The 57,671-nt window shown below is 65.1% G+C and carries 45 protein-coding genes (2 of these 45 cut by a window edge); 9 read left to right on the top strand and 36 right to left on the bottom strand.

Annotated features, from left to right (window positions below; translation table 11 throughout):
* The 6 genes from gspF to BJD12_RS16310 all read right to left on the bottom strand — a co-directional run.
* A protein-coding gene (gspF, locus tag BJD12_RS16335; RefSeq protein ID WP_042827784.1) for a type II secretion system inner membrane protein GspF crosses the window boundary here: on the bottom strand, positions 1-108 show its 5' portion. The gene continues 1,092 nt to the left of window position 1, outside the view; only the first 108 of its 1,200 coding nucleotides appear in the window; it begins with the start codon at positions 106-108; its stop codon lies off the left edge, out of view.
* The gene (gene gspE, locus BJD12_RS16330; protein ID WP_005990384.1) at positions 95-1,588 is read right to left on the bottom strand and encodes a type II secretion system ATPase GspE; all 1,494 of its coding nucleotides are present in this window, start codon (positions 1,586-1,588) and stop codon (positions 95-97) included. Before gspE ends, gspF begins: the two co-directional genes overlap by 14 nt.
* 4 nt (positions 1,589-1,592) lie before the next feature.
* Complete coding sequence (gspD, locus tag BJD12_RS16325; protein WP_042827781.1) at positions 1,593-3,662, bottom strand: type II secretion system secretin GspD; 2,070 nt, start codon at positions 3,660-3,662, stop codon at positions 1,593-1,595.
* Positions 3,659-4,471, bottom strand: coding sequence for a type II secretion system protein N (locus BJD12_RS16320; protein WP_039424711.1), 813 nt, complete (start codon positions 4,469-4,471; stop codon positions 3,659-3,661). Before BJD12_RS16320 ends, gspD begins: the two co-directional genes overlap by 4 nt.
* Positions 4,472-4,630: 159 nt before the next feature.
* Entirely contained in the window at positions 4,631-7,285 is a 2,655-nt protein-coding gene (locus BJD12_RS16315) for a TonB-dependent receptor domain-containing protein (protein ID WP_042827780.1), read from the bottom strand.
* Between the two features lie 78 nt (positions 7,286-7,363).
* Positions 7,364-8,836, bottom strand: coding sequence for a hypothetical protein (locus BJD12_RS16310; protein ID WP_042827779.1), 1,473 nt, complete (start codon positions 8,834-8,836; stop codon positions 7,364-7,366).
* Positions 8,837-9,023: 187 nt separating this feature from the next.
* Here BJD12_RS16310 and BJD12_RS16305 point away from each other — a divergent pair, with 187 nt between their 5' ends.
* The gene (locus tag BJD12_RS16305; protein WP_005990374.1) at positions 9,024-9,884 is read left to right on the top strand and encodes a 2OG-Fe(II) oxygenase; all 861 of its coding nucleotides are present in this window, start codon (positions 9,024-9,026) and stop codon (positions 9,882-9,884) included.
* Positions 9,885-10,062: 178 nt separating this feature from the next.
* Positions 10,063-12,108 carry a TonB-dependent receptor gene (locus BJD12_RS16300; RefSeq protein WP_005990371.1) on the top strand — a complete coding sequence of 682 codons (2,046 nt, stop codon included), beginning with the start codon at positions 10,063-10,065 and terminating at the stop codon, positions 12,106-12,108.
* A 222-nt stretch (positions 12,109-12,330) separates the two neighbouring features.
* Here BJD12_RS16300 and BJD12_RS16295 read toward each other — a convergent pair whose 3' ends face one another.
* Together BJD12_RS16295 and BJD12_RS16290 are read right to left on the bottom strand one after the other, a co-directional pair.
* Positions 12,331-12,744 (bottom strand): VanZ family protein, encoded by a 414-nt coding sequence (locus tag BJD12_RS16295; protein WP_005990369.1) that lies wholly within the window; start codon positions 12,742-12,744, stop codon positions 12,331-12,333.
* Positions 12,732-13,985 carry a class I SAM-dependent methyltransferase gene (locus BJD12_RS16290; protein WP_172797250.1) on the bottom strand — a complete coding sequence of 418 codons (1,254 nt, stop codon included), beginning with the start codon at positions 13,983-13,985 and terminating at the stop codon, positions 12,732-12,734. The genes BJD12_RS16295 and BJD12_RS16290 overlap by 13 nt, the downstream gene beginning before the upstream one ends.
* On the opposite strand from BJD12_RS16290, the gene BJD12_RS16285 reads away from it, so the two are divergent.
* Entirely contained in the window at positions 13,984-14,721 is a 738-nt protein-coding gene (locus BJD12_RS16285) for a pteridine reductase (protein ID WP_005990365.1), read from the top strand. The two genes, BJD12_RS16290 and BJD12_RS16285, sit on opposite strands and share 2 nt — an antisense overlap.
* A gap of 282 nt (positions 14,722-15,003) precedes the next feature.
* On the opposite strand, the gene folK is transcribed toward BJD12_RS16285, so the two are convergent.
* From folK to BJD12_RS16260, 5 genes are all read right to left on the bottom strand, one after another.
* Positions 15,004-15,513 carry a 2-amino-4-hydroxy-6-hydroxymethyldihydropteridine diphosphokinase gene (gene folK, locus BJD12_RS16280; protein ID WP_039424729.1) on the bottom strand — a complete coding sequence of 170 codons (510 nt, stop codon included), beginning with the start codon at positions 15,511-15,513 and terminating at the stop codon, positions 15,004-15,006.
* 90 nt (positions 15,514-15,603) lie between these two features.
* On the bottom strand, positions 15,604-17,106 hold the full coding sequence (locus BJD12_RS16275) for an ATP-binding response regulator (RefSeq protein WP_005990361.1): 1,503 nt from the start codon (positions 17,104-17,106) through the stop codon (positions 15,604-15,606).
* A 3-nt stretch (positions 17,107-17,109) separates the two neighbouring features.
* Positions 17,110-17,550: a response regulator gene (locus tag BJD12_RS16270; protein ID WP_005990359.1), complete on the bottom strand. Its 441-nt coding sequence runs from the start codon at positions 17,548-17,550 to the stop codon at positions 17,110-17,112.
* On the bottom strand, positions 17,547-19,358 hold the full coding sequence (locus BJD12_RS16265; protein WP_039424696.1) for a sensor histidine kinase: 1,812 nt from the start codon (positions 19,356-19,358) through the stop codon (positions 17,547-17,549). The genes BJD12_RS16270 and BJD12_RS16265 overlap by 4 nt, the downstream gene beginning before the upstream one ends.
* A gap of 660 nt (positions 19,359-20,018) precedes the next feature.
* A complete protein-coding gene (locus BJD12_RS16260; protein WP_005990355.1) occupies positions 20,019-20,390 on the bottom strand; it encodes a BON domain-containing protein in 372 nt (123 codons plus the stop codon).
* 149 nt (positions 20,391-20,539) lie between these two features.
* Between BJD12_RS16260 and BJD12_RS16255 the strand changes: the two genes are divergently transcribed.
* Positions 20,540-21,598: an oxidoreductase gene (locus tag BJD12_RS16255; RefSeq protein ID WP_005990353.1), complete on the top strand. Its 1,059-nt coding sequence runs from the start codon at positions 20,540-20,542 to the stop codon at positions 21,596-21,598.
* Positions 21,599-21,943: 345 nt separating this feature from the next.
* On the opposite strand, the gene gnd is transcribed toward BJD12_RS16255, so the two are convergent.
* From gnd to BJD12_RS16215, 8 genes are all read right to left on the bottom strand, one after another.
* Positions 21,944-22,885 carry a phosphogluconate dehydrogenase (NAD(+)-dependent, decarboxylating) gene (gene gnd, locus BJD12_RS16250; protein ID WP_005990351.1) on the bottom strand — a complete coding sequence of 314 codons (942 nt, stop codon included), beginning with the start codon at positions 22,883-22,885 and terminating at the stop codon, positions 21,944-21,946.
* 20 nt (positions 22,886-22,905) lie between these two features.
* The gene (locus BJD12_RS16245; protein WP_005990349.1) at positions 22,906-24,249 is read right to left on the bottom strand and encodes a hypothetical protein; all 1,344 of its coding nucleotides are present in this window, start codon (positions 24,247-24,249) and stop codon (positions 22,906-22,908) included.
* A gap of 146 nt (positions 24,250-24,395) precedes the next feature.
* Positions 24,396-24,773, bottom strand: a complete 378-nt coding sequence (locus BJD12_RS16240; protein WP_005990347.1) for a glycine zipper 2TM domain-containing protein — start codon at positions 24,771-24,773, stop codon at positions 24,396-24,398.
* 124 nt (positions 24,774-24,897) lie between these two features.
* Positions 24,898-25,680, bottom strand: coding sequence for a DUF2242 domain-containing protein (locus BJD12_RS16235; protein WP_005990345.1), 783 nt, complete (start codon positions 25,678-25,680; stop codon positions 24,898-24,900).
* A 73-nt stretch (positions 25,681-25,753) separates the two neighbouring features.
* Positions 25,754-26,818 carry a DNA methyltransferase gene (locus BJD12_RS16230; protein ID WP_042827777.1) on the bottom strand — a complete coding sequence of 355 codons (1,065 nt, stop codon included), beginning with the start codon at positions 26,816-26,818 and terminating at the stop codon, positions 25,754-25,756.
* Complete coding sequence (locus BJD12_RS16225) at positions 26,811-27,911, bottom strand: hypothetical protein (protein ID WP_042827783.1); 1,101 nt, start codon at positions 27,909-27,911, stop codon at positions 26,811-26,813. The genes BJD12_RS16230 and BJD12_RS16225 overlap by 8 nt, the downstream gene beginning before the upstream one ends.
* 22 nt (positions 27,912-27,933) lie before the next feature.
* Positions 27,934-29,337, bottom strand: coding sequence for a nicotinate phosphoribosyltransferase (locus BJD12_RS16220; protein ID WP_005990339.1), 1,404 nt, complete (start codon positions 29,335-29,337; stop codon positions 27,934-27,936).
* A gap of 125 nt (positions 29,338-29,462) precedes the next feature.
* A complete protein-coding gene (locus tag BJD12_RS16215; RefSeq protein ID WP_005990337.1) occupies positions 29,463-30,518 on the bottom strand; it encodes a bifunctional nicotinamide-nucleotide adenylyltransferase/Nudix hydroxylase in 1,056 nt (351 codons plus the stop codon).
* A 183-nt stretch (positions 30,519-30,701) separates the two neighbouring features.
* Here BJD12_RS16215 and BJD12_RS16210 point away from each other — a divergent pair, with 183 nt between their 5' ends.
* Positions 30,702-31,568, top strand: coding sequence for an endonuclease/exonuclease/phosphatase family protein (locus BJD12_RS16210; RefSeq protein ID WP_005990335.1), 867 nt, complete (start codon positions 30,702-30,704; stop codon positions 31,566-31,568).
* 221 nt (positions 31,569-31,789) lie between these two features.
* Here BJD12_RS16210 and BJD12_RS16205 read toward each other — a convergent pair whose 3' ends face one another.
* On the bottom strand, positions 31,790-32,695 hold the full coding sequence (locus BJD12_RS16205; RefSeq protein ID WP_005990333.1) for a LysR substrate-binding domain-containing protein: 906 nt from the start codon (positions 32,693-32,695) through the stop codon (positions 31,790-31,792).
* 87 nt (positions 32,696-32,782) lie between these two features.
* Between BJD12_RS16205 and BJD12_RS16200 the strand changes: the two genes are divergently transcribed.
* Complete coding sequence (locus BJD12_RS16200; RefSeq protein ID WP_005990331.1) at positions 32,783-33,526, top strand: sulfite exporter TauE/SafE family protein; 744 nt, start codon at positions 32,783-32,785, stop codon at positions 33,524-33,526.
* An 84-nt stretch (positions 33,527-33,610) separates the two neighbouring features.
* On the opposite strand, the gene BJD12_RS16195 is transcribed toward BJD12_RS16200, so the two are convergent.
* From BJD12_RS16195 to BJD12_RS16180, 4 genes are all read right to left on the bottom strand, one after another.
* Complete coding sequence (locus BJD12_RS16195) at positions 33,611-35,770, bottom strand: carboxy terminal-processing peptidase (RefSeq protein WP_172797241.1); 2,160 nt, start codon at positions 35,768-35,770, stop codon at positions 33,611-33,613.
* Positions 35,771-36,124: 354 nt separating this feature from the next.
* Positions 36,125-37,138 (bottom strand): lipoyl synthase, encoded by a 1,014-nt coding sequence (lipA, locus tag BJD12_RS16190; RefSeq protein WP_005990325.1) that lies wholly within the window; start codon positions 37,136-37,138, stop codon positions 36,125-36,127.
* A 14-nt stretch (positions 37,139-37,152) separates the two neighbouring features.
* Positions 37,153-37,851, bottom strand: a complete 699-nt coding sequence (gene lipB / locus BJD12_RS16185) for a lipoyl(octanoyl) transferase LipB (RefSeq protein WP_042827775.1) — start codon at positions 37,849-37,851, stop codon at positions 37,153-37,155.
* On the bottom strand, positions 37,839-38,117 hold the full coding sequence (locus BJD12_RS16180; protein WP_005990320.1) for a YbeD family protein: 279 nt from the start codon (positions 38,115-38,117) through the stop codon (positions 37,839-37,841). Before BJD12_RS16180 ends, lipB begins: the two co-directional genes overlap by 13 nt.
* Before the next feature lie 259 nt (positions 38,118-38,376).
* Between BJD12_RS16180 and BJD12_RS16175 the strand changes: the two genes are divergently transcribed.
* Positions 38,377-39,438, top strand: a complete 1,062-nt coding sequence (locus BJD12_RS16175; RefSeq protein ID WP_039421503.1) for a lipid A deacylase LpxR family protein — start codon at positions 38,377-38,379, stop codon at positions 39,436-39,438.
* Positions 39,439-39,602: 164 nt separating this feature from the next.
* Here BJD12_RS16175 and BJD12_RS16170 read toward each other — a convergent pair whose 3' ends face one another.
* From BJD12_RS16170 to BJD12_RS16130, 9 genes are all read right to left on the bottom strand, one after another.
* Complete coding sequence (locus BJD12_RS16170; RefSeq protein ID WP_005990316.1) at positions 39,603-40,808, bottom strand: D-alanyl-D-alanine carboxypeptidase family protein; 1,206 nt, start codon at positions 40,806-40,808, stop codon at positions 39,603-39,605.
* A 240-nt stretch (positions 40,809-41,048) separates the two neighbouring features.
* The gene (locus BJD12_RS16165) at positions 41,049-42,449 is read right to left on the bottom strand and encodes a septal ring lytic transglycosylase RlpA family protein (RefSeq protein ID WP_005990314.1); all 1,401 of its coding nucleotides are present in this window, start codon (positions 42,447-42,449) and stop codon (positions 41,049-41,051) included.
* Positions 42,446-43,585: a lytic murein transglycosylase B gene (mltB, locus tag BJD12_RS16160; RefSeq protein WP_039421501.1), complete on the bottom strand. Its 1,140-nt coding sequence runs from the start codon at positions 43,583-43,585 to the stop codon at positions 42,446-42,448. Before mltB ends, BJD12_RS16165 begins: the two co-directional genes overlap by 4 nt.
* Before the next feature lie 427 nt (positions 43,586-44,012).
* On the bottom strand, positions 44,013-45,404 hold the full coding sequence (locus tag BJD12_RS16155; RefSeq protein WP_039421498.1) for a glycoside hydrolase family 28 protein: 1,392 nt from the start codon (positions 45,402-45,404) through the stop codon (positions 44,013-44,015).
* 317 nt (positions 45,405-45,721) lie between these two features.
* A complete protein-coding gene (rodA, locus tag BJD12_RS16150; RefSeq protein WP_005990306.1) occupies positions 45,722-46,840 on the bottom strand; it encodes a rod shape-determining protein RodA in 1,119 nt (372 codons plus the stop codon).
* Positions 46,837-48,897: a penicillin-binding protein 2 gene (gene mrdA / locus BJD12_RS16145; RefSeq protein WP_005990304.1), complete on the bottom strand. Its 2,061-nt coding sequence runs from the start codon at positions 48,895-48,897 to the stop codon at positions 46,837-46,839. The genes rodA and mrdA overlap by 4 nt, the downstream gene beginning before the upstream one ends.
* Before the next feature lie 3 nt (positions 48,898-48,900).
* The gene (gene mreD / locus BJD12_RS16140; protein WP_005990302.1) at positions 48,901-49,386 is read right to left on the bottom strand and encodes a rod shape-determining protein MreD; all 486 of its coding nucleotides are present in this window, start codon (positions 49,384-49,386) and stop codon (positions 48,901-48,903) included.
* Positions 49,383-50,630 carry a rod shape-determining protein MreC gene (gene mreC / locus BJD12_RS16135; RefSeq protein ID WP_005990300.1) on the bottom strand — a complete coding sequence of 416 codons (1,248 nt, stop codon included), beginning with the start codon at positions 50,628-50,630 and terminating at the stop codon, positions 49,383-49,385. The genes mreD and mreC overlap by 4 nt, the downstream gene beginning before the upstream one ends.
* Positions 50,631-50,795: 165 nt before the next feature.
* Positions 50,796-51,842, bottom strand: coding sequence for a rod shape-determining protein (locus BJD12_RS16130; RefSeq protein WP_003482734.1), 1,047 nt, complete (start codon positions 51,840-51,842; stop codon positions 50,796-50,798).
* Between the two features lie 275 nt (positions 51,843-52,117).
* On the opposite strand from BJD12_RS16130, the gene BJD12_RS16125 reads away from it, so the two are divergent.
* Positions 52,118-53,050, top strand: a complete 933-nt coding sequence (locus BJD12_RS16125; RefSeq protein WP_005990298.1) for a carbohydrate kinase family protein — start codon at positions 52,118-52,120, stop codon at positions 53,048-53,050.
* 484 nt (positions 53,051-53,534) lie between these two features.
* Positions 53,535-55,508, top strand: a complete 1,974-nt coding sequence (locus tag BJD12_RS16120) for a sigma-54-dependent Fis family transcriptional regulator (RefSeq protein ID WP_039421492.1) — start codon at positions 53,535-53,537, stop codon at positions 55,506-55,508.
* A 96-nt stretch (positions 55,509-55,604) separates the two neighbouring features.
* Here the strand turns inward: BJD12_RS16120 and BJD12_RS16115 are convergent, their stop codons facing one another.
* Positions 55,605-57,671, bottom strand: the 3' portion of a protein-coding gene (locus tag BJD12_RS16115) for a TonB-dependent receptor (protein ID WP_005990294.1). 240 nt of this gene lie beyond the right edge of the window; only the last 2,067 of its 2,307 coding nucleotides appear in the window; its start codon lies off the right edge, out of view; it ends in the stop codon at positions 55,605-55,607.

Here is a 57,671-nt window from a genome sequence, read left to right as displayed (position 1 = left end):
CTGGCGATGCTCCAGCTGCGCGCGTGCACTGTGCACGCTGTCGGCACGGATCACGCCCTGGCGGCTGCGCCCGTGCAGGTCGAGCACGGTGTACTCAAACCGCGGCATGCGCATCGTCCTGCTGGCGGGTGACGCGCAAGGCTTCTTCCAGCGTGGTGAGCCCCTGCAGCACGGCGGCGCGCGCGGCATCGCCCAGCCGCGGCGCACGTGCGAAAGCCACTGCCGCTAGCGCATCTTCGTCGGCGTTGTCGCCGATCAGGCGGCGCATTGCATCGTCCACCGCAATGGCTTCGTATATGCCCACGCGCCCGGCATAACCACTGTGATGGCACACCGCGCAGCCTACCGCCGTGTACACCGTTGCACTGCTGTCGTCATCGACCGCAAGCAGCTGCCGCGCGGCGGCATCCAAAGGCCGCGGCGCGCAGCACTGCGGACACAGCCGCCGCACCAGCCGCTGCGCCAGAATCAGGCGCAGGCTCGATGCCAACAAGAACGGCTCGATGCCCATGTCGCGCAGGCGCGTGACCGCGCCAACCGCGTCGTTCGTGTGCACGGTAGACAAAACCAGATGGCCCGTAAGACTGGCCTGCACCGCAATCTGCGCGGTTTCGGCATCGCGGATCTCGCCGATCATCACCACGTCCGGGTCCTGGCGCAGGATGGCGCGCAAGCCGGCGGCAAAGGTCATGCCCACGCGCGCGTTCACTTGCGTTTGGCCGACGCCGTCGATGGCGTATTCCACCGGGTCTTCGACGGTGAGGATATTGCGCGAGCCATCGTTGAGCAGGCTCAGTGCGGCGTACAAGGTGGTGGTCTTGCCCGAGCCGGTGGGGCCGGTCACCAGCACGATGCCGTTGGGCACCTGCAATGCGCGCTGCACGGTGTGCATCACGGATGCGGGCATGCCCAGCTGGGTCAACGACAAGGTGCCCTGCTCCTTGTCCAGGATCCGCAGCACCACGCGCTCGCTGTTACGCGTGGGCAAGGTGGACACGCGCACGTCCAACGCCTTCGCCCCCATCACCAATGACACGCGGCCGTCTTGTGGGATGCGTTTTTCGGCGATATCCAGCCGCGCCATCACCTTGACGCGCGACACCAGCAGCGGCGCGATGCGGCCGGGCAACGTGGCTGCCTCGCGCATCACCCCATCCACGCGCAGGCGCACCCGCAAGCGCGATTCGTAGGATTCCAGGTGCACGTCGGACGCGCCCAGCCGAGCGGCCTCGGCGATGATGCCGTTGATCAGGCGAATGATCGGTGCATCGTCCTGGCTGTCGAGCAGATCGGCAGTTGGGATATCGTCGATCAACGAATCCAGGCTGCCATGCAGATCCAGCGCTTCGACCTGTACGCCCTGCTCCAGCCCGGCATCGGCATAGATCTCCGACACGTGCCGGTCGAACACCGCCGGTGCCAGCGTGCGCACCTGCAACGGCATGCCCAGCGCCCGACGCAACTCGATCAAGGCATGCACATCGGCGCCGTCGCGCAGGCCGACCTGCGCAACGTCGTCGGCGCCAAGCAGCACCACGCCGTGGCGCTTGGCGAATGCATAGGAAATGCTGGCGCGCGCCGTCCTCATGGCATCAGCGCTGCACGGGGCGCGGGCTGGGTGCGGGCGTCGCTGCCGGCGCCGGCGACGGCCCGGCCGGCAATTGCGGCGGCTGCGCGCGCAAATAATCGCGCACCAGCGCATCGAGCGCCGCTTCCGGGTCGCCATCGGCCAGCTGGCGGTCGCGCAGGTAGTTGTAGCGCGGCGCAGTCATGCGCTGCGCATCGGCCGCATCGCGGATGATGGTCGGGCGGATGAACACCATCAGGTTGGTCTTGTCGCGGTTGCGCGACTTGTGCCGGAACAACGCGCCCAGGCCCGGCACGTCGCCCAGCAATGGCACCTTCTCCACGGTCTGGCGGTCGTTCTGGTCCAGCAGTCCACCGAGCGCGACGATGGCGCCGTTTTCCACCACCACGCGGGTTTCGATCTGGCGCTTGTTGAACACCAGTTCCGACGACTGCGCGCTCACCGGCCCGGCAATGGCCGAGACCTCCTGCTTGATCGCAAGGGTAATGCCGCCGGCGGTATTGATCTGCGGGCGCACTTCCAGCTCCACGCCCACGTCCTGGCGCTGGATGGTGCGGAACGGGTTGTCGTTGGCCGCGCCCAGCACTTCGCCGGTGGTGATCGGCACTTCCTGGCCCACCAGGATGCGCGCCTGTTCGTTGTCCAGCGTCATGATCGATGGCGTGGACAACAGGTTGGAGCCGGTGTCGCTCTTGACCGCATCGATGATCATGCCGAACACCGCATCGTTGCTTTGCCCGGCCAGGCCGATCAGGCCACCGCTCAACCCCAGCAACGATTGCGCGGCCACATTGCGCGCCTGTTCCAGCACCGAATCGTCATCGTCATTGCCGCTGCGCGTACCGGACGCCGCTGCGGCCAGCGGCACAATGCCCGGCGATGCGCCGCTATATTGCGTGGCGATCAACGGCACGGTGCCGTTGCGGCCGGCCAGCAGCAGCTGCACGCCCAAGCGCTTGGCCGCGGTGTCGGAAATCTCCACCACGATCGCCTCCACCAGCACCTGCTCGCGATGCACGTCCAGCTGTCGGATCACATCCATCAAGGCGCGCTGGGTTTCCGGGTCGGCATTGATGATCAGGGCGTTGGAGCCCGGGTAGCGCACGATCACCGGGCGCTTGCCGGCGGCGGGCGCAATCACCTGGGTCTGTGCGGCGCCGGCGGCGGCCGCCACATCCACGGCAGTGGAGCGCGTGTCCTGCGCGGCTTGCCCCTCATTGCCCGGCGTCTGCCCGACCAACTGTTGCAGCACCGGCAGCAGTTGCTCGGCGCTGGCGTGTTGCAGCCGCACAACGCTGACATCGCCGCGGCGTTCGGCGCGCCCATCCAGATCCATCGCGGTGCGCACCACGCGCTGCACCAGCGCCGGGTCGCCACGCACGATCAATGAATTGCTGCTTTCAACCGGCAACACCGACAGCACCGCGCTGCGCTCGCCTGCCTGGCCGAACAGTGAGGTCAATGTGCGTGCCAGCTCCTGCGCGGAGCTATTGCGCAAGGTCACCGTGTCGATCGCCGCGCGGTCGGTATCGATCTGCGCCACCAGCCCGCGAATGCGGCGCAGGTTGTCCGCGTAGTCGGCGATCAACAGGCTATTGCCCTGCGGCATCGCCATGATCACACCGCCGCGCCCGATCAGCGGCTTGAGGATCTCTGCCGCGCTGCGCGCATCCACGCGCTGCAGCGTGAACACCTGCGTGGCAAAACCCAGATTGCCGCTGGCGGCACTGCCGGGCTGTTGCGCGGCGGTGTCGTCGGGAATGATGCGATACGTCGACGGACCACTGGACACCGCAATCAAGCCGTTGGCGCGCAACACCGCCAGCAGCATGCCAAGCAGGTCGGCTTCGCTCATCGCCTGCGCGCGCGCCACGTTGACCGTGCCCTGCACACGCGTGTCCACGATGAAGGTGATGCCGGTGGCACGCGAGACATCCTGGATGAAGGCGCGCAGGTCCACGTCCTGCAGCCGTACCGCAGGCGCGTCGGCGGCCTGCAACGCGACGGCCGGCGTCACGGCGCACACGCACAGCAACGTGGCCGACAAGAGCCAGAAGGGGCGAACAACACTCATTGCGGGCGCTTCAAGGTCATGGTGTGGGTCTGGCCGTCGCGGCGATACGTCAGCGTGGCCGCCTGGCCATCGCGCAGTTCGTCCTGCAACTCGCGCAGGTGTTCGGCATCGAGCGTGCGGCCGTTGATCTGGGTCAGCACATCGCCTGCCGCCAGGCCGGCCTGGCGCAACAGCGCGCCATCGCCGCGCGGCATGACGGTGAAACCACTGCCGTCCTCGCTTGCACGCAGGCCGGCGCTAGTGAGCAACTGTTGCGGGTCGACCGCGGTTGCGCCTGCCGCTGCCGTCGCGTTGCCCACGTTGGACATCACGCCGGATGCATTGCCTGCCGCTGTGTTCGCTGCGGATGGCGTCGTTGCAATCGCCTGCGGTACCGCATCGAACAGCGGCAGGCGGCGCATGCCGCTGCCGGTCCGCAGCAGCACGTGATCGGCGGCGACCGCTTGCAACACCACGCCCGGCATCACTGTATCGCCGACGCGGTAGGCACCTTGCCGGCCATCGCCAAGACTCAGGTATGCCGCTGCCTGCGTGGCACCGGCGCGTACACCGTGCAGCACCACACCATCGCCAGTGCTGTCGGCGACGCTGCGATTGAACACGTCGCGGCGTAATGCAGACAGGTCGGCTGCGGTCGCTGCGGCGGGCTGCGCTCGACCCACCGGACCGACCGGGGTAATCACCAACCACAGCAAACGCAGCCCTTGCAGGGCCAGTAACGCGACCAGCGCACAGACCAGTGCCGTACGCACGGCATGCGACGACATGACGGTGGTCAACGGGGGCAAGGCGCGGTGCAAAGCGGACATCCGTCTTGAGGATTGCGATCGGATGACAGAATGCGGCAGCAATGTGTCAGTTAGAAGAAACCGATGACACAAGCAGACACACCCCGACATGCGGCAAAACGCAAACGCCCGCCATGCGAAGCACAGCGGGCATTTGCGATCCTGCAGGCGCCTGATGGATCAGAAACGCGCTGTCACACTGATGTCATAGCTGATGCCGGGCTGGTAGGTGTACAGATCTACCCGGTTGCTGCCCACGCGCTGGAACTCCTGGTACTTGGTCTTGAGCAGATTGCGTGCGGCAACGTTCACCGACAATGTATCGCCCGACCACACCAGGCCCTTCTTGATCACCAGGTCCAGCGAGGTGCCCGGCTTGTCGATGTAGTCCGGCTGTCCCGGGCGGCCGCGCGCAGAGATACGCTCGCCTACGTAGTTGGCGATCAATGTCGCCTGGCTGTGCGTGCTTTCGCTCTCTACACCGATCTGCAGGTTGGCGATGTCGTCAGACTGCCCCTGCAGTGCCGAGCCGTCGCGAATGAACAGGTTGGCCTGCACCGGTGCGCTGAAGCCGAACGGCTGCACGGTGTCGCCGGCACTCGCGCTCACCTCGGACTTGGTACGCGTGTAGTTACCGGACACGAACAGGCGCTTGTCGCCCCACCAGTCGGCCGCGACCGGCACGTCCAGATACTTCTTGGCGTCCAGCTCGATGCCGTACAACGTGGCCTTGGGCGCGTTGATGAAGCTCTGCACGATGCCGCCACCGGGCGCGTCGTTGACGATGGCTTCGATCGGCTTGTCGATGTTCTTGTAGAACGCACCGACGGTGACGTACTGGCCCGGTTCGAAGAACCATTCGTAGCGCGCATCCAGATTGACCAGTTCACTGTCGATCAGGAACGGGTTGCCGAAGAACTGGCGGTCGATATCCGGGTCCAGATACTGCTGCGGCGCCATTTCGCGGAACTGCGGCCGCGCGATGGTCTTGGACGCACCGAAGCGCAGCTGCTGGTTGTCGGCAAAGTTCCAGGTGACCGTGGCCGATGGCAGCGCGTAGCTGTTCTGCAACGGTGCCACGCTGTCCTGGCGCACGCCGCTGAAGATGTCGTAGGGATGCACTGCCTGAGTGGCGTCTTCATAACGCACGCCAACCGTGGCACGCAGGGTCGGCACGATTTCGCCTTCGGCCTGCAGGTAGGCGGCCTTGACCTTCAGCGTCGCGTCGTACGCGGCCGCACCAAAACTGCCGGTGGTCTCGCGTAGTCGCAGCAGATCGTTGCTGAGGTTGTAATCGGAGATCAGGTAATCCACCCGATGATACTGGTTCAAGAACGGCAACGGGCCGTCCAGCGCCAGAAAGCGGAACTCGCGACTCCACGCGGTACGGTCGTTGTCCAGATATGCCAGCCCACCCTTGACGGTGATGTCGTGCTCGATCGGCAAACGCCAGGTCACATCCACGCCGCCGCTGGCCACTTTGTCGTCGACCTTGCTGAAACGTGTGTAGTTCTGCACGCGCGATGCATCGTGCGCCCAGTAGCCATCCAGCAACTCGTAGCGAATGCCGGTCTCGTACGGCACATCGCGACTGGCATTGGCCACCGCGGCGCGCCATTCGATCTTGAGGTCGTCGTACTCGCCGAACGCATGCGTGCCGCGCAGCTGGTTGTTGATCAGCTGGCGCTCGTACCACTCGGTGTTGTCGTCGCGCACATCGAAACCGGCCAGTTCGTCGCGGCCGGCGCGACTGCGCGCCACCTTCAGTGCATCGTGCACATACAATGTGGTCCAGCCGATGGTGTGGCGGCCGTATTCCCAGCCCAGGCCCAGCATGCCGTTGGTACGCACGTTGTTGCGCGTGGTCGCAAAGTCGTAGTTGGAATTGAACTCCACGCTGTCGCCGACAAAGATGCCGTCCTGCTGCTTGCCGGTACGGGTGCGCCATTCGTTGTCGTAGCTGGCGACCGCCAGGATGCCCAGCTTGGCCTCGCCGATGTCCAGACTGTAGCCGGCGCTGCCGCCGACATTGACGTCAGGATCGACACTGTCCTTTTCCTGCAGCACATACAGGTTGGCGTTGTTCATGCTGCGGCCGATGCGGCGGATGTCATCGCGCGAAAAACTGCCCAGGTCCACGCGACGCCCGGTACGGATTGCATCGCGCAACGCGGCAGGCTGCTTGCGCGCGCCATCATCAAAGCCCCACTCGTCATCGCCGGAGCCGTAGTAGGTCAGCCCCTTCTCGCCGGTACTGACGCTATTGGCGCCACCACCCACGGTGAGCGACAGAAACGGTTTGTCCGGCACCGTCATCGATTGCAGGTCGATCACGCCGCCGCCGAATTCGCCCGGATAATCGGCCGAATAGGTTTTCTGCACGGTCACGCTTTGCAGCACGTCGCTGGGAAACAGATCCAGCGGCACCACGCGCTGCATCGGCTCGGGGCTGGGCAACGGCGAGCCATTGAACAACGCCGACGAATAGCGCTCGCCCAGTCCGCGCACGTACACGTATTTACCGCGCGACAGGCTCAGGCCGGTGACGCGCGTCAGCGCGACCGCAGCGCTGCTGTCGCCAGTGCGCTCCATGTCCTCACGGGTGACGAAGGAGGCCACTTCGGAGGTCTGCAGCATCGGTTCGGGGATGTATTCGCCGCGTACCACGACCTGGTCGAGTTGCTTGGGCGCAACGGCGGCGGCACTGGAACTGCTGCTGCCGCCAGCGGCATCGCTGCCGGTCGACTGCGCCATCGCGGCGCCGGACAGCAGCAAGGTGGAAATGGAAAGAGACAGGCCCGTCCGCGAAAGACGGGCAACAGCGAAGGTTCGCATCGTGGGAGCCCTGACGACAGAAAGATGAAGCTGGACGCATCGCACGGCGGCGCGATGGCCGCCGTGCGATGCCGTGCCTCAGCAGGGGCGATCGGCGGTCAAGCCGCAGGTCCAGCCCTGCCACCACGTGTCGTTGGCATCACGCACGCCACCGATGTAATTGACCTGCTGGAAGAAGCTGCTCACCCCGTTCAAGCCCTGGAACGCAGGCACTGCGGTTTCGTTGGCGCCATTGATGAAAGTGTTCTGCAAGGTCGACACGCCGTTGGCCACGTTGTTGGTGCCGGCGGCGAACTGGCTGGCCGCACGCGGGTCGCTGCCGAACGCCGTCGGGCAGGCGAAGAACACCGAGTTGAAGGTGCCTGCGGTATCGGTATCGGCCATGTTCAAGCACACCAGCCCATCGCCGGTGCCGCCGGCAGGACGGGTGAACACCGAGTTGTAGAACGCGGCCTGGGTACCTTGGTTGAGCATGATGGCCGCGCCGGCGCGCGCATTGCCCACGTAGGTGAAGTTGGCCACCTTCGGGCGCGAGTACGGCTGGCGACGCAGGCTGCTCCACTCGTTCATGCGGTCGCCGCCGCCGGCGCGCTGCACCACGATGCCGAACTGCAATGCACCGCTCCAACCGGCATCGGTGTCCAGCGAATCGTCGTCGGCGCCAGTGATGACCAGGTGGCTGCCGTTGACCGTGCCGCCAAACCACTCGATACCGTCGTCGGAGTTGTTGTGGATCTGCACGTAGTCCAGCCGCGTGCCGCTGCCTACGCCGGCCAGGGTGATGCCCTGCAGCTCGTTGTTGGGCGAGATTTCGAAGCCCGAATACATCACGCGCAGGTAGCGCATCGAACCGCTGTTGTCGGTGGCGCTATTGCCGCCATAGAACGCGTTGGTGCCTTCCACCTGCGCCTGGCACTCCGGCGTGCCCGACACGGTGGTACCCGGGCAGTTGTTGATCGCTGCACGGCCCAGCACCACGATGCCGCCCCACAGGCCGATGGTGTTGGCACTGACCGTGCCGTCCAGCGCCTGACGCGCAGTGAAGACGATCGGCGCAGTCGCGCTGCCTTCGGCAAAAATCTGCGAACCACGATTGACCACGATGTAGTCGCTACCGGCCGAACCGAACAGGGTGACACCCGGCTCGATGGTCAGGATGCCTTGGGTGCTGCCCGCCGCCGGGGCGGTAGCGTTGCCGCCACGATCGGTACCGACGTTGACGCGGCCACTGATCGAATACGCAGTACCGGCGCGCGCGGGTACCACCAGATTACCGTTGATGGTTTCCGGCAACTGGCAGGCGCGCAGCGTGTTGTTGGCAATGGTGCCGACATTGGAAAAACCGGTCGGGCAATCCGCAGCCGGGCCGCTCGGCGTCGGTGTCGGAGCCGGCGTTGGTGCAGGCGTGGGCGCCGGGGTCGGCGCGGGTGCGGGCGGAAACGCGCCCTCGCCGGGCGAGGCGACACGGTCGGCACCACCACCGCAGGCGGACAACGCCAGCGCGGTGCTAAAGGTCATGAGAAGCGTCTTGCTGCTATTGCGAACGGACATGCGGCTGATCTCCAGGTCAAAGGGTCCGGTATGAAGAGGAGTCGTCAAGAATTGGTTGCGTTCCGCTCACTGCAGTGGCGAGCACGTTCAAGATCCCCGTCACCGTTATAGGGGCCGTCTGTTGCATTTGTCTTACCGCGACACATTTGACACATCGCTGCCACACGTTGGCATGCACTGTAGCGGGATGACCTCCACCGATATCCCCACTGCCCTGGCCGACTGGATCGTGGCGCAAGCCTTGGCCGGCCAACCGCCCGAGCGAGCGCTGCAACCGCTGCTGGATCTTGGCTGGAACGAGCAGGACGCCATCGATGCCGTCGAAGTGCTGCTGCGTACGCACATCCAGCAGCATGCGCAGACGCACGGGTTGCCGGTGCCGGTGCGCGTGCCGGCGCTGCTGCAGGACAGCGATGCATCGCTGCTGGATCTGGGCGATCGCCAGGTGCACGTATTGATGCGCATGCAGTTGCCGCGCGTGATGGTGCTGGGTGGCTTCTTATCCGATGCCGAATGCGATGCCATGATCGCCCTCGCGCAGCCGCGCCTTGCGCGCTCGCGTACCGTGGACAATGCCAACGGGGCGCATGTGGTGCATGCCGCACGCACCAGCGACAGCATGTGTCTGCAGCTTGGGCAGGATGCGCTCTGCCAACGCATCGAAGCACGTATTGCCCGTCTGCTCGACTGGCCGGTGGAGAACGGCGAAGGTCTGCAGGTTCTGCGTTACGGCACCGGCGCCGAATATCAACCGCACTACGATTACTTCGACCCAGACGCGGCCGGCACGCCGGTGTTGCTGCAGGCCGGCGGGCAACGCGTCGCCTCGTTGGTGATGTACCTCAACACACCCGACCGCGGCGGGGCGACGCGCTTTCCCGACGTGCACCTGGACATTGCCGCGATCAAGGGCAACGCGGTGTTCTTCAGCTACGACCGCCCGCACCCGATGACACGCAGCCTGCATGCCGGCGCCCCGGTCCTGGCCGGCGAAAAGTGGGTGGCGACCAAGTGGCTGCGCGAACGCGCGGCCCGCATGCCGGACTGATCGGGCGACCGCGCCCGAGCGAAAGACATCGTCGCCCACGGATCGCTCGGCAGGTGCGCGCACAACGCACGCCATGGCCGGCCCCAGCACAGCGCTAGATGCACATTGCATATGTTATAATATTTCACTAGCTGACACATGGGGTGATCAGCTCCTTTGCATCGGTGTCGTTCGATCCATGAAGATCCACATTCTCGTGGCGGCAGTGGCTGCCGTCCTGTTTGCCGCCGAAGTGCGTGCGCAGTCCTCCGATTCGGCGCTGACGCTCGGCAAGGTCGATGTTCACCAGCATGGCGAAGGCCAGCTCACCGCTCATCAGGTGCTGACCTCGGTAGACGTACTGGGCGCAGACCAGATCGAGGACAAGAACGTATCCTACAGCTGGGAGCTGCTCGGGCAGATGCCGGGCATCCAGCTCACTGAAACCCGGCAAGGCGCCGAGTCGGGCAAGGTCAGCTTTCGCGCGTTCAACGGCGAGGGCTACCTCAATGCGATCAAGACGCTGATCGACGGCATTCCCAGCAACGTCAACAGCGGCAACCAACGCTTCATCGACATGCTGTTCCCGCTGGAAATCAGCTACATCGAGGTGGTGCGCGGCACCAACGATCCGCGCTACGGCTTGCACAATATCGGCGGCAACATCAATTTCGGCACGCGTCAGGGCGGCAATTACACCGATGCGCGGCTGACCTATGGCAGCTTCAACACCCGCGATGCGCAGCTGGCCATTGGCCGCGAACGCGACGGATTTGCGCAGAACTATTTCGTCGGCGTGCAGGCCTCCGATGGCTACCGCGATCACGACACTTCCAGCAAATATGCGTTGGGCGGCAAATGGTTCTACGGCACCCTCGACGACGGCATGCGCATCGGTCTGACCGCACGCGTGTACCACAACCAGGCCGACGAACCCGGCTTCATGACCGCAGCGGAAATGCAGGCCAACCGTCGCAGCTCGGACCTGCGCAACCGCAATGACGGCGACGACCGCGACATGCGTCAGCTCGGCGTCCACATGGACCTGAAGCTGGCCGAAGACCTGTTCCTGGGCACCAAGCTGTACTACAACAGCTACGAAGACGACCGCCAGGTGACTTTCAGCGACCTGCCCACCGGCAATGCGCCACGCCAGCGCCGCATCTGGGACGAGACCCAGGTCGGCATGCTCAACACATTGACCTGGCGCAGCAGCGACATACTCACTCTGGAAGGCGGCCTCAACTACGAGCATCAGGACAACGGCTACCGGCGCGAGCGCTTCAGCTACGCCGAGCCCACCAATTTCAGTGGCACCCCGGCGCGCATCCAGAACGACGACCGCCATACCTTCGACAATTGGGGCGCCTACGTGCAGGCGATCTATCAGCCGATCGAGGCGTTGAAGATCGTGCCGGCCTACCGCGTGGATCGCTTCGATGGCGACACCCAACTGCCCGGCGGCGTAAGCGCACCGCTGCAGCGCTACGGCACCATCGAGCAACCCAAATTGAGCCTGGTCTACGCCTTCACCCCGACCACCAACGTCTATGCCAACTGGGGCCGCACCTTCCAGGTGCTGACCGGGTCCACTGCGCCGGCCTACCTCACCGCCGGGCAGGCGGACGTGCGCCCATCCACCAATACCGGCATGGAGCTGGGCATGAAATTCACTCCGTTCCAGGGAAGCCAGGCGCGCATTGCGGTATGGCAACAGGACGCGGCCAATGAAGTCTCCAACATGCCCGCCACCGGCACCACCGTCACCCTGGGCAAGACACGCCGGCGTGGCGTGGATGCGCAGATCAATGCGCAGTTGGGCGACAGGTGGACGCTATGGGCGTCGCACGCGTACCAGGAAGCGAAGATCGAACGCGACGACCGCGATGCCAGCGTGTCGCTGGTCGGCCGTGAAGTGGCGGCGACGCCGCGTTACATCAGCAACATCGGCATCGAGTACCGGCCAACCGCTGCGTTGCGCTTAGGCCTGCAGGGTCGTGCGCAAGGCGATTACTATCTGGAAGAACGCAACGTGGCCGGCAAATACGGCGGCTTCGCCACCCTGGACCTCACCGCCAGATACACCATCAACCCAGCCTGGAGCGTGGATCTGCAGGTTCGCAATGCCACCGGCCGCGAGTATGCCTATGCGTGGTACGACAGCTTCTTCTGGACCCAGGCGCAGCCCATGTTTTCGCCCGCAGCAGGACGCCAGCTCTATCTCGGCTTGAACATGAAACTGTAACGCTCACACCAAACGCTGGGACCGGCATCGCATCCGATGACGGTTGCATGGCTACTACGCAGCGCAGCAGTCATGCGTCGGATCTGAGACTTCGACATACAACCGTTGCCGCGACGACCCGGTGCCAGCGGCTGACGCGTCACTGCGCAATCGCAAGCATCAACCCAAGAGCGAGGCTGCCAGACGCACGCCTGCCGGCTTACACGCAGGCGTGCACGCAACTCAACGCCGCGCAAACAGGCGCTGATCGATCCGCAACATCACAAAGCGCAACGGCGTCCACGCCAGGCATAAACCGGCCAGAATGCCCAGTGTGTCGGCCAGCGCGTCGTACGGGTCCGCGCTTCGATTGGTGGTCAGTGCGCCCTGCGCGATCTCGATGCCGATGCCTAAAGCCACCAGACCAATCGCCGCAACCAGCTGCGCGCGACGCGTGGCGAACAACTGCACCGCGCCCCAGCACAACAGCGCAAAAGTCAAAAAGTGCTCGCCCTTGTCGCTGTTGTCCGGCAACTCCGGGATCTCCGGCGGCGGCCCCAGGCAGACCGCAATCACCACCACGATTGCCGCGATCCACAACCCCACCCACAACCGCGGCCGATGAAACGGGCGCAGCGCCTGCGTTACAGCCGCCATGTAAGATCGCCCGCCAAAAATGCGGGCGCAATATCCACATCGCGCGCAAAGCCCATCACCTGAAAACGCTCGCCCATCTCGCTGGGCAAGGTCAGCCGCTTGATCTGCTCGCGCAGGCGCATGCGCCCCACTTCATCGGTGCGCGTATCGGCCTGCGTTAGCAACGCATCCAGGCCGTTGCCCAACAGGAAGCTCGCCTGCGTGCAGTAACCGGCCAATTCAAAACCGGCTCCGGTGCCCGCCTCGGCCAATGCGGTGAAGTCCACCGACGCGGTCAGATCCTGCAGACCGGGCCAGCGATACAGGTCCTCATGCATGCGATGGCGATAGAACGCACGCAAGGTGCCGTCCTCACGCTGCGCGCGATAGAACTCGCCGCGCGGATATCCGTAATCCACAAACACCATCGCACCGCGCTTCAAGCCGCCGGCCACTGCCTGGATCCAGTACGGCAGCTGCGGCAACAACTCGGAGCGGTAGCCATCGGCAAACGGCTGCTCCAGATAACGCTCCAGGTGCCGTACCGCCGCGCTCAGCAACGCATCGGCCGGCTGCTCGCCGCGCGCAAAGTGCTGCTGCGCATCGAGCACCACGGTTTCTTCGTAGACCTCGCCATCACGGATCGCAAAGCGCGGCGTGGGCAGCGCATCGATCACCTCGTTGGCGAACAGCACCCCGTCCCAGTCGTCCGGGAACGGGCCATCCAGCCATTCGACCAGATCGAACACCGGCGGGATCAGACTGCGCCCCAGGCGCTCGCGCTGACGCTCGCGTAAGTCCGCGCTGGGTTCGAGAATCGCGTAACGCTCGGGCAATGCATCCAGCTCCAGCAGCCGCTTGAGCGTGACTTCGGCAAATGCGCCGCTGCCGCCGCCCACTTCCAGCATGCGCGCCTGCGGACCCAGCTGCTGCAACACCGGCGCCAGCGCACCAGACACGGTGGCCGCAAACAACGGACCCAGCTCGGGCGCGGTGACGAAGTCGCCGGCCTCGCCGAACTTGCTCGATCCGGCGCTGTAATAGCCAAGGCCCGGCGCATACAGCGCCAGCTCCATGAAACGCGAAAACGGAATCGCCCCGCCAGCGGCCTGGATTTCGGCGCGCATATGCGCAGCCAGTCGGTCGCTGTGCGCCAGCGCGTCCGAATCGGGGGTGGGAAGGTCGGCGTGCATGCGGGCACCGGTTGCGGGGACAATGCACAGGATAGCCGAGCCCTTTGCAACGCCGAGCGAGTACGCCATGACAGACAGTTCCAAGGTGGTGTTGATCACCGGCGCAGGCCGACGTATCGGCGCACAGATCGCCACCACGCTGCACGCCGCCGGCTACCGGGTTGCCCTGCACGCACATCGGTCCTCCGACGCGCTGGATGCGCGTGTGGCCGAGCTGCGCGCACAACGCGCAGGTAGCGCGCAGACCTTGCATGCGGATCTGCGCCTGCCACACGCACCCGCGCAACTGGTGGCCGAGTGCATCGATGCGTTCGGCCGCCTGGATGGCGTGGTCAACAACGCATCGGCGTTCTATCCCACCGCACTGGGCGAGGCCACGCCGGCGCAGTGGGACGAGTTGTTTTCGGTCAACGCACGCGCGCCGTTCTTCATTGCCCAGGCCGCGGCCGCGCAGCTACGCCAGCACTGCGGCGCCATCGTCAATCTCACCGACCTGCATGCACAGCAGCCGATGCGCAACCATCCGTTGTACAGCGCCTCCAAGAGCGCATTGGAGATGCTGACCCGCTCGCTCGCGCTGGAGCTGGCCCCGCAGGTGCGCGTCAATGCCATTGCGCCCGGCGCCATCCTGTGGCCGGAGGAAGGCAAGTCCGCCGACGCCAAGCAGGCGCTGCTGGCCCGCACGCCGCTGGCGCGCATCGGGACCCCGGAGGAAATCGCCAACGCAGTGCGCTGGTTGCTGGACGACGCCAGCTTCGTCACCGGCCAGACCTTGCATGTGGATGGCGGCCGCCAACTCAGTTGAGCGGCTGGTACAACGACGGCGTGACCACCTAGCGAACACGACCGGTGCCTCGCGCGGAATGCAGCGTCCGTATCCTCTGATTCTGTCGAGACGTCCACGCCAGCCTGACGACTGTCCGGAACGTGGCGTTTGCTGCTCGAAGGCAGATGACGTACGCACGTGCTGCGCGACTTGCATCAAGTGTGCGGCATACCAAAGCGCACGCCGCGGTTCGCGCCGGCCCAAGGTCAGTTCACCATGGGAATGCAACATGGCCGGCTGCACTGCAGACACACCTGCACGCTAAGGCGCAGCGCTCGGCGCGGGCACATCCAACTCCACCGTCGTGAAGGCACTGGCGTATTGCGGATGCGCCTGCCAGAGCGCCGCCAACGTCCGCCCACTCAACGGGTCGACAAAGTCCGCCGCAATATCGGCCAGCGGCTTGAGCACGAAAGCATGCTTGAGCTCGGGACGCGGGATACGCAGATGGCCGGGGCCCTCGACGATGCAATCGCCGAAGAACACCACGTCGATATCCAGGGTCCGGTCGCTGAAACGCGGCCCGCTGCGATCGCGGCCATGCGCATCTTCCACCGCATGCAACCACTGATCGAGCGCCTGCAGGTCCATATCGGTCTGCAAGGCCACGGCGTTGTTGACGAAGTCAGGCCCATCGAAGCCCACCGCCGGGGTGCGATACGCGGGGGAGACGTCGAGCTGGCCAAAGCGCGCGCGCAAGGCGGCGACGGCCAGGCGCAGGTAGTGAGTCGGCTGGACGTTGCTGCCGAGGCTGAGAAGCACGGTGGTCATGCGGTATTCGCGCATGCGGCCGGCATCAGCGTCAACTGTTGCCGTCCATTGCAGGCACGTAAGCGCACACACAGCGCGCGCAAGCCTGGCTCAGGCCACTTCCAGCGCGTGCGCCACCGCGCGGAACACACGGCGCATTTCCAGCGGCTTGCGCAATACGTGCACCGGGATGTCGGGTGGAAGATGGGCGCGCTGCAGCGGCGCGCCGACATCTTCCAGCACGATCGCCGGGCCCTGGTAGCCCAGCTCCTGCATGCTCAGCAGCACGCTCACCGCCGACAGCAGAATGATGTCGCTGTCGATGATCACCAGATCCGGCATCGCATGCTGCTGCACTAGTTGCAGCGCCGCAGCGCCATCGGTGGCCAACTGCGGTTGATAGCCCTGACTGGACAGGGCATTGCCCAGCAGCGACAAGCGCGTGGCCTCGCCGTCCACCAGCAGGATGCGTTGCCCATGGCCCAGCGCAAGCGGCGGCTCGGCATCGGCTACGGCCGTTTGCGCCGCACGCATCGGCACGATCATGTCAAAGCGCGTGCCCTCGCCCAAGCGGCTGTCGACCTGGATGTTGCCACCGTAGCTTTCCACGATGCGCTTGCACGAAATCAGGCCCAACCCGGTGCCATCGGCCTTGGTGGTGAAGAAGGGACTGAACAGACGCGCGCGCGTTTCATCGCTCATGCCCACGCCGGTGTCGGCCACGCTCATGCGCACGCGCGTTGAATCGTGACGATCGGCCGATAGCACCAGGGTGCCGCCGCCCGGCATCGCCTGGATCGCGTTCAAGCCCAGGTTGAGCAGGCATTGCTGCAACTCGGTGTAGTTGGCCTCGATGGTCAGATCCGAGGCGATCATGTCCATCTGCAAACGCACGCCATCGGGCAGGCTGCTCCGCAGCAGCATCTGCACCGCCTGGAATAGATTGGCGATGGATACCTGCTCGCGCGGCTTGTTGGAGCCACGCACGAACGACAGCATCGACTCGGCCATCTCGTGCCCGCGGCGGCCGCATTCGGCCACCACGTTGGCCAGCTGGCGCAGCTGCGGGTCGTCGGTGCGCCCGGCCAGCAGGTCGGGCACGATCAACAGCGGCTGCAGGATGTTGCGTAGGTCGTGGCTCAGCCCGGCCGCCAGCATCGCCAGGCTTTCCAGCCGCTGCGCGCGCATCAGCTCGCTCTCCACGCGCTGGCGCTCAAGTTCTGCACGCGCCTCGCGGATGGCACGCATCACCGCGCTCGGCAACCGCGTGGGGTTGTGCTTGATGATGTAGTCGTTGGCGCCATCCTGCAGCGCCTTGACCGCCGTCTCCTCACCCATGGTGCCGGAGACGAAGATGAAGGGGGTGGCGCCGTTCTGACGCACCAGGCGCAGCGCCTGATGGCCTGAAAAGCCAGGCATGCTCAGGTCCGACAGCACGATGTCCGGCTGAAACGCCTCCAGCGCGCTGCGCAGCGACGGCTCGCTATCCACGCGCTCGAACGCCGCATCGATGCCGGCATCGAGCAACTGATCGGACAACAGCTCGGCATCTTCCGGTGAATCTTCCACCAGAAGGATCTTCAGCTGCTCCAGTTTGCCACCCTCATGCGGCATGGGTCAGTCCAGCTCCGGTGCCTGATTGATCACCGCCCAGAACGTGCCGAGCGTCTTGACCGCGGTGAAGAATTGATCGACATCCACAGGCTTGACCACATAGGCGTTGACGCCCAGGTCCCAGCTGCGTGCAAGGTCGCTCTCTTCGCGCGAAGACGACAGGATCACCACCGGAAGGCGCTTGAGCGCCTCGTCGCTGCGCACCTGCTTGAGCACTTCCAGCCCATCCAGGCGCGGCATCTTGATGTCCAGCAGCAGCACGGCCGGCAGGCCTTCCTCCCGGTTGGCATAGGCGCCGCGACGCAGCAGGTAATCCATGGCTTCCACGCCGTCCTCGACGTGCACGATGGGGTTGGCCAGACGGGCGTCGCGCAGGGCGTCGACCGCCATCTCCGCATCGGCCGGGCTGTCTTCTGCCAGAAGAATGGTACGAATGGCGGTCATACAGTGAACTCTTGGTTGGGCGCTTCAAGCGCAGGAGGAAGCTCGAAATAAAACGTGGCGCCTTCATCGACGACGCCTTCGGCCCAGATGCGGCCGCCGTGACGCGTCAACACGCGCCGCACGCTGGCCAGACCGATACCGGTACCGGCGTATTCGCTGGCCTTGTGCAAGCGCTGGAACACGCCAAACAACTTGGAGCTGTATTCCATGTCGAAACCTGCGCCGTTGTCGCGGACGCTGAACTGATGGCCGCCGTTGGCCATCGGCGTGTAGGTGACCTCGATCCTGGCCACCTCGCGCTTCGCGCTGTACTTCACCGCATTGCCCAGCAGATTCATCCACAGCTGGCGCATCATGTTTTCGTCGGCCACCAGCACCGGCAACGGCGCGATCTGCCAGTCCACGCGGTGGCCGGTATTTTCGCTCTGCACGTTGGAGTCCAGGATCGCACGCGTCTCGGCCACCAGCGACTGCATGTCCACCGCCTGCAAACGCAATGCGCTGCGACCCAGGCGCGAATACACCAGCAGGTCGTCGATCAACGACGCCATGCGCCGGGCCGAGGAGCTGATCACTTCCATGTAATGGCGCGATTTTTCGTCCGCCGCATCGCCCAGATGGCGTGCCAGCTTGTCCGAGAAACCCGCCACATGCCGCAATGGAGCGCGCAGATCATGCGACACCGAATAGCTGAAGGCTTCCAGCTCCCGATTGACCTCCGACACCTGCTCCACCTTGCCCTCCATCTGCCGGTTGAGCTCCTGGATCCGCAGTTGCGAGGCCTTTTGCAGGCTGATATCGCTGACCGTCATCAGCACCACGTCTTCGTCGACGGTATCCGGCAGCGGCATGCGGCGGGCGTTGATCAGCATGGTGCGCAACACGCCATCGGCAGCGCGCTGCTCATGCTCGAAGTCCCACAGCTCGCGGCCGCGCAGCAACACGTCGGCCAGGCGTTGATGGAACAGCGGATCACGCCAGACGCCGTCGCCTACATCTTCCAACGCCATCAACTCGTTGCCGCGCTCCTCCAGGCCGTACAGCTCGGCGAACGCCGGGTTATGCAGTACGACGCGTTGATTGGCGTCCAGCAACACGATGGGCTCGCGCACGGTCTGCAGCACCGAGCTGGCGCGGCCGTTGGCGCGCAGGTATTCCTGCTCGGCAGCAAGACGACGGCGGATCTGCCGCTGCAGCAGCCAGATCACCGTGGCCAGCAGGAGCAGCTGCACTGCCAACGCGGCCCAGCTCAGCACCGCGTAATGCATGCGCTCGGTGTCCGCACGGGTATTGCGTAGGTCGAGCAAGCGACCCTCGGCACCTTGCAACTCGTCGATCAGCACGCGGATCGGGTTGTTCAAGGTCATATCGTTGATCAACGCGCGGATCTGATCCTGTCCGGTGGTCACCGCAATACGCTCGGCCAGCAACAGCCGTCGCTCGATGGTGCTCTGGATGCGTCCCATGCGTACCTGCTGGGCAGGGTTGTCCTTGGTCAGCGCGATCAACCGTTCGACCGCGGCCAGCGACTCGCGCCGCCCACGCCGCATGCGTTCCAGCAACGCCGGGCGCTCCACGCCATGCGAGCGCATCAACGCGGCAGACTCGGTGTCGCGCATCGCCGCTTCCAGGCGTTGCGCTGTCTCCTGCACTTCCTGGCTATGCGAAACCCACACCGCGGCCTGATTGGCGTTGCGCGCCATCTGCTGCAGCAGCAACGATGGCACAACCACGATCAGGCACACGGCAACCGCCAACGAGGGCAGGCGCCAGCGATCCCATCTGTCTGCTTGGACCGTTGTCTGCATTGCTAGGTCTGTATCCGCTCGCTGCACGTGCCCAGGACGCCTCGGCATTGTCTCCGATCACGCCCCGAACGAGATTAATGATTCAGCCACAGCGCAGTATCGCCGTGACATAGCTGAATGGGCATATGATAAGTGCAGCCCAGGTGAAAATGGTGCGAGAAGAAGGCCGTCTATCGGCTTTTGAGGCCGCTCTGCGCGGTGGCCTGACTGCAATGGCGACCCACCTCGCTACCCGCCCCACAGTGCAGTCCGGTTGTGCACGATGTTACGCCCCGATCACGTCCATGACGCATCGCACTCTGGCTGCGCATCACGTTACCTGCAACCCGCATACCACCGCGTGCCATCGTGCTGGGCACGCTTACGCCCGGCCGGCGTATGTGCCAAGGTTTGCCGGTTGTAGCAGTGCGGAATCGAAGAGTTCGTCCCCGGTGATCATGCCCCCCAACTACGCGATGCCAGATGAACCTGGCCGGCGCAGGAGACATTCGCGCATCACGCCAATGGCGCCACTTTCCGACTACACACGGCAGCCCGCCTCTGCAACTGATCACGCAGCCGTAAGACACGCCCATAAAAAAAGGCGCACTCCGTGAAGTGCGCCTCGTGCTCGGTTCAGCTGCCTCGCCGCAGCCGGCCCAGCATTCACAGCAGCTGCGTTTACTTCTTCGCAGCGGTCACTTTCAGGCCGGTCGACTTGACGCTCTTGACTCCCTCGATGCCCTTGGCAACAGCAACAGCCTTGTCGTGCTCGGCCTGGGTAGCCACCGAACCAGTCAGTGTCACGATGCCGTTCTTGGTGTCGACCTTCACTTCGGTGCCCGACACATTGTCGGTCGCCAGAAGATCGGCCTTGACCTTGGTGGTGATCCAGGTATCGGTCACCGGCTTCTTGGATTCATTCATGCCGGCGGCGTGATCCTTGTGCGCGCCCATGTCCTGCGGTGCGGCGAATGCCTGCGAAGCACCCAGGGTCAGGCCGAGCGACAACGACAGCGCCAACAACTTGCGTGCATGCATCATGTTCTTCATTCGAATCGCTCCTGTTGAATGTGGCTGCAGCTTGCGGTAGCGGTCGTCGAGCACACGTGACTGCTGCATGCAGAGGTTGTGAACCCTGCGCACACGGGTGTGTGCAATACCATGCAGGCTCCTTCGTTCGTTGCGATGAACCGTTTTCAATGCCTAAACCGTTCAATCTGGCTGTCGTCGGCTACGGCTATGTCGGCCATACCTTTCATGCGCCACTGATTGCCAGCACACCGGGTCTGCATTTGCACAGCGTGGTGTCGTCCAAGCTGCAACAGGCGCAATCCGACTTCCCCGAGGTCACCGTCGTTGCCGACCTCGACAGCGCTCTAGCCGACCCAGCACTGGACGCAGTGGTGCTTGCCACGCCTAATCAGACGCATGCGCCCTTCGCGTTGCAGGCGCTGGCCGCCGGCAAACATGTGCTTGTCGACAAACCCTTTGCGCTGGACGCGGCACAAGCGCGCGCCATGGTCGCCGCTGCAGCGGCGGCCGGACGTGTGATCAGCGTGTTCCAGAACAGACGCTGGGACGCCGACTTTCTCACCGTACGCCGCCTGATCGACGAAGGCCAACTGGGCGAAGTGGTGGAATTCCATTCACACTTCGACCGCTATCGGCCGCAAGTTCGCGACCGCTGGCGCGAAAGCGACGTCCCCGGCGCAGGCCTGTGGTACGACCTGGGCCCGCATCTGCTCGACCAGGCGTTGCAACTGTTCGGCATGCCGCAGGCCATTGGCGCGGATTTGCAGCGCCAACGCAGCCAGGCGCGCAGCGACGACTATTTCCACGTCACCCTGCACTATCCGCGGCTGCGCGCGATCCTGCATGCCGGCTCGCTGGTGGCCGACAACAGCCTGCGGTTTGCAGTGCATGGCACGCGCGGCAGTTATCTCAAGCACGGCCTGGACACTCAGGAAGACCAGCTGCGCGCCGGACGCCGCCCTGGCACAGTCGGTTGGGGCGTAGATCCGTTACCAGCCACGCTTACCCGCATGGACGAAGAAGGCCGCGTACATATCCATCAACCCGACAATCAGGCCGGCGATTACAGGCAGTGCTATGCGGCTTTCCGCGATGCGCTGGCAGGCACAGGCCCGGCACCGGTCGATGGCGCAGATGCCGTGCAGCTCATGCACTTGCTGGAACTGGCACAGCACAGCGCCACAACCGGGCAGGTGCAGTGGCTGGATGGCAAGCGCGCGCCTTGATGGCCGTAGGCGTCGGCTGCAAGCGCCGATGAGGTGCGCAGCCGATCTCTGGTGACGACGCTTTGATGCTGTGCGAGCCACGCGACAGATCGACGGAGCACGACGTCTAGACGAGCCATCTTCGTCTGCGCCGCACCTTACTGGCGCCGGCTGATTTTCTCTTCATGCCGAAAGCGCATCAGATGCCGACACCCACTCACATCGTCGCCGCTGGGACGGACCAGACGTATCTCACGTCGTCATTGGCCACCGTAAATCGCGCACCTGACTTGACCGCCTTAAAACCGCAATGGCCGCGATGCGCGGCGGCAATCGCGGCCATCTGAGCGACGGGCTTACGCGTCCTTATGCGTCCTTGCTGCCGATCGTCGGCGCTGCAGAAGTAGTGGTCATCACTGCATGGCCACCGAACTGGTTGCGCATGGCCGCCAACAGTTTGTCGGTGAACGAGTCCTTGTCGCGCGAACGCAACCGCTCCATCAACGACAACGTAATGATGGGTGCAGACACTTCCAGGTCGATCGCCTCGGCCACTGTCCAACGCCCCTCGCCAGAATCGGCCACGAACGGCGCGATACCGGCCATGGTCGGATTGTGCCGCAGCGCATCGGCGGTCAGGTCCAGCAACCACGAACGCACCACGCTGCCGTCGCGCCAGATCTCCGAAACCTGGTGCAGGTCCAGCGTAAAATCGGCCTTGTGCTGCATCAGGGCGAAGCCTTCGGCATAAGCCTGCATCATTCCGTACTCAATGCCGTTGTGGACCATCTTGGTGAAATGACCGGCACCGCTCGGGCCCACGCGCCCCCAGCCCTTGTCCGGCGCAGGCGCCAGTGTGGCCAGGACCGGATGCAGCGTGGTCACGGCAGACTCTTCGCCGCCGACCATCAAGCTATAGCCTTCCTGCAAGCCCCAGACGCCACCACTGGTGCCGCAGTCGACGAACGCAATGCCACTTTCCTGCAGCTGCGCTGCGCGCCGCTGCGAATCCTTGTAATACGAATTGCCGCCGTCGATGACGATGTCGCCGGCCTGCAACAACGGCAGCAGTTGCGCCAGCGTGTCATCGACGATCTTGCCTGCGGGCACCATCAGCCACACCACGCGCGGGCTCGGCAGCGCGGACACCAGAGATGCAAGCGCATCGGCAGTGACAATGCCCTTGGCCTGCGCACTGCTGCGCGCGCTCGCCCCGGGATCGTAACCATGCACACGATGTCCGCCGTGCACCAGACGCTCGGCCATGTTGGCGCCCATGCGGCCCAAACCCACCATACCCAGTTCCATAACCACTCCTCATGCTCTGATCAGTGCAGGGTGCCACGCCGGGCGTACGCCGGCGTGGCGGAATTCTCAATAGATTGTTCTGTGACGGTGCTGGCGGCGCACTGGTGCAGCTGCCAGTGGATCCACCGCCAGTACAAAGTGGTGCGCAGATTGTGCAGGGTGAGGTCGATGGCATAGGGCGTGCGCGGGTTGCGATCGAGCAGGCGCGCGACGTGGTAGCCGATCGGCTTGGTGCCCTTGGGGTGCACATACACCAAAAAACCTTGATAGAACGGATCGTCCAGCAACCGCTGCAGTTCCTGCAACCGCGCCTGCTGCTGCGTGTCCAGGGTCGACCGCAACGCCGCGTCGCGCTCGTACAGCAACCGCTCGAAGCGCCGCTTACCCGGCCCGCGCAGTTGCCTGGAAAGCTCCCAGATCTGCCGGTTGAGTGCGTCGTAATGCGCAAAGCCGCCGTGCTGTGCCAGTGCCTGCGCTGCCGCGTCGCTGACATCCACCACCACGAAGTTTTCGGCCTGGTTATGGATGTCGTCCAGATACGCCTTGTCGAACACATGCGCGATGAAACCCGGTGCACCGACGAACGCCTGTCGCCCGAGTTGCGAGGTCTTCACCGCTTTGCCGTCGGCAAAAAATTCACCGGCATGTGCACCGAGCAGAATGCTGTCGGTGTCGTGCAAGGTCAAAAAGGTCCCGATGGACAGTTCGCCCGGCGTAAATACCTGATCGAATCCGGCATCGCCATAGAGTTCGCGCTGCGTGGCGAGCTGGGCCACCTGGCGCCCCACGCCGCATTCGGAACGCACCTGGCCGCTGTAGAACGCGTCCAGCGCCTGCGCGTTGCTTCCGCTTGGCTGATAACCGCGACCGAAGCTCTTGAATCCACTCCAGCCCTGTGCAGCGGCGCCACGCCAGCCGAAACCGACCCAGCCCAGCTGCAGCGCAGAAAAGCGGTAATGCGGATTGTCTTGCAACTGCGTGACCGCGCGCCGTGTGGCCGCGCCAATTTCAAAACCGTAGGCGCACTGGCTGGCGGGATCGTCCAGCAATGCAGTGAGCGCCGCGCCGCGCCGCTGGGCATCCCAGGCTCCCGGTAGTGTTATCTGCAGGTCGCCTGCTGCGCGTGCCTGGGCGAGCGAGCCTCGCGTACACGGCGCGCCGCGCTGGATGACCGGCGTGCTGGTGGCTGCACTCTTGATGCTCCAACCCAATCGCCGCAAGAGCGCTTCCACGCAGTCCGGTGCAGCCGTAATAGCCGTTTGACTTGGCGCAGCAGTGGCGACTTCCAGCAGCTGCAGACCACACACCACCACCGCACACAGCAGCGCAATCTTGTGGCGCCGCGCGGCCTGCGGCTCACCCACTGCATGCGCCGGCCGAAGCAGCCACCGTCTGGCTTGCACCCAAAAAGCGCTCATCGATCGGATAGGTGGATCGGCAGCAAAGCGCTGCTCCTGAAATACAAGAAAGCCCCGGCATAACCGGGGCTCGTACTCTCAAACCCTCAAGCTCAGCTGCGTTCGCAGACGCGCTCAACCTGACGATTGCCGTTGGTTTGTTGGCGATTGCCCTGAATGGTGCGGCCTGCTGCACCACCAGCGACCGCGCCGGCCACGGTGGCGAGCTTCTTGCCGTTACCGCCGCCCACCTGGTTACCCAGCAGACCGCCGATCGCGGCGCCGGCAAGCGTGCCACCAAGGCGATTCGGGTCGGTGGAATTCTTTTGCACCTCTACGTTCTTGCAACGCACACGGGTGCCGTCATTGAACCGGCGGCCTTCGTCTGCCGTGGTGTAACGGTGCTGCGCGTAGTTTTGCGCCTGCGCGAAAGTGCTCGTCGCCATCAGAGCGATCAGGGACATACCCATCAGGGAATTGCGCATTTTCATCGTACGTCTCCATCGTTCTCGCCCATTCGGCGAGGCATGGGTGCATGCTGGTCATCCAAGCGAGAACACAACGTGAAGCGCACAACCCTCTATTCAGGCTTTGGACCGGTGCGTGAATCGGGCGTCACGGTTGGGGGGCTGGCTCGTTCTGCGGCACGTTCGCTGGCGCTGGCGGTGGGTCCTGCGCTTCGGCCGGCAATGGCGCAACCGGCGGCTGCGCAACCGTATTCGGGGCGGGTGCCGGAGCGGCGAGTGGTGCAGACGCGTTTGCCGTGACCCCCGGCGCCACGGCAGGCGAAGCGACCGCTGCGGCCGGCGGATGTGGGGCAACTGGGGCCGGTGCAGGCATCGCGTTTGCGGTAGACGGCACCGCTTCGGTCACGTTGGGCAGATACGAATTCAACCGTTCGAAGAAGCGCTTGTAGAAGGCCGCGTCCTGCACCGTGGTGCTGGACACGCGCACCAGCGAGTCGCCGCTGCTGCCCACCGGCAACGACAACGAGCCGAGCACCCCGACACCGACGCTGGCCGAGGTCAAGCTCTTCTTCAATGCGTATCGATCCTGCAGCGCGCTGACGAAGATCTGCGCCTTGCCGCCCTCCTGCGTGGCGCAGGAAATGCGCAGATTGAGCTGCTCGCTCTGGTCGGCTTCCTTCAGCTGGAAGTTCTTGCTGCCTTCCACTGCCGCAGCGTCGGCACGCGTCACGGCGTAGCCCTGGCTCAACAGCACGCGTCGTGCGGCTTCGCAGGCCTGCGGCGAACTGGCCGCCACGCTGCGCGAATAGGTATCGTCGGAGTTGAACGACTCGCGCATCAGCATGCTGTCGCCCTTGCTGCCACCGCAGCCGACCAAGGTTGCAAACGCGCCAAGCAGCGCGCCACGCGCGATCAGGGAAGTACACGACATGGGAACACTCCGGCATCCAAAACCGGCCAAAGCATAGCCGCAACCGATGTGCGCGCGGCGTCGCGTTGCCGGGTCAGGGTATCGGCGGTTCATCCGTTGGCAGCTGCAGGTCGACCTGCAGGTGGCTGCCATCGGCACCCACGCGCTCGGCGCGCAGGTAGTGATGCGCACGCACCGCTGCCAGCGTCACTGGGGCACGGCAAGGCTCGCCCCAAAGGCTCAGGCTGAAACCCTGCACCTGCAACCAGTTGGTAAGGCGGTCCCACAGCGGTTGCTCGGCGCACACGATCAGGTCCAGATCCGCCGGGCCTTGCGGCACCAGCGCAGGTGATTGCAGCCAACGCGCGTAACTGCCGTGTACCACCACCGGCACCCCGAGCGCTTGCACCGCGTGCAGCAGCTGCTCTGCCTGCTGCACATCCAACCGGGCGCGGCAATGTTGAAAGATCAGCGCGTATTCGTGACTACGATTGCTGTCGGTGCCTGCATGGTTCAATCCAGCGGCAGGACGCGGGTAACACAGCACCCGCTCGTCGTGCAGAGTGAACAGGCTGCCCAGTATCCGGCCCAGATCCCATGCCTGCGGGATCACGCGCCCACCCACGCGCACGTTCTCGACCATGGCCACGCCAAACGCGCCCGGACGCAACTGCCGCCGCAGCGCGTGAAACACGGCGCGCATGCCGGCTAGATAGCCCGCATAGTCCGTGCTGGCATACAGCTGCCCAGCCACCGCGGCACCACGCCACTGGCACCCGAAATACGGCACGTTGGTCAGGCACAGATCGATCGGTGCGACAGGCGTGGCGTGCACCAGGTTGCCGACCACGATGGGTGCATCCACGCCGTGCCGTTGCAGCCGCGTACGCGCCAGCTGCGCACGCGCCGGATCGATCTCCATGCCATGTGCGTTGCGGCCTTCGAGGGCGGCGGCCAGCAACGTACTGCCGAATCCGCAGAACGGGTCGAACACCTGCTCGCCGGGCTGGCTGAAATGGCGCACGAACGGCCGCATCTGATTTACCCAACCACAGTCGCGCCCGTTGAGCGGGTCGCTCGCACGCAGGTCGTCGGGCAACGCCCAGGCCGCCTCGTCGGGTACCGGCGTCCACCAGCTGCGCTGGTCGAACTCATCCATGTGCTGCATCCCACAGCACATCGGCGTCCGGGTCCCAACCCGCGCACAGCCGGCCGTTGGCGAAGAACACCAGCTTGTACAGATCACCAGTGGCATGGCGGGCGTGCATCGCCGCGTAGTCGGCGCTTTCGAACACCACCTGCATGCCATCGTCGCTGCGCATCCGCACATTCCAGAAGTAATACCCCTCCGTCATGCCATCCAGCTGCCAATGCGACCACCACGGCTGTTGCATGCACTCGGCCAGCAAGTCCTCCACGCCGATGCGGTGCTGCGCGATGTAACGCATCGTGCCGTTGTTGCGATACGCATCATCCAGCCGCGACAACTCGCGGAAGATCACCTGGCCCGCGCCACAGCTGCGCGCCCACGCGATGTATCGCGCGATCTCCGCTGCGCTGCACACCCCGCCACGTTGCACGATGCACACCAGCCGCACCGGCAGACGCGCGGCGATGCGACGAGCGGTGTGCACGAACGTGGTGGAATCGGCGATGGGCTCGCCCGCACGGAAGCGCATGATCGCGTCGTTGTGCGCCTGCAACGGATGGTGGCGCGACAATTCGATCCACGACACTTCGAAATCGACCAGTGCATCGAGCAGGCGCCCACCGTGCGCACGCGCCAGGCCAGCGCCGTTGCTGTACAGCACGCGCTGCTCGACATGCGGGCCATGGGGGATGGTCGACAAGGTGTGCAGCAAGGTCTGCAGCCATTGCGCATCGTCGGTCATTTCCAGACCCGACAACGAATAGGACAAGGGCACCGCATGCAGCAATTGCAATGCGCTGCGCAATTGCGCGAAATAGTCGGGGCCGGGACGCAGCATCGACCCCGCCAGACCTCCCGCATGCTGCCGCAGATTCTCCGAACAAAACCCGCAGCGCGCCGAACAAGGCCGCACCGAGGCATACGGCGTCAAAGTGATCGGCAGCGCAACCCGATAGCGGCGCGTGCCGATCTGCAAACCATGCCAGCGGCCACTGTCGTCCTGCAGCGGCACGCGCCGCTGCAGGTTGGGCGCTGTGGCGCGCAATTGCGCCAACAGCGGTGATGCAGGCAGCAGCGACACAGCATCGATGGGAGCGGGCATGGGCATGCCTGCGTGCACGCCGTCAGCGCCGGGCGGCATCGGCACGCGCGCGCACCTGCTCCAACGTCCACTCCTGCTGCATCGCGCCGTTTTCCCACACCGTCACCAACGCGTCTTCGCTATCGGTGCTGGCGGCCACGTCGTCGAGCAATGCACTGCGGTAGCTGCCATCGCGGCGGTCGCGCAGCAGGGTCAGCCGGCCGCGCTTGCTCTGCTTGCCCTGGTCGGTGATCGGGTCCTTGTAGACGTCGATCCACTGCCCATCCACACGCACCGCCGAGCACTTCAACGCAAACTTCTGCGTATCGCGGTCCACCTTCTGCAGCAAGGCTCCCCCCATGCCAAAGGCGACGTTGTCGGCGGCATAACCGGCCGCGGTGATGCGCTCCAGAATGGCGCGCAACGACTGCGGATTGATGCCATCACCCTGGATCACGCGCACATGGTTGAGCACCTTGTACCCCTTGCCATTGACCTGATGCCCGAAGGCTTCGTCCAGCAGCACCAGGCACTGTTCGACCACATCCACCGGGTCGCCGGAATCGGGACGGATGACCACCGTGGCGCCGGAGGCGATGATCTCCTCGCGCAAGGTGGTGCCCCAATGCTCGCGAATGGCACGGTAGATGTCGTAGCTGTCCGAGACCACCGCCACAACGGAACCGGGCCGCGCGAATTGCGTCAGCATGTTGCGATACGCATCCACCTCGCGCTCGCGGCCCCAGCTGGTGATGGTGCTGTGCTCGGCGGCGGGAATCGAAAACCCCGCCACCGGCGTGTGGTAATGCGCCCGTACCAGCAACAACGCCGACAAGGTATCGGTGCCGAGAAAGTTCACCAGATGCGCCGCGCCGCCCAACGCCGCCGAGCCCAGGCTGGACACGCCACGCGCGCCGAAGTCGTGCAGCTTGAACGGTAACTGCCCTTCTGGATCGTCGCTGGTGCGCTCCAGGTAATCGCGCACGATCTGCTTCACCTGCCAGCTCACCGTGGCCACCGTCACCGGGTACCACACGCGCAGCAACAAGGTTTCCAGATACGACGGCACCCAGAACGCCTTGGTGTCGGTGGATTCGATGGTCATCAACACGTTGTGCGTGGGCACCACCGCGCCTTCGGGCACTGCACGGATACGGATCGGCAACTGTCCGCCCAGGCGGTCGACGATGTCGCGCCAGCCGGCTTCGTTGAACGGCTCGCCATGCGCAGCCAGCAAGGCCTTGGCATCGTCGATGTCGGCGTGGGTCACCGGCCGATTGATGGCTTCTTTCAGGATCGACTGCAGGCCGAAGAACACGGTCTGGTCGTACACGCCGCCGCGCGATTCGACATAGAAAAACGAGGCGTCGGTACCGGGCGGATATTGCAGCCAGTGGCTGGCCTTGTAGCTATCGGTATTGAGCAGCAGGTTATCGAGGTAATGCATGACGGAAGCTCCTTCGCGTCGGGGAAACCAGCGGTCTGTCCGCCAGTGGGAGGTCGTGATTCAAGCCGGACGCATCAACGTGGCCGATGCCGGTCGGCAACGGCACACAGGCGATGACGTCGCGCTCAGCCACGGCCCAGGAAAAATTCGAGAATATGCAGGTGATCTTCGTACAGGCGCGGGCCCATCGCCATGACTTCGGCGATCGGAATCCAGCGCGCCTTGTCGGCATCGTCGCCACCGCGCACCGGCGGCAATTCACCGGCCGGAAATTCGAAATGGAATGCGTGGGTGATGGTGCGCCCGCGCAGGCTGCGCTCGGGGTGATCGAACACCTGACGTCCACGCAACGAGCCCTTGAGCACCGGCACCGGGACCTTGAGCCGTGTTTCCTCGCGCAGCTCGCGCAGGCAGCTGTCCAGCAGCCCTTCTTCCTGGGCGACGAAGCCACCAGGCAGTGCCCACAGCCCCTTGCCTGGCTCGGCGCGTCGACGAACTAGCAGCACATGCCCGGAATGCACCACCACCGCATCGGTGGTCACGAAGGTCGGTGCGTACGGCGCGTCTTTCCAGGCGGCGCGGTACTGCTCGATAAAGCGGTATTCGGCTACCAATTGCGCATAGCTCGGCGAATTGCGGCGGAACGCTTCCAGCATTTCGTACACGGGCGCCGGGACGTTGCCACGGAGCATCAGCAACCCACCGTGGAAACCGATGTCTCCGGCCTCGAACAGATAGCGACGTAGCTCGGTAGCCGACAAGGTCGCGGTATGTTGCACATCTTCCAGCGGCCACTGCGGAAACTCACGCAGGTAATAACTGCTGGCATCCTTGTCCATGCCGATCAGGCCGATGCGCGCGTCGGGCGTGCCACCGTCGGCATGTACCGCCTCGGCAACCTGGCGCTGCACTTCGGCAATCCACAGGCTTTCGTTGTACAGATGGTCGCGCAATGGACGCAGGATCAAACGCTCGCGCTCGCCCGGCAGTGCGGACTCGATCATCACTGCGCGTTCGGCGACGGTCCAGGGGTTGCGAATGGTACGAGGCGTGTCGGCCGAGCCGATCAGCACAATGAGCTTGCCCGCCTTGCCCAGCGCATGGCGGGCGACGGCGGCGTGGCCGTTATGAAAGGGCTCGAAGCGTCCGATAAAAACGAGATAGTCGTACTGTGTTGCCATGAGAATCCCTCACGGTTGCGTGGTCAGCCAGCGGTCTATCCGCTGACTTGGTGCAAATGCTACGCCGATGCACAGTGGCGTCAAGCAGGCGATGGCGCCTGCATACACCACCGCTGCCGTGACGCAGCGGTCATCATTGCCGGCTAGACTCGGCGCTCTTGTTTTCTCAAGGAGTTCGCCTGCATGCCACGTCTGACCGCGCAGGTGCTGCTGCGCAGCCTTCTCGCCACCGTTGCGGTGCTGTGCATCGTCCTGCCCGCGCTGGCGGCAACGCCGAGCGCGCCCCTGCGGGTGATGTCGTTCAATGTGCGCGTGCCGGTCGACACCGACGGCGACAAACGCTGGCAGGTGCGTCGCGATGCCATGGTCGCGTTGATCCGTCAGACGCATCCGGATGTCTTCGGTACCCAAGAGCTGGTGCAGGAGCAGGCGCAGTATCTTGCAACGCACCTGCCGACCTATCGCTGGTTCGGCAAGGGCCGCAACGCCGACGGCGGCGGTGAGCACATGGGCGTGTTCTATGACAGCCGCGTGCTGACGGTAGTCGAATCGGGCGACTTCTGGCTATCCGAGACACCCGGCACTCCCGGCAGCAGCAGTTGGGGAACGGACCTGCCGCGTTTGGTCACCTGGGCGCTGTTTGAACGTCGTGGCGACAAACGCCGGTTCTACCTGTTCAACACGCATCTGCCGCACCGCGATCAGGACGAGCCGGCACGCGAACAAGCGGCCCGATTGATCCTGTCGCGCATCGCGAAACTGCCTGCGGATATTCCGGTAGTGCTGACCGGCGATTTCAACAGCGATCCGGACAAGAGCACCTACCCCACGCTCACCGCCGCACTGGGCGATGCACGCACGCACGCGCCCAAGCGCAATGGGCCGGAAAACACCTTCCAGGATTTCAGCACCCACCCGACCCGGCGGATCGACTGGATTTTGTTCCGCGGCCTGACGCCCACCCGCTTCACCACCCTGGACGAGCGCCCCGGCGGCATCCTGCCCTCCGATCATTATCCGGTGCTGGCCGAATTCGACTGGCCGCGCTGACAGCAGGCGCACCGTTGCGCCAACAATGACAGCGCCTGCCAAAGCCGCGATGAGGATCCGGTCTACAAGGGCGCTACGCCCGCGCGAAGCGGCTCACACACATCGCGAGCAAGCGTCATGGCGGTGTAAGGCCTACGTGATCATGGGTGCACCAATCGGACATCAGGAATTCGCGTACCGGCCACGCCCGCCTCGCGGAGACGCGGCAATTTGTCGGCCGCTCAAGCCGTCTGGATGCCTGGCTGTGCCGCACTGGCCTGCAGCCATTCCAGCAAGGTCTGCAGGATCGCCGATGGCGTGTCGCGCCAGACGATGGACAGCTCGCGCCACGCCCAGGTTTCGTCCAATGGCACTGCCGCCAGCTGCTGCCTGACGCTGGAACACGCCAGCGCCGCGTGCGGCACGATGGCCACGCCCACACCGCGCGCCAGCATGCGGCACAGGGTGTCGATGCCGGGCACGCGCGCGCGGATGCGCAACTGCACGCCGGCCCTGGCCAGGTGCGTGCGCAGGTGACGATGCAAGGCGTTGTCGGCCGACAATGCCAGCAACTGCATCTGTGCGATATCGGTCAGCTGCACGCTGCCCGCACCGGCCAGCGGATGGCTGGCGGCCATCGCCACCACCAGGCGATCCTGCCGGAACGGACGCCGCTGCAGGCCGGTGAAATCCGCATGCCCTGCCACCACGGCCAGGTCGGCACGTTCATCGCGCACCGCATCGGCCGCCTCCTCGCTCCCCCACTCGGCCAGGGTCAGATCCACCCGCGGATGCGCCTGCAAAAAATCCGCAACGCATTCCGGTAGCCATTCCGAGAGCGCGGCGGTGTTGGCGGCCAAGCGCAGCGTGACCTGACCGCCGATGCCATAGTCGCCGAGTTCGCTGCGCATCGCCTGCTCCTGCCGCGCCAGCACCCGTGCGTGCCGCAGCAACACCTGGCCGGCAGCAGTGAGCGTTACCCCACGCCGACCACGCTCGAACAGCGCCACCCCGACCTGCAGCTCCAGCGCGCGGATGCGCGCACTGGCGGCCGCCAGCGACAGCGCCACGCGGTCGGCGCCGGCGGTAATGCTGCCGGTGTCGGCCACCGCGACAAAGATCCGCAGATCGACGAATTCCACCTGCATATGCGCTCCAGCCTTCGGCGTGGCCGAAGTCTGCCTCAAACAAAGACAGCTTGCCGGCTCAGCCTCGCCACCCCGATCCTGGCCGCCATGAATGGATATGCTTCGCAGTGGCTGCTGGTAGCCGCCGTCTTCCTGCTGGCCGGCGGCGTCAAGGGCGTTGCCGGCATGGGGCTGCCGACGGTGGCGATGGGGCTGCTCGGGCTGTGGCTGCCGCCCAGCCAGGCTGCCGCACTGCTGGTGCTGCCTTCGCTGGTGACGAATCTGCAGCAGGCCTGGGGGCCGGCGCCGGCAGCACTGCTGCGGCGTCTGTGGCCGGTGCTGGCACTGGTGGTGGCGGGTACCTGGCTGAGCGCCGGGGTGATGATCGGCGGCAACCCACGCTTCCTGCGCGCCGCGCTCGGCGTGCTGCTGGTGGCCTACGCCCTGCTCGGGCTTGCACGCCGGCAATGGACGCTGCCGCCACGCCACGAACGCTGGGCCAGCCCGCTGACGGGATTGGTGGGTGGCTTGCTCAACGGCGCCACCGGTGTCCTGGTGATTCCGGTGGTGCCCTACCTGTCTGCGTTGAGCCTGCCGCGTGAGCTGTTGATCCGCGCACTGGCGGCGTGCTTCGGCACGGCAACGCTCGCCCTGGCCATTGCGCTGGTCTGGCATGGCGGGGTGCCGCTATCGGCCGGCCTGCCCTCGTTGTTGGCATTGGTACCCACTGCAGTTGGCGTATGGGCGGGCACGCGGGTGCGCCGCCGCATCTCTGCCGAACTGTTCCGCCGGGTGTTTTTCGGCACCTTGCTGCTGCTCGGCCTGCAGGCCTGCTGGCAGGCGCTGTCCTGAGCCCCGGCTGACAACGAACGCAGCGTAGAAACGAAAACGCCACCGGCAAGCGGTGGCGTTCGTGGATCGGATGAGCAGCAGTGGTCAGTCTGCCCAGCGCCCCGGGGCCGTGGATTGCGGCAGTACCTGGGCCGAGAGCGGCTGGTCCTGCGACAGCAGGCCCAACGCGTCGGCCAGGATGGCGGCCGATTCGTGCAGCAGCGGATCGGGGCGCTTTTCTGCGGCTTTCTCGCGCGCCGTGTCCTTGACGATGTCGCGCTCGTTCCCGGTCAGGCCGTCGTCGCTGTCATCGGCAAGCGGATCCAGCGGCAGGCCCAGCTGTTTGCGCACCTGCTGGCGATCCTTGCGCTGCTGGTCCTGCTTCTGACGCTCGGCAACGCGCTCGGCCTCGTTCAAGGAGATGTACTTCTTGGCCTTCTCGTCGCGGAACTGCTTGACGTCCTCTTCCCACCACTGGAACTCCTTGTCGGCAGCGATGCGCGCGGTGTGCAGCGTCTGCAACTTGGGCAGCAGCGGCGCGAAGTTGCCGTACTGGGTGTGCGGTGCGGCAGCGATGCGCGTCCACGGCAGCGCGTTGTCGTAGGTGCTTTCGCCGAACTCGGTGGCATCCACGCTGGCCGGGAAGGCGATATCCGGCACCACGCCCTTGTGCTGGGTACTGGAGCCGCTGACGCGGAAGAACTGCGCAATCGTCAGCTTGACCTGACCATAGCGCTGGCCTTCGGCGGCTGGCCAACGATCCAGGTCCACGATGTTCTGCACGGTACCCTTGCCGAAGCTGGTTTCACCGATCACCAGGCCGCGACCGTAGTCCTGGATGGCGCCGGCAAAGATCTCGGATGCCGATGCCGAGCCGCGGTTGATCAATACACCCAGCGGACCATCCCAGGCCACCTTCGGATTGCTGTCGCCATTAACCGTCACACGGCCGCCGGATTCGCGCACCTGTACGACCGGGCCCTGCTCAATGAACAGCCCGGTCAACTCGATCGCCTCGTCCAGTGAGCCGCCGCCGTTGTTGCGCAGATCCAGCACCACGCCGTCCACCTTGTCGGTCTTGAAGCCGGCCAGCAGCTTGGCGACGTCGCGGGTTGCGGATGCGTAATCGGTCGCATTGCGGCGACGGCCTTCGAAATCCTGATAGAAGCCCGGCAGTTTGATGATGCCGATGCGGCGTTCCGGCTCGCTGCCCTTGGCCGGCAAGGTAATCGTCTCGCCCTTGGCAGCCTGCTCGGCCAGGCGCACCTTCTGCCGGGTCAGCGTCACCGTGCGGTGCTTGCCGTCGATGCCCGACTCGGCCGGGATGTACTCCAGGCGCACCTGGGTATCCTTGCTGCCGCGGATCTTGGCCACCACGTCGTCGATGCGCCAGCCGATCACATCCTCGATGGCGCCGTTCTTGGCCTGGCCCACGCCAACGATGCGATCGCCTGGCTTGAGCGTGCCATCCACTGCCGCCGGGCCACCCGGGATCACCTCGCGGATCACCACCATGTCGTCCTGCTTCTGCAGCTGGGCGCCAATACCTTCCAGCGACAGCGACATCTGCTGATTAAACGTTTCGGCGGTGCGCGGGGTGAAGTAATCGGTATGCGGGTCGACGGCGTTGGTGTAGGCGTTGACGAAGAACTGGAACACATCCTCGCCCTTGAGCTGTTTCACCGAATCGGCGAGCGCGGCGTAACGCTTGTCCAGCGTCTTGCGGATGTCGTCGGGCTTCTTGCCGGCCAGCTTCAGGCGCAGCCAGTCGTTCATCACCGACTGCCGCCACAACACATCCAGCTGCTTGTCGTCCGACGCCCACGGCACGTCCTTGCGGTCGTACTCGAACTTGTCGGTGCCGGTGAAGTCGAAGTCCTGCTTGAGCAGGTCACGCGCATATTTGACGCGCTGGTCGACGCGCTTCTTGTAGATCGCAAACACCTGAAACGCCGGCTCCAGGTTGCCGCCGCGCAGCGCGTCGCCCACCCCGGCCTGCAGCGGCGCAAAGCCGTCGATGTCGGCCTGGGTGAAGAACTGTTTACCGCCGTCCAGCGTTTCCAGATAGCGCTTGAAGACGTCCTTTGACATCGCCTCGTCTAGCGTCCGCGGACGGTAGGCATAACGGCTGTCGGACAGCAGGCCATAGACAAGTTTGGTCGCCGTTGCCTGTTCGGGCGTGGCGGCCTCTGGCAGCGCTATGTCGGCGCGTGCGAGCAATGCCATCGGAGTGGTCAACACCAGCGCCAGCAGGCCGGCCTTCATGGACGCAGAAACGTTGTAGGTCATCGAATGGCTCTCGGCACAAGGCCGACGAAAGAAAGGCGGTGAACGGATCAGACAGCATGACAGTGCCCAAAGTTGCTGGCGTTGTCATCCGCTGGCTGAATCAGCCTAGCGCCGGGCCTGTATCGGATTGTGAACGCGACCGTATCTTGCACCGGCACGTCCAGACCGCCGGAGACGACACGGCCCTGTGCACTGCACAGGGCCGGTGATAAAAACGGATGCTTGGTGCCGCCAAGGCGACGCCGGCGCAATTAGGCGTCGACGACTTGGCCACCGCGCGTGGCGGTCGTCAGCTCGGGGCGCTGCCGTAGAGCCCCCCGGTCTTGCTGCTCAGGCAGCGACACCTGCCCCGGCAGCCTGGCGATCGGCGTGATACGACGAACGCACCATCGGCCCGGACGCCACGTGGCTGAAGCCCAGCGCATTGCCATAGTCTTCCAGCGCCTTGTATTCCTCCGGCGTCCAGTAGCGCATCACCGGGTGGTGGTGCGGGGTCGGCTGCAGATACTGGCCAATCGTGATCATGTCGACATCGTGCGCACGCAGATCGCGCAAGGTGGCCTGCACCTGCTCCATCGTCTCGCCCAGGCCCAGCATGATGCCGGACTTGGTGGCGATGGACGGATGCTGCGCCTTGAAGCGTTGCAGCAGGGTCAGCGACCACTGGTAATCCGCACCGGGGCGTACGTTCGGATAGAGATCCGGCACGGTTTCGATGTTGTGATTGAAGACGTCCGGCGGGCTCAGCGCCAGAATCTCCAGCGCGCGGTCCATGCGGCCCTTGCCGCGGAAATCCGGGGTCAGAATCTCGATGCGGGTGTTAGGCGAGCTCGCACGAATGGCCGCGATGCAGTCCACAAAATGCTGGGCACCACCGTCGCGCAGATCATCGCGGTCCACGCTGGTGACCACCACGTACTTCAAACCCATGTCGGCTACCGTGGTGGCAAGGCTGGCAGGTTCGTTCGCATCCGGCGGCTTGGGCCGGCCGTGCGCCACATCGCAGAACGAGCAGCGCCGCGTGCAGACCTCACCCAAGATCATGAAGGTGGCGGTGCCGTGGCTGAAGCACTCGTGGATATTCGGGCAGCTGGCCTCTTCGCACACCGTGACCAGGCGGTTTTCGCGCAACTTGGCCTTGAGGTTCTGCACCGCGTTGCCGGACGGAATCCGCACGCGGATCCACGACGGTTTGCGCAGCACCGGCGCATCCACAAACTGCACCGGCGAGCGATTGATCTTGTCGCCACCGATCTGCTTGACGCCGGTCTGCAGCGGCGCAGGTGCGGCGGTATCGCCGGAGACGACCTGCAAGGGGATGGAACGGGCGATAGGCTGGGTCATGACAGTACGGGCGCTCAGGCCGGAAGCGAAAGGTCGGGCATTGCGGAGGCGGGCTGCAGCGTCAGGCCGAACTGGCGTGCCAGCTGCTCAAGCAGCGCTGCCTTGACGGCCTCCATCCCGGAGGGGCCGCCCAAGTCTAGCACCGAGGTCACCTGCAAGCCCTCGTAGCCGCACGGGTTGATGCGGTGAAACGGCTCCAGGTCCATCGCCACATTGAACGACAACCCATGGAACGTGCAGCCCCGGCGCACGCGGATGCCAAGTGCAGCAATCTTGGCGCCGCCGACATACACACCCGGCGCGCCTTCACGACGTCCGGCCACGATATTCCATTCGTCCAGCGTATCGATCAACGCCTGCTCGATCTTGCACACGTAATCGCGCACGCCGATCTTGAGCCGGCGCAGATCCAGCAGCGGGTAGACCACCAGCTGGCCTGGACCGTGGTAGGTCACCTGCCCACCGCGATCGACCTGCAGCACCGGGATATCGCCCGGGGCCAGCACGTGCTCGGGCTTGCCGGCCTGGCCCAGCGTGAACACCGGCGCATGCTCGACTACCCATACCTGGTCGGCGGTCTGCCCATCGCGTGTATCGGTGAAACGCTGCATTGCGCGCCAGACAGGGGCGTAGTCTTGCTGACCGAGGTCGCACAGCTGCGCGGGCGGAATCCCAACTGCAACCACCGCAGGTTCGGCCGCTACAGCGTCCACTTCACTTCCGGATGGCCACGCAGCGCCTGATGCGCCGCATCGAACTGCTCCCGGCTCTCGGCACGGAAGCCGATCTTGACCGAGACATATTTACCGTTGGAAGAATGCTTCCAGCTGACGCTTTCCTGCAGCAGCTCCACACCAGTGGCAGCGAGCAGGCGCGGCAATTCGATTTCCAGGCCGCGCTCGGCGGCGCCCATGGCGCTGAGCTCGAAGGTACCGGGAAACTGGAAGCCGTGTTGGGGGTTGTCGGTGCTGATATCCATCGCCCCATTATCGGGCCGGCGGAGGGCAAACCCAAGTCTCGCCTCGCACCCTCACCGCAGTTATGCGCATGGCTGTCTAAGCCTGGACGGCATCCTCGATTGCGGTGCTTAGCCAAACACACCTACGTAGGAACGGCAGTTCTCCACAAACCGGCCTCGACCGAAAATGAGATCACGCTTAGGCGCATGTTCACGCGACGCAGCCGTGAGCGCAGGCACCTTTGCACCACCCCCGTCCTCCTTATCCCCCAGGCCCTCCATGCTCCGACCGCGCGCGTTGTCTGCTGCCTTGCTGCTCTCTCTCACCGGGCTGTCGATGCCAGCTATCGCAGCAGATCAGTGCGATTCCAGCCGGCTGGGGCAGACGCCGCCGGCAGTCAATTTCCGGGTCGACAACGATTTGTTCGGCGGCGAAGACCAGGACCAGGGGTATTCCAACGGTGCGGTGCTGACCCTGGTCTCGCCCAATCTGGTCGACTACACCGACGACCCGTGCCTGCCGCGCACCGCGCGCTGGGTCAACAGTTATCTGGAACGGCTGCATCCGGGCGAGTTCGACCAGCAGAACATGGTGTTCTCGATCGGCCAGGGGATCTTTACCCCCACCGACTACACCCGCCGCGACGTAATCCCGGACGACCGCCCGTATGCGGGCATCCTGCTGGCGAGCTTTGGCTACAACGCCCGCAACGATGCGCACCTGCGCACCACCCAGCTGCAGATCGGCGTAGTTGGCCCGTGGGCTTTTGCGCAGGAAGCCCAGGATGCGATCCATGACGCGCTGGGGGACGAGAAATTCCAGGGCTGGGACAACCAGCTGCACAACGAGCCGCTGATCAACCTGGTGCACGAACGCATGCGCCGGTGGCCGGCTGATGCCACCAGCAATGCCGATGGATTCGGCTGGGACTTTATCTCGCACTGGGGCGGGGCGGTGGGCAACATGGCCACACACCTGAACGCCGGTGGCGAAGCACGTTTTGGCTGGAAGTTGCCGGACGACTTCGGCAGCACCCCCACCCGCCCGGCGGGCGAAAATACTGCCCCGAGCCGACTGGGACGTGCCAGCGGCTGGTCGGGCCACCTGTTCGTGACCACGGATGCGCGCTGGGTGATTCGCGACATCACCCTGGATGGCAACACGTTCCGCAATAGCCACAGCGTGGACAAGCGTCCGTTCGTGGGCGATGTCGGCTACGGCTTGGCGGTGATGTACGGCCGCTGGAAGTTCGCCATCGCACGCTACCACCGCACCCGCGAATTCGAGACCCAACGCGAGACGCCGGTGTATGGGAGTTTCACCATCAGCCGGATGCTTTGAGGGCTGGAATTGGGGATTGGGGATTTGGGATTGGGGGATTGACCCAAGCAGGCCACTGATGCCTTGCACTTGCTCTGGCTGTTGCGAATCCCACATGCCCGATCCTTAATCCCCGCAAACAAAAAGCCGGCTTTCGCCGGCTTTTTGCTGCACTTATTCCGAACTTATTCCGATTCCCACCACATCCAGAACGAATCCCAAAGACGCTTGAAGAAGCCGCCCTCTTCCACCGCATTGATGGCGACCAGCGGGGCCTGGGCGATGATCTTGCCGTCCAGGCTGACCTTGACGGTGCCGACCTGCTGACCCTTCTTGATAGGCGCTTCCAGATTCTTGGCCACCTCCATGCTGGGCTTGAGGTCGTTGTAGCGACCGCGCTGCAGGCTGACCAATAGCGGCTGGGCCACGCCAAGTTGCACCTCGTCCTGCGCACCCTTCCAGACCTTCTGCTTGGTCACAACCTTGCCGGGCGCGTACAGGCCATGGGTTTCGAAGAAGCGGAAGCCCCAGTTGAGCAGCGCCAGGCTGTCGGTAGCACGTTGTTCTTCGGAGGTGTCGCCCATGACCACCGCGATCAGGCGCTGATCGCCGCGCTTGGCCGAGCTCAGCAGGCAGTAACCGGCCTCGGAGGTGTGGCCGGTCTTGATGCCGTCCACCGCCGGGTCGCGCCACAGCAGCCGGTTGCGGTTGCTCTGCTTGATCGAGCCGACCTGGAATTCCTTGATCTTGTTGTAGGCGTAGGTCTCCGGGTAATCGCGCACCATGGCGCGGCCCAGCATGGCCAGATCGTAGGCGGTGGAATGGTGGCCTTCGGCACTGAGGCCGTGCGCGTTGACGAAGTAGGAATTCTTCATGCCGATCTTGGCGGCGTAGCTGTTCATCAACGAGGCGAACGCTTCCTCGCTCCCGGCCACATGCTCGGCCAGCGCGATCGCAGCATCGTTGCCGGACTGGATCGCCATGCCCTTTTCCATGTCTTCCAGACGCGCAGTCTGGTTGACCGGGAAGCCGCTATAGCTACCGTCCGTGCCGGCGCCGCCCTCGCGCCAGGCGCGCTCGCTCATCATGACCTGGTCGTCGCGCTTGACCTTGCCGTTCTTGATTTCCGCAGCCACGACGTAGGACGTCATTACCTTGGTGATGCTGGCCGGTGCCAGTTGCTGGTGGATGTTTTCGCCGGCAAGCACCTGCCCGGTGGCGTAGTCCATCAGGATCCAGGATTTGGACACGGCCGGCGCGGGTGCGGGCGGAACCGGCAGTGCAGCCGGCGCGGCAGCCACAGCGGGAGTCGGCTGCGGCGCTGGTGTCTGGGCGCAGACCAGGCCGAAGGCGAACGTGGCCACGGCGGCGGCGGCGAAGCGGAATTTCATTGAAGAACGACTCCTGACGGGCCCGAAGGCTGGGTAATACGAAATTGTAAGGTGCGATGAAGATTCAGGCGACGCGCTCCGCGGCGGACTCGCTTCCACAGTTCAGTGTTGCGGCCGGCGCATCATCTTCATGATGTCCCGAGCTATCGACTGGCGCTCCACACGTGAACGCGGTTGGCGCAAGCGACGCGCATCGGGTCGCTGACCTCGATGGCGACGCATGGCGGCACGACCGTACGCTCAGTTGGCGACGATCTGCGGACGTCCAAAACCCAGGCCGGCAATGCGCTGGGAAATCTCCGATGCGTTGGCGTGGTCGCGCGTGTTGACGCGCAGGCGCCACAGCGTGCGGCCACCACTGACGATATCGCTGACGCTGGCACCGGCGATGCCGGCTGAGGCCAGCTGCGACAGCGCGCGGTTGGCATTTTCGCGGCTGGCGAAGCTGGCGACCTGCAACAGGATGTCGCCAAGCGCAGCCTCGGCCACGCTCGGTGTCTTGGCCGGAACCGGCTCGGCCTTGAGCGGGCGGGCAGCAGTACTTTCCGGCGCCTTGACCACTGCAACAGCGACCGGTACTGGGGCAACGGCCGTTGCCGCGCCTGTCGGTCGCTGCGTGGCAGCAGCGGGCCTGCCGGTGGCCACGCGCACGCCCTGCGTCTTCATCCAGGCATCGAAGTTGTCGGCATTGCCGGGCTGGCGCGCGTCGGCCACGCGATAGCGCCAACGCTCGCCAGCCGCAGTGACTGGCGCTGCAGCAGCGGCTGCTCCTGATGTGACAGCCACGGTGCCTGCGGCTGCCGCCACCGGGCGCGGCGGCACCGTACGCGTGGGCAGGCGCTGCACCAGGCCATCGATCTGGCTGCTGCCGGATGCCGGGGCCGCGGTCGCCACTGCGGTAGTGACCGGCACCCGGCCGCGGTTGCGCTTGGCCAGCAGGTTGCCGTTATCGGCTTCGGTCAGCCCACGCACTTCGACGTTGCCAGTGCCTTTGCCGGTGATGCCCAGCTTGACCGCAGCGGCGTAGCTCAGATCGATCACGCGGCCATCGTGGAACGGGCCGCGGTCGTTGACGCGTACCACCACCGAATCGCCGGTGTCGGTATTGGTGACCAGCGCGAAACTGGGCAGCGGCAGCGTCTTGTGCGCGGCGGTGAAGGCGTACATGTCGTAGACCTCCTTGTTGGAGGTCAGCCGGCCGTGGAATTTGCTGCCGTAGTACGAGGCGGTGCCGCGTTCGACATAGTCGCCCGGGTTGTCCATCACCACGTAGCGCTTGCCCAGCACTTCATAGGGCGAGCGGTTGCCGACTGCCGAGCGCGGCTCGTCGGTGACCAGCGGTTCGGGGATGCAGGCCACGTTGGGCACATGGTCGGGCGTGGTGTCCTTCACGCCAGGCTTGTACAGGCCGCCGGCGGTGTAGTCGCCGCGCGTGGACGGGTCTTCCTTGGCGGCCGCATACGGCGAGGTCGACGGGCATCCGGTGGCGACATACGCCGGCCCCTTTCCTTCGACCTTGACGCCCTTGATGGCGCCGCCGCCCTTGGCACCGACGCTTTTCTTCGGAGCGCTGCTACAGGCCGCCAGGCCAAGCATCAGCGCCATCGGGATCAGCCACTTGGGGCCTGTCATGCTGTTCATGCCGGGGGTAACTCCTTGCCGGCGATGGCCTCAGACAGCTGGAACACGGCCATCGCATACATCTTTGAAATGTTGTATCGGGTGATCGCATAGAAGTTCTGGAAGCCCAGCCAGTACTGCTTGCCGTTTGCGTCATCCAGGCTGATCGGCGTAGCGGTGCTGCCGGCCACCACCGGCGCGGCGGGGTGGTACCCGCGCGCGGACAGATCGGGCAGCGTGTACACCGGCGTCCAGTCGGTAGGATTGAATTCTTCGTGGCCAGCGGCCAGCGTGGCCGGCACGGCGACCTGACCGCCGCGCACCCAGCCGCCCTTCTTGACGAAGTAATTGGCGATCGATGCGAACACGTCGTTGTAATCGGTGAACAGATTGCGCTTGCCATCGCCATCGCCATCGACACCGAACTGGCGGTAGCTGGACGGCATGAACTGACCCATGCCCATTGCGCCGGCGTAGCTGCCGATCAAGCTGGTGACGTCGAGTTGCTCTTCCTTGCCGAGCGCGAACAATTGGCCGAGTTCATCGCGGAAAAACAGCTCGCGGCGCACTTCGCGTTCGAGCTTGGTCGGGTCGCCGCTGCGCGGATAGCGAAACGCCAGCGTGTACAACGCATCCAGCACGCGGTACTTGCCGGCATTGCTGCCGTAACTGGTTTCCACCCCGATGATGGCCACGATCACCTGCGCCGGCACGCCGGTGGTGGCTTCGACCTTGCTCAATTCGGCACGGTGTTGCGCCAGGAAGTTGCGGCCGCCATCGATGCGCGCCTGGGTGATGAACATCGGCCGGTATTCGTTCCACGGCTTGACCCGTTCGGCCGGCCGCGACATGGCGGTGACGATGGCATCCTTGAATTGCGCCTGCGCCAGCACCGCTTCGATCTGTGCGGCGTCGATGCCGTACTTGGCGGCGGTGTCGCGCACGAAGTTGGCGCGTGCAATCTCGAACGGGACCGGAGTCAGATCGACCGGCGGTAACGCAGGCGCTTCGGCGGCGGCGCTTGCAGGCGCGACTGGAGCCACTGGTGGCTTGGCGGGCGGCGCGCTGGCGGCCGGCGGTGGGGACGGAGGGCTGGGCTGGGTCGCGCAGGCGACAAGGCCGAGGGTGAGCAGGCAGGTCAGAGTGCGTCGAATCATCGGCCGAGGGTAACAGACATCAGATGAACTTCTGGCAATAAGACCATGAAACGAAAAGACTTTAGCCAAAGTCAAGGTCTACCGCAGCAGGCGGGGCGCTTTTTGGTCCGCGGGAATCGAGATTGGGGATTGGGGTGAACGACCGGCCGCAACCGGAGCCGGCACCTTCGCAATGCCGCGGCGTCCGCCGGCATGTCGGCGTCCCGCAACGCACTGGATGCTCGGCGATTTTCCAATCGGCCGCTTACGGGCGCAGTCACCGGATCAGTGGCAATCGTGCGGAGGCGGACGTCCCTGCATGCCGCGCTGGGGCCAGTCTCCGGCTTACCCGTTTCAGGATTTTGACTCCAGCTGCCAGGAGCCACATCGACTAAGCATTCGTGCCAGCAACCAGGCGCGGCCGCTGCAGTCGGCCGCGCCTGTCGCCTCACAGCGCCGGAAAGCGCGGCGCGCCCGAGCAGGTCGGTATGGCGCCGCCCAGTTGCACCTGCGCCGTGGTGACGCCGGTACCGGTCGGTGTCAGCGCGCTGTTGCTCAGCCGGATCTGCGCGTCGCTTGCCTTGACGGTGGTGTTGCCGGTTGCCACGTTGGCCAGTACCAGATCCAACTGCGTCTGCGCATCGTAGCCACGCAGGATCCAACCCTTGCCGCCGGCATCGTTGGCACTGCGCAGCCCGTCGACGACGATGTCGCTAAAGGTTGGTTTAGTGCCGCTGCCGCCGCTGGCGTAAAACGGGTTGATCACCAGCGGACTGGTCACCCCGTACAAGCAGGTATTGCGATAGGTGACCTGGCTGACCGGCCCGCCCTTGACGATGCTGGTCTTGATGCGCAACCCGTTATTGTCGGTGCTGCGGTTGCCTGCATCGTCGATGGACACCAGCGCGTTGTTGTCCACCAGCACGTTGCTGACGCCGGACATCACTTCGCTGCCGATGGAGATGCCGTGGGTGCCGTAGCAACGCGTGTTGCGCACGGTGATGTTGGCCGATTTGGAAGCGATGGTCTTGATGGCCACGCAATCGTCGCCGCCCATCACGTCGTTGTCGTGGAGGGTGGCATTGACCACGCTGTCCAGATCCAGGCCATCGGTGTTGGGGCTGGTGGCGGGCGACTTCACCCGCACGCCCCAGATGGTCAGGCCATCGACGATATGCGCAAAGAAATGGAAGTACGCCGCGTTGATCAGGTTGATGTCGTACAGCGTAAACGCCGTGGAGTTCTGCACCTTGATCAGATCCGGGCTGTTCTGCACCTGGCCGGCTGCCTTGGCGCTTTCGCCGAATTGCCACCAGGTGGTGCTCTTGCCCAGCATGGTCAGATCGCCACGGCCATCGATGGTGCCCTGACGCCCGTCGGTGCGGATGCCCATGACGCCCGACTTGGCACCCTTGACGCTGATCAGCGGCGCGCAGCCACCGCTTTTGGAACCTGCCACGCCGCAGCCGCCGCCGTAGTCGGCCGGATTGCGCGAGCCATACAACGTGACGCCCTGGTCGACCACCAGGGTGACGCCACTGGGAATGGTCAGCGGGCCGGTCAGAAATGCGTTGCCGCTGCCACTGGTCAGCAACACGCTGCCGTTTTTGCAGGCATTGAGCGCGGCCTGGATGGTCTTGGTGTCGGGCGGCGAGCGTTCCAGTGCATCATCGAATTGACGCCCGGTCGGCGTCAGCCCGGCCCTCAAGGACGGCGGACAGGTGGTTGGAGGTGAGGGCTGCGTGACAGCACGGGTATCGCCAGTAGCGAACGTGATGGCACTGGCCTGGACGGCAAGCAGTAGACAGACACCGCCGATGGCGACGGTTAGCAATTTCATGGAAAGAGGCACCCAAAAGAGAAATGGCGCGCACCTGCATGGGCGACGCGACGCGGCCGCCATCACTGCAGCGGCGTAGCGACTCTACGGAGCACGCGCCGCACATGCGGAACGTGGGCGAACCCGATGCCGCGGGCGCGAAGCCGCCCTGCGCCGCTGTGTCGCTATTGCAATGCAACGCGCAAAACGCTGCGTGATCGACGGTTGGCCTGCGTGCTGACACACGCCTGTCGCATCAACGAGGTTCGCCATGCAGCGTAGGCTGATTGCGTGTCACGTGTGGCGCTTCGACGCGCCGCTGTGACACCGCAATGCCTTCAATACCCATGCACGGGTCGGTGCGACTTCACTGCCATGACCAACCCCAATCCGGCCAGCAGCGACACCGCCGAGGTGCCGCCGTAACTCATCAAGGGCATGGGCACGCCGACCACCGGCAGCAGGCCGGAAATCATGCCGCCGTTGACCAGCACGTAGACGAAGAACGCCAGGCCGGTGGCGCCGGCGACCAGGCGCGAATAGGTATCGCGCGCCTGCGAGGCGATCCACAGGCAACGGCCGATGACGATCAGATACAGCGTCAGCACGGTGGCCACGCCGATCCAGCCGAATTCTTCGCTGAGCACCGAGAACGCAAAGTCGGTGGTCTGCTCCGGAATGAAGTTCAGATGCGATTGCGAGCCCAGCCCCCAGCCCTTGCCATCCAACCCGCCCGAGCCAATGGCGATCTTGGACTGGATGATGTTCCAGCCCGCGCCAAGCGCGTCGTTCTCGGGGTTGAGGAACATCATGATGCGGTCCTTCTGGTAGGGCCGCAGCAGCCAGAACCACGCCACCGGGGCAGCCGCGGACACGCCGCCCAGCCCCACGGCCACCCACCACCAGGGCAAACCGGCCAGCAGCAGCACGAACACGCCGCTGGCGGCGATCAACACGCCGGTCCCGAAGTCCGGCTGCAACATGATCAGCGCGGTGGGCACCCCGATGATCATGCAGGTGACCACCACGGTCGAGATGCGCGGCGGTAACGGCATACGGTGCAGGTACCAGGCCGCCATCATTGGCAGGCTGATCTTCAACAGCTCGGCCGGCTGCAGATAGAACACTTTCAGATCCAGCCATTGCCGGCCGTATTTGCCGGTGCCCAGCGCAAACACCGCCAGCAACGGCAGCATCGACAAACCGTACACCCAAGGCGTCCAGGCGCGCAGGCGCAGTACCGACATGCGCGAAATGCCCCACATCGCGGCCATGCCGATGACGAAGCGCACCGCTTGCGCCATCACCAGGTGATCACCGTTGGCCGCGCCGCCGGCGCTCTTGAGCACCGACAGGCCGATCACCATCAATCCGCCCAACGCCAGGCACAGCACCCAGTCCAGGCTGCGCGTGAAGCGCGCGGCCATGTCCACCAACCAGCGCAGGATGTCACTCAATGGTCGGTCTCCTGCACCGCATCGGGCACATCCGGTACCACCGGCTGCGCGGGCGTGGTGGGATCCAGCGCCACCGCGGCCTGGCCGATCACCACCGGCAATTCGTCCAGCGTGGCAGCGGCCGCATCGCCGGCGGCCCGTGCATCGGTTGCACCGGCTTCGAACTGGTTGATGCCCAGCGCCGTAGTACCGAGCTCGCTGTCCAACGGCAAGATGCCTGCGGGCATCTTGCCGAGCAACCAGGCATCGAAGATCTTGCGCGCGATCGGCGCCGCCGAGCTGGTGCCGAAGCCACCGCCCTCCACCGCCACCGCCACCGCGATGACCGGGTTGTCGGCCGGCGCGAAACCGACGAACAGGCCACGGTGGCGCAGGTGCATCGGCAGGCTGCGCGGGTCCACGGCGGCCACGCCCTTGCGGCTGACCACCTGCGCGGTACCGGTTTTGCCAGCCATCTGGTACGGCGCGCCTGGGGTGATCGCATACCCGGTACCACCCGGGCGCATGGTGTCCATCATGCCCTCGCGCACTACCTGCAGATGCGCCGGATTCGGGCTGATCGGCTTGCCCGGCGGCTGGATCATCGGCTGCCAGGGGTGATCGAAGCCGGTGCGCTCTTCCAGCACCAGATGCGGACGCAACAGCAGGCCGCTGGCGATCGCCGAGACACCGCGCACCAGTTGCAATGGGGTCACCTTCCAATCGCCCTGGCCGATGGCGATGTTGACGGTATCGCCGGGGTACCAGCGCTCCTTGCGCGTCTTGTACTTGTAGGCCGGCGACGGCAGGATGCCGCCGATTTCGCCCAGCAGGTCCACTCCGGTGGGCGCGCCGAACCCGTAGCCGCCCATGTACTGGTCGAAGCGCTCGATGCCCATGTCCACCGCCAGGCGGTAGTAGTAGGTATTGACCGACTGGGCGATGGACTTGCGCAGATCAGTCCAGCCGTGGCCGCCACGGTGCGAATCGCCCCAGCCGCGGCTGACGCCGGGCAGATAGAACATGCCGGTGGACAGCACGCGGTCTTCCGGCCGGCGCAGGCCGCTGTCCAGGCCGGCCAGCGCAATCAGCGGCTTGAGCGTGGAACCCGGCGCCACGCCGCCCAGCACCAGCCGGTTGAACTGCGGCCGCGACGGGTTGTCGTTGAGCATCTTGAAGTCGGTGTGCGAGATGCCGTTGACGAATAGATTGGGGTCGTAGCTGGGCAGGCTGACCATGCCCAGGATTTCGCCGGTGCGCGGGTCCATCGCAATGGCCGCACCTTCGTGTTCGCCGAACGCCGCCACCATGGCGCGCTGCAAATCGGCATCCACCGACAGCCGCAGGTCCGCACCCGACTGCGGCGCGACCCGGCCGACGGTGCGAATCGCCCGCCCCTGCACATTGGTCTCGACCTGTTCGTAGCCCACCTGCCCGCGCAGGTCCTGTTCGTAATAACGCTCCAGGCCGGACTTGCCCATATGGGTGAGTGCGGCATTGCCCTCACCCAGCACCGCCAGGTCTTTTTCGTCGATGCGGCCAACGTAGCCGATGATGTGCGCGAACAACGGCCCGTACGGGTAGCGCCGGGTCAGGTACGGTTCCAGCTCCACGCCGGGGAAGCGCCAGCGCTCCACTGCAAAGCGCGCCATTTCCTCATCGCTCATGCGCAGCTTGAGCGTCACCGGCAGGAAGCTGCGGCGTGCCTTGCGTTCGCGATTGAAGCGCTCCAGGTCTTCCGGCGCGATCGGGATCACCTTGCCCAGCGCGGCCAGCATGGCGTCCATGTCGGCGACCTTGTCCGGGGTCACGTCCAGGCGGAACGCCGGCACGTTCTCGGCCAGCAGGCGGCCCGTGCGGTCGTAGATCATGCCGCGCCCGGGCACCACCGGCTTGGGCTTGATGCGGTTGGCTTCCGAGCGGGTGGCATAGACCTCGTGGTCGAGCACCTGCAGCTTGAAATACCAACCGCCCAGGCCGACCAGGCAGATCACCACCATCACAAACCCCAGCACCGCGCGACGGCGGAACTGCTCGGCCTCGGCGTGCGGGTTCTTGGGTTGGCGCCGGCCGTGCATGGGCTACTTCTTGCTCCGCTTGCCCAGGCGCACCGCATCCAGCAACACGAACAGCGGCGGCCACAACGCCATGCCCAGCAGCGGCGCCCACCAGTAACTCCACGGCAGGGTCGGCTCGCCGATCGCCAGATGTACGGCCGAAGACACGATGCGGTCGTTGAGCAGCAGCCCGCCGATCGCCAGCGCCTGCTGCGACACCGGAAAGAAGCGCATGCGCGCACGGAAGCGCTGCAGGATGAAGGTCATGATCACCAGCCGCAGCGCTTGCTCCCCAAGCAGCCCGCCGTACAGCAGATCGGCCAGCACGCCGGCCACGAAGGCCACACCCAGCCCCACCCGGTCCGGTTCCTCGATCACCCAGTAGGCGAGCACCAGCGCCACCCAGTACGGGCGCAGCGGTTGAACCACCGCCGGCAGCGGCAGCAGGCCCAGCACCAGCGCGATGAAGATGCTCACCGGCAGGATCCAGGTATTGCGCATGCGGGTCATCGGTCCGTCTCCGGTGGAGCCGGACGGGATTGGGGATTCGGGAATGGGGAATCGGTAGGAGCGGTACTCTGCGGCGGCACGGTGGCTGCGCCCTGGTTGTTTCGGGGCCGGGAATCGGGAATTGGAAGTCGGGAATCGGCAGGCGCGGCCGCTTGCGACGATGCAGGTGCTACGCCTTGCCTAGTCAATCGCAAGGACGGCATCGATGCAGCAGCGTTGCCGTTGCTATTCCCGATTCCCGCTCCCTCATTCCCCATCCCCGACAGCTTGGCAGGCGCACTTCCCTGCAGCGGAACGGGAGCAGCGGCCTGTCCGGTCGGCGTCGAGGCCGGCACCGATGCGGCACCGCGGCCGTTGCCACTCCCCATTCCCGTCTCCCCATTCCCGATTCCCGGCACCACTCGCAGTGGTTTGCCGGCGCGCAACAACAACACGTCGCGGCCGCGGTCCAGCTTGGCGGCCGGGGTCAGCTCGCCGACCAGGAAGGCGTGGGTGTCGTCGGGATGCAGTTCGGAGACCTTGCCGACTGGGAAGCCGGCCGGGAAGCGACCGCCCAGGCCAGAGGTGACGATTTCGTCGCCCACCTGCACGCCGGCGCTCAGCGGGATGTCGCGCAGCTCCAGTCGATCGCCGCGGCCGTAGACGATCAGGCGCACGCCGTTGCGTGCCACGCTGACCGGTACCGCATGGTCGGGGTCGGTCAACAGCAACACGGTCGAATGCAGCGGGGTCACTTCGATCACCTGGCCCATCAGGCCGCCGGCATCGATCACCGCCTGGCCCATCAGCACGCCATCGCGGCTGCCGGCATCCAGCAGCAGGCGTTGGCGGGTCGGGTCCAGGTCGATATCCAGGATCGGCGCCAACTGCACGTCCAGGCCACGACGCTCGGCCACGTTGAGCAGCTCGCGCAGCTGTGCGTTGTCCAACGCGGCGGTCTGCAGCCGGGTCAAACGCGCGTTGGCGACAAGCAGCTGATTGCGCAGGTCGCGGGTTTCTTCCACCAGCTGCGCGTGCGTGGCAGCGTTATCGCGCACCTGCGACCCGATGCGCCCCGGTAACCCGGCCACCGCCCAGATCGGCTGGATCAACAGATTGGCCTGCATCCGCACCTGGCTCAGCCAGCCGCCCCGGCTATCGAGCGCGATCAGCGTGATCGCCAGCACCAGATAGACCAGCAGCCGCAGCGTGGAGGTGACTTCGCCCGGACGGGAGGCGACGGGAGGACCGGCGTAGGAGGGCACTTTAAGGCCGGGATCTGGGATTAGGGATTGGGGATTCGAGGAGCAGCTCGCTGCCCCCGGTAAGACTAAGCGTTAGACAAACAGGGCTGCACCGCAATCGGTCAAGACCGAAGGCCGGGACACGCTTGGCGAATCCCGAAGGCCGACTCCCTAATCCCGAACGCTTCACTCAGGCGCGAAGAACTCATTGCCGTGCATGTCCACCAGCTCCAGCGCACGGCCGCCGCCGCGGGCCACGCAGGTGAGCGGGTCGTCGGCCACCTGCACGTGCAGGCCGGTTTCTTCGGAGATCAGGCGATCCAGGTCACGCAACAGCGCGCCACCGCCAGTCAGCACGATGCCGCGCTCGGCGACGTCGGCGCACAGTTCCGGTGGGGTCTGCTCCAGCGCCAGCTTCACCGCCGACACGATGCCCGACAGCGGCTCGTGCAATGCTTCGAGCACTTCGTTGGAGTTGATCTTGATCATCTTCGGCACGCCCTCGGCGAGGTTGCGGCCGGAGATTTCCATCTCTTGCACCTCGTCCTGCGGGTAGGCGCAACCGATCTGCAACTTGATGCGCTCGGCGGTGGCTTCGCCGATCAGCATGCCGTGGTTGCGGCGCACGTAATTGGTGATCGACTCATCGAAGCGATCGCCGCCGACGCGTACGGACTGCGAATACACGATGCCGTTGAGCGAGATCACCGCCACTTCGGTGGTGCCGCCGCCAATGTCGATGACCATCGAGCCGCGCGCTTCGGTCACCGGCATGCCCGCCCCGATCGCTGCGGCCATCGGTTCTTCGATCAGATACACATCGCGCGCACCGGCCTCTTCCGCAGATTCCTTGATGGCGCGGCGCTCCACCTGGGTGGAACCGGCCGGTACGCACACCAGCACGCGTGGGCTGGGGCGCAGGAAGCGCGACTTGTGCACCTTCTTGATGAAGTGCTTCAGCATTGCTTCGGTGTAGGTGAAATCGGCGATGACGCCGTCTTTCATCGGGCGGATGGTGGTGATGTGGCCGGGGGTGCGGCCGAGCATTTGCTTGGCTTCCGCGCCGACGGCAGCCACCGAACGCGTACCGCCGATCGCGCGGTCCTGACGCACCGCAACCACCGATGGCTCGTTCAGCACGATGCCCTGCCCGCGCACGTAGATCAGCGTATTGGCCGTGCCCAGATCGATGGACAGGTCGTTGGAGAACATGCCGCGCAGTTTCTTGAACATCGAGGGAGTTGTTCCTGGGTAAGTCGCGTGCCCGCCGCCAGACTGGCGAAATTTTGGGCAGAAAACGAAGTCCGCTAGCCTAGCAATCCCCCCCGGTGCGGGCAAGGAAAAATCGGTTATCCGGGCCCGGTTTTCATGTAACGGTCACGCCGGAGATGGCACGCGGTTGTGGCCCTGATCGATCACAGCCGTTACCCTTTGCGCCGCGGCGTTGGCGCCGTCCCGCCGCCATGCCGGCAATTGGCGGGTATTTCCTTACGCAAAGGCCTGACTCGATGTCCGCACTGATCTGTGGTTCCCTCGCCTACGACACCATCATGGTGTTCCCGGACCAGTTCAAGAATCACATCCTGCCGGACAAGGTGCATATCCTGAATGTGTCGTTCCTGGTGCCGCGCATGCGCCGCGAGTTCGGCGGCTGCGCCGGCAACATCGCCTACAACCTGCACCTGCTCGGCGGCGCGCCGATTCCGATGGGCACGGTGGGCCAGGATTTCGGCCCGTACCGCGAACATTTCGAAACGCTGGGCATCGACCTGTCGCGCGTGAAGATCATCGACGACCTGTTCACCCCACAGGCGTTCATCACCACCGACCACGACAATAACCAGATCACCGCCTTCCACCCGGGCGCGATGATGCGCAGCTACGAGAATCACGTGCGCGACGTGCCGGGCGTTACCCTGGGCCTAGTCGGCCCGGACGGGCGCGAAGGCATGATCCAGAACGCGGAAGAGTTCGCTGCCGGCGGCATTCCCTTCATCTTCGATCCGGGCCAGGCGATGCCGTTGTTCAACGGACCGGAGCTGCGTGAGTTCATCGAGCAGGCCGACTATGTGGTGGTCAACGACTACGAGTCCAACCTGCTGCAGGAACGCACCGGCTGGAACGAAAAGGACATCGTCTCGCGCGTCCAGGCCTACATCACCACGCAAGGCCCGAAGGGCGCGCTGGTGCATACGCCCGAAAAGACCTACGACATCCCGCCGGCGCACGAACGCCGCGTGGTCGACCCCACCGGCTGCGGCGATGCGTTCCGCGCCGGCCTGATCTACGGCATCCAGCACAACTACGACTGGCTGACGATCGGCCGCATGGGCAACCTCATGGGCGCGCTGAAGGTCGAACACCCCGGCACGCAGAATCAGCGTTTCGACTTCGCCGAGTTCAACGACCAGTTCAAGCAGCAGTTCGGTTACGCGCTGTAGGCATGCCCTGAGCGGCAGGGGTGCGGCACTTCAGGTGCGCGCCGCATGCCCGACGCATCCCATGCGCTAGCCCGGCCCGCGTCGTGACGCGGGCACCCAGAAGCAATTGGCCCGCTCTCTTCCCGCCGGGAAGGCGCCTCTCCGGGGTGATGCGGTACCCGCGAAGCCTGAGGACAGCCGGAACGCCGCCAGCGCGCCGAAAAGGACCCTCGTACCGTCGTCCCTACTTGCCTTTCGCGCTACTGGCGCTTAAACCGAGCGCCGCAGCCGCCAAGTTTGTCTTCTCATACCGCCAAGAGAACCGCATGTCGGCCACGCTGGAAACTACGCGCGCGGCATCGGCCAACGTCCCAGACACGCTCTGGCAGCCAGCCTGAAGACCTGTATCGCAAGCCGCGCACCGTAGTTTGCTGCAATGCAGTTTGAGCATAGGGCCGGTTTGTGCCTCTACTGACCCCTCGCGCCCACTGAGGAACGCTGGCCCATGTCAGAGCCAAGCGTTGTCGCCGCTCCTTCCGTCACCCTGCCGGAGATCGAACCGGATGTTCTCCGGCAGATCAGACGGCTGCGCGACATTGCGCCGCTGGCGCCACCGCTGTCGCGGTCGTGGCGGCGCTGCCTGGATGACTTTGCGCTGCTCCCTGAGGCGACACCTGAGCCGTTGGTGCACGACGCCCTGCATGTGCGTGAGCGTCAGCAGCGGCTGGGCGAGGTGCTGCGCATCGCCAAGGTGGAAATGGAAAACCTGTACGAGCAGATCGCAGGTAGCGGGTATGCGGTGATCTTTGGTGATGCCGAGGCCACCGTCTTGCACAGCGTGCAGGACTCCACCTTGTTGCGCGAATTCCGTCAGGCGGGGCTGTTCTGTGGCGCCAGCTGGGCCGAATGCCACCAGGGGACCAACGGTCTGGGCACGTGCGCGGCCGAGCGCATCCCCGTCAGCGTACATCGCGGCGAGCACTACCTGACCCGTCACCTGCCGCTGTCCTGCAGCGGCGCGCCGATCCTGGACCCGCATGGTGGGCTGCTGGCAGTGCTGGATGCGTCCACCCCCAACGCCCAGGACGGCAAGCAGATCCAGCGCCATACCGTAGCGCTGGTGAGCATGTCGGCCGCGCAGATCTCGCGCTCGCATTTTCTCAACCAGTTCGGCCACGCCTTCATCCTGCGCTTTCATAGCCGCCCGGAATTTGCCGGGTTGTTGCATGAAGCGCTGATCGCCATCGGCGCCGATGGCCGCGTGCTGGCGGTCAACGAAGCGGTGCTGGAGCAGCTTGGCAAGATCGACCGCAGCCAGTTGGTGGGCCGCGACATCTCGCAGGTGATGCAGCTGGATTTTGACACCATCGAACACCGCGCCGGCAGCGACGCAGGCACCTTGTGGTCGATCCGCTGCGCCTGCCACGGGCGGCGCTTCTACGCGCTGGTACGCCCGCCACGCGCGCGCCCGGCGCTACCGGCGGTGGGCGGGCCGGCGCAGGCCGCATCGGATTCGGACCTGCAACCCGGCGAGCACGTCGGCTCGGATCCGCGCATGCGTCATAACCTGGCCAATGCGCTGAAACTGGCCGCCCATCGCGTCTCGATCCTGCTGCGCGGGGACACCGGCACCGGCAAGGAAGAATTCGCCAAGGCTGTGCACCGTGGTTCGCCCTGGGCCAGCGGCGCGTTTGTCGCGATCAATTGCGCCGCCATCCCGGAGGCGCTGATCGAAAGCGAGTTGTTCGGTTATGCGCGTGGGGCATTCACCGATGCGGCGCGCGAAGGGAGGCATGGCAAATTGCTGCAAGCCAGCGGTGGCACGCTGTTTCTGGATGAAATCGGCGACATGCCGCTGCCCTTGCAAAGCCGCCTGCTGCGCGTGCTGGAAGAACAAAGCGTCACCCCGCTGGGTAGCGAACGTGCGGTGCCGCTGGAACTGCACGTCATCAGCGCAAGCCATCGCGACCTGGCACAGCGCGTGGCCGCAGGCGAATTCCGCGAGGACCTGTATTACCGGCTAAATGGCGTGGTCTTGCATCTGCCGCCCCTGCGCGAGCGCAGCGACAAAGCCGAGTTGATCCGCACCCTGCTGCGCGAAGAAAACGCAGAGCACAGCGTGCGGATCAGCGAAGAGGCCATGCACAAACTGCTCAGTTACGCCTGGCCGGGCAACCTGCGTCAATTGCGCAATGTGCTGCGCACGGCCGCAGTGCTGTGCAGCGACGGCATGATCCGCCTGCCTAACCTGCCGCAGGAAATCGTCGACGCCGGCAGCGCGCCGTGCCTGGTCGACGGCGGTGCAGTGGCCGCCGACGATATGCCGGGCCGGGTCGCGCTGGATCAGGCCGAACGCCTGGTGTTGCAGCAACAACTCGAACGCCATCGCTGGAATGTCAGCCGCACCGCCGACGCACTGGGCATCAGCCGCAATACGCTGTATCGCAAGCTGCGCAAGCACGGGTTGGATACCGGGTGAAGTGGGGCTGGGATTGGGGATTCGGCATTGGGGATTCGTAAACGCCGGCGCAGCGTCGGTGCCGGCATTCGATGTTGCCAATCCCCAATTCCCGCTTCAAAGCGCCCACCGCAAGCCAATCAGATACTGCCGGGGCACACCTGGCGCGAGAAAACGCGCCGGACCGGTTTCAACCGGTGCATCTTGCGGGCGAGCAAGTTCACCGTCGGGGAACACATCTTCAGCCACGGCGGCATAGGTGGCGTACTGGCGATCGAACAGATTGTCGATGCGCGCGAACAGCGACACGCGCGCAGTGATGGCCCAACGCGCCTGCAGGTCCACCAGCGCATAGCCGGCGGTGCCGATATCCACGCGCCCGGGCGCGGCTTCGCCCTCTTCGGCATTGTCGACTTGCCCATCTTCGTTACCGCTAGCCACGCGTCCGGAGACCGCACGCACGCCCGCGCCCAACGTTAGCGCATCGCGTTGCCACTCCACCCCGAACTTGAGGTTGTGCCGCGGTAGCGCTGAGATCCGCAGCCCCGGCCGCAGTGCGATCACACGCTCGCCGGACAGCAGTTCGCCTTCGCTGCGATAGGTCGCGTCCAGATAGCTGTAGCCGGCCGACCATTGCCAATCGCCGCTGCGCAGGTGCAGCGCAGCGTCGACGCCTTGATAGCGGGTGCGGCCCACGTTGTCGAAGTAGCCCAGCTGCGTATCCGGCGCACGCAAAAACAAGATGTCGTCGCGATTGTCGGCGCGATACACCGACACCGTTGCGTTGCTGTCGGCCCATGGCGACCAGCGTGCGCCCAACTCGACAGTCCGCGAGACGATCTGCTCCAGACGCGGGTCGGCCTGCAGGCCGGTCGGCAGCCGGCACGGCTGGGTGGGGTCGGCGCAACCCAATTCGATGGCCGTCGGGGCGCGGGTGTTCTGCGCCACCGAGCCGTAGACGGTCAGGCCGGAGTCGAGCCGATGGGTGATCCCCAGCGACGGGTTGGCCTTGGCGTAGACGAAGCGCTCGCGCGGACGGTCGCCGTCCTCGGCGGTGGAGAGGATGTTGTCGACTACCACCCGGTTCCAGCGCACTGCGGCGGTGAGATGGGTGGCCGCGTCCAACTCCCACGTGTCCGCCAGAAAGGCACCCAGCGTCTTGGTGCTGCCGCGCACGCCGGAGAAAAATGCGCGCTCGGCATCGCGGTCTGCCTGCACCGAACGGTCCTGCTGCACCCAGCCATCGCGGGCGAATTGCAGGTAACGCACATGGCCGCGGTCGAAGGTGACACCGGCACTGAGCGCATGCGCGCCCCATTGCTTGCTCAGGTTGAGCGCAAGCCCCTGCGCTTCCTGGCGCATCTGGGTGGTATTGAGGGCGCCAGTGTGCAGCGCATCGGCATCGGCCCGCGCCACCTCGCAATCGGCATCCAGGGCGCTGCCGTCGGCGGCGTAGCCGGAGGCGCACTCCTCGACGAACTCTTCGTAGTCCTCGCCGATGTCGCCGTTGACGGTGTCGCGCCGCCCCACCCGCGAGTACGCCAACGCGTGCAGCGCGGTGTCGGCATCGAAGCGGTGATCCAGTTGCGCGGTTAGCAGCGTGTTGCGATTGCGGGTGAGGTCGGGCGAGGTGTACACCGCGCGGCGGTCGGCGCGATACAAGCCGGGCTCCGGACCTTCATCGGTGTAGCGGGTATCAGGCAACAACCCATTGCCGATCAGGCGGCTACGCCCGTGCAGCAGCGACACACTCCAGTCGGTGTCATCGCCTTGCCGGCCGAGCTTGCCGAACACCGTGCCCAGGCGTCCTTCGGACGCATCGCGCCAGCCGTTTTCGTCGAAGCCGGTCACTGCGATAAAGCCATGCCAGCCATCGCCGCCGGCCACGCCATAACTGGCGTCCAGCCGCTTGCGCGCGCCGCTGCCGATGGTCAGTTCGCCCTGCAATCCAGGCGCAGTGAGTCCGGATGCGGTGGACAACACCACCGCACCGCCGAGTGTGTTCGGCCCGAACAACGGGTTGGAACCAGGCATCAGGGTCACCGCGGTGATGGCCGATTCGGGCAGCATGTCCCAACTGACGATATCGGCGAACGGTTCGTTGACGCGGACGCCATCCAGATACACCGACACACCCTGCGAGGCGCCCGGCAAGGCCGATGCGCGAAAGCCATGGAAGGTGAG

It is taken from the genome of Xanthomonas vesicatoria ATCC 35937 (assembly GCF_001908725.1).
Taxonomy (GTDB): Bacteria; Pseudomonadota; Gammaproteobacteria; order Xanthomonadales; family Xanthomonadaceae; genus Xanthomonas; species Xanthomonas vesicatoria.
Note: the sequence above shows the minus strand (reverse complement) of the source record. Positions and strands in the feature narration are given on the sequence as shown.

What these genes read in the sequence shown, in the direction of transcription:
- mltB (WP_039421501.1), bottom strand. Translation starts at nt 43,585, where the DNA reads ATGATTCGACGCACTCTGACCTGCCTGCTCACCCTCGGCCTTGTCGCC.
- BJD12_RS16320 (WP_039424711.1), bottom strand. Translation starts at nt 4,471, where the DNA reads ATGTCCGCTTTGCACCGCGCCTTGCCCCCGTTGACCACCGTCATGTCG.
- lipA (WP_005990325.1), bottom strand. Translation starts at nt 37,138, where the DNA reads ATGACCCAGCCTATCGCCCGTTCCATCCCCTTGCAGGTCGTCTCCGGC.
- BJD12_RS16300 (WP_005990371.1), top strand. Translation starts at nt 10,063, where the DNA reads ATGAAGATCCACATTCTCGTGGCGGCAGTGGCTGCCGTCCTGTTTGCC.
- BJD12_RS16275 (WP_005990361.1), bottom strand. Translation starts at nt 17,106, where the DNA reads ATGCCGCATGAGGGTGGCAAACTGGAGCAGCTGAAGATCCTTCTGGTG.
- BJD12_RS16225 (WP_042827783.1), bottom strand. Translation starts at nt 27,911, where the DNA reads ATGCCCGCTCCCATCGATGCTGTGTCGCTGCTGCCTGCATCACCGCTG.
- gnd (WP_005990351.1), bottom strand. Translation starts at nt 22,885, where the DNA reads ATGGAACTGGGTATGGTGGGTTTGGGCCGCATGGGCGCCAACATGGCC.
- BJD12_RS16310 (WP_042827779.1), bottom strand. Translation starts at nt 8,836, where the DNA reads ATGTCCGTTCGCAATAGCAGCAAGACGCTTCTCATGACCTTTAGCACC.
- BJD12_RS16165 (WP_005990314.1), bottom strand. Translation starts at nt 42,449, where the DNA reads ATGAACAGCATGACAGGCCCCAAGTGGCTGATCCCGATGGCGCTGATG.
- BJD12_RS16260 (WP_005990355.1), bottom strand. Translation starts at nt 20,390, where the DNA reads ATGAAGAACATGATGCATGCACGCAAGTTGTTGGCGCTGTCGTTGTCG.
- BJD12_RS16155 (WP_039421498.1), bottom strand. Translation starts at nt 45,404, where the DNA reads ATGAAATTGCTAACCGTCGCCATCGGCGGTGTCTGTCTACTGCTTGCC.
- BJD12_RS16125 (WP_005990298.1), top strand. Translation starts at nt 52,118, where the DNA reads ATGTCCGCACTGATCTGTGGTTCCCTCGCCTACGACACCATCATGGTG.
- BJD12_RS16315 (WP_042827780.1), bottom strand. Translation starts at nt 7,285, where the DNA reads ATGCGAACCTTCGCTGTTGCCCGTCTTTCGCGGACGGGCCTGTCTCTT.
- BJD12_RS16205 (WP_005990333.1), bottom strand. Translation starts at nt 32,695, where the DNA reads ATGCAGGTGGAATTCGTCGATCTGCGGATCTTTGTCGCGGTGGCCGAC.
- BJD12_RS16220 (WP_005990339.1), bottom strand. Translation starts at nt 29,337, where the DNA reads ATGCATTACCTCGATAACCTGCTGCTCAATACCGATAGCTACAAGGCC.
- BJD12_RS16170 (WP_005990316.1), bottom strand. Translation starts at nt 40,808, where the DNA reads ATGAAATTCCGCTTCGCCGCCGCCGCCGTGGCCACGTTCGCCTTCGGC.
- BJD12_RS16285 (WP_005990365.1), top strand. Translation starts at nt 13,984, where the DNA reads ATGACAGACAGTTCCAAGGTGGTGTTGATCACCGGCGCAGGCCGACGT.
- BJD12_RS16200 (WP_005990331.1), top strand. Translation starts at nt 32,783, where the DNA reads ATGAATGGATATGCTTCGCAGTGGCTGCTGGTAGCCGCCGTCTTCCTG.
- BJD12_RS16230 (WP_042827777.1), bottom strand. Translation starts at nt 26,818, where the DNA reads ATGGATGAGTTCGACCAGCGCAGCTGGTGGACGCCGGTACCCGACGAG.
- BJD12_RS16265 (WP_039424696.1), bottom strand. Translation starts at nt 19,358, where the DNA reads ATGCAGACAACGGTCCAAGCAGACAGATGGGATCGCTGGCGCCTGCCC.
- folK (WP_039424729.1), bottom strand. Translation starts at nt 15,513, where the DNA reads ATGACCACCGTGCTTCTCAGCCTCGGCAGCAACGTCCAGCCGACTCAC.
- BJD12_RS16270 (WP_005990359.1), bottom strand. Translation starts at nt 17,550, where the DNA reads ATGACCGCCATTCGTACCATTCTTCTGGCAGAAGACAGCCCGGCCGAT.
- mrdA (WP_005990304.1), bottom strand. Translation starts at nt 48,897, where the DNA reads ATGCACGGCCGGCGCCAACCCAAGAACCCGCACGCCGAGGCCGAGCAG.
- BJD12_RS16290 (WP_172797250.1), bottom strand. Translation starts at nt 13,985, where the DNA reads ATGGCGTACTCGCTCGGCGTTGCAAAGGGCTCGGCTATCCTGTGCATT.
- BJD12_RS16120 (WP_039421492.1), top strand. Translation starts at nt 53,535, where the DNA reads ATGTCAGAGCCAAGCGTTGTCGCCGCTCCTTCCGTCACCCTGCCGGAG.
- BJD12_RS16210 (WP_005990335.1), top strand. Translation starts at nt 30,702, where the DNA reads ATGCCACGTCTGACCGCGCAGGTGCTGCTGCGCAGCCTTCTCGCCACC.
- BJD12_RS16180 (WP_005990320.1), bottom strand. Translation starts at nt 38,117, where the DNA reads ATGGATATCAGCACCGACAACCCCCAACACGGCTTCCAGTTTCCCGGT.
- BJD12_RS16235 (WP_005990345.1), bottom strand. Translation starts at nt 25,680, where the DNA reads ATGTCGTGTACTTCCCTGATCGCGCGTGGCGCGCTGCTTGGCGCGTTT.
- BJD12_RS16255 (WP_005990353.1), top strand. Translation starts at nt 20,540, where the DNA reads ATGCCTAAACCGTTCAATCTGGCTGTCGTCGGCTACGGCTATGTCGGC.
- BJD12_RS16175 (WP_039421503.1), top strand. Translation starts at nt 38,377, where the DNA reads ATGCTCCGACCGCGCGCGTTGTCTGCTGCCTTGCTGCTCTCTCTCACC.
- BJD12_RS16240 (WP_005990347.1), bottom strand. Translation starts at nt 24,773, where the DNA reads ATGAAAATGCGCAATTCCCTGATGGGTATGTCCCTGATCGCTCTGATG.
- BJD12_RS16305 (WP_005990374.1), top strand. Translation starts at nt 9,024, where the DNA reads ATGACCTCCACCGATATCCCCACTGCCCTGGCCGACTGGATCGTGGCG.
- gspE (WP_005990384.1), bottom strand. Translation starts at nt 1,588, where the DNA reads ATGAGGACGGCGCGCGCCAGCATTTCCTATGCATTCGCCAAGCGCCAC.
- BJD12_RS16215 (WP_005990337.1), bottom strand. Translation starts at nt 30,518, where the DNA reads ATGGCAACACAGTACGACTATCTCGTTTTTATCGGACGCTTCGAGCCC.
- BJD12_RS16295 (WP_005990369.1), bottom strand. Translation starts at nt 12,744, where the DNA reads ATGGCGGCTGTAACGCAGGCGCTGCGCCCGTTTCATCGGCCGCGGTTG.
- gspD (WP_042827781.1), bottom strand. Translation starts at nt 3,662, where the DNA reads ATGAGTGTTGTTCGCCCCTTCTGGCTCTTGTCGGCCACGTTGCTGTGC.
- BJD12_RS16130 (WP_003482734.1), bottom strand. Translation starts at nt 51,842, where the DNA reads ATGTTCAAGAAACTGCGCGGCATGTTCTCCAACGACCTGTCCATCGAT.
- BJD12_RS16195 (WP_172797241.1), bottom strand. Translation starts at nt 35,770, where the DNA reads ATGAAGGCCGGCCTGCTGGCGCTGGTGTTGACCACTCCGATGGCATTG.
- mreD (WP_005990302.1), bottom strand. Translation starts at nt 49,386, where the DNA reads ATGACCCGCATGCGCAATACCTGGATCCTGCCGGTGAGCATCTTCATC.